The sequence below is a fragment of the Sinosporangium album genome (assembly GCF_900100605.1).
Classification (GTDB): Bacteria; Actinomycetota; Actinomycetes; order Streptosporangiales; family Streptosporangiaceae; genus Sinosporangium; species Sinosporangium album.
In genome coordinates this window covers 56,824-110,343 of record NZ_FNCN01000021.1, presented here as the reverse complement: position 1 = coordinate 110,343, position 53,520 = coordinate 56,824, and the positions used below count along the sequence as shown (strand labels likewise).

The following is a 53,520-nucleotide window of genomic DNA, read 5'->3' as shown; positions in this document are numbered from 1 at the left end:
CGGGGCCTGATGCCGTACGCGGGGCCTGATGCCGTACGCGGGGCCTGATGCCGTACGCGGGGCCTGATGCCGTACGCGGGGCCTGATGCCGTACGGGGGCTCAGCTCAAAGCTGATCTTGAAAGCGGCCCCGAGCCGAAATATCTTCCTTAGATCTTGAGGGAAACGTCTGGTACTTCGGGACTACGATCCGATGAACCGCTGATTCTCACCTCCACGGTGATGTGTCTCACTCCCCCCGTCCGCGACACTGGGTGGTCAGGGTTGGAGCATCTGCGGCGCTGGGGTTTTAGGACAGACCTCATGCGAGGAAAATGAGAGCCTTCTCATGTTGCTCTCACTTTGCTCTACCCAAAGGACACATACCGTGAATGGCATGAACCGTCGCATGTCCTTCATCGCCTTTGTGGCCGGGACGCTTCTCGCCTCCGCCACCGTGGTGGTGCTGGTGTGGGCGGTCAGTAGCGAGCCGCCCAACCTCGGCGACACGGTGGTCGTCCACGGCGGCCCGATCCCGACCTCCGGGCCTGAAGCATCACCACGTCCGAATCCAGAGCAGACCACACCCAAAACCAGCTCTCCCTCCAAAACGACCGCGCAGGGCAAGACCCCTGCCCCGCATAAGGCTCGGTCAAGCTCGGAGACCAGGCGCGCTCCGCAGCAAACCGCCCGCCGTACCCAAGGCCAACCGGTCAAACCGCCGCCGGCGCCGCGTGTAGGCGACGACGATGACGATGACGATGGTTACGGCGGTGACGATGACGACTGAACGCCTGCACCCGCTCAGACGGCATGAAGGCTCAGGAACCCTGTCGGACACAATCGGTCAGGTGAACGCAACCGCTAAGCCGCCCGCCTGCATTTCACCGGGCAATTCACGTGTTGGACGTGGCGGCGACTGACGTAACAGGGACGGACGTACGGTGAGCGCACGAGCCCGCATCGTTGGCTGGATGGCTTTGGTGGTAGCTCTGGCCTTGAGCGTGTCGGTCTTTTCGACGTGGAGGATCCTTCTTTCACGCCTGGATGACCGGGTGAACGCGGAGATCACCAATGAGGCCACCAAGTTCAGGAAGTATGCGCGCACCGCTAGTCCTGATCTGGATCTCCTGCTTCGGGGCTACCTCGAGGTCAATGTCCCGGACCAGTATGAGACGTTCTTCACGGTCCTCGACGGCGAACTGCACCGGCGTACCTTCGCGGAACCCCTCGCTCCCATCTACAGCAACCGAGACCTCATCAATAAGGCTCTTTCCGTAGAGCGGCCGATGACTGCGGACATCATGAGCAGTGCCGGTCTCGTGCGTTACGCCATCATCCCCGTGCGGAGCGATACACAGCAGGGCGCCCTGGTGATCGCGGTCTTCTACGACAACATGAAGGAAGAGGTCGTCGACGCGGTTCGCGCGCTCAGCGTGACGGCGCTGGTGGCGCTGTTCCTCGCCGGCCTGGCCGGTTGGCTGGTCGCCGGGCAGGTGCTCGCACCGATCCGGTTGGTACGGCAGGCGGCCGAACACATCAGTGACTCCTCGGACCTGACGCGCCGACTGAACGTTCCCGGCAATGACGACGTGGCCGCCCTCGCGCGGACGTTCAACCACATGCTCGACCGGTTGGAGCGCGCGTTCGCCACCCAGCGCGACTTCGTCAACGACGCGGGGCACGAACTGCGCACGCCGCTCACGGTGGTGCGCGGGCATCTGGAATTGATGGGAGACGACCCGGTCGACAGGGCGGAGACCATCGCGCTTGTCACCGACGAACTCGGTCGGATGAATCGCATCGTGGACGACCTGCTCACGCTTGCCAAAGCCGAGCAACCAGGCTTCCTCACCATAGACGACGTCGAACTGGCCGACCTGACGGTCAGTGTGCTCGCGAAGGTCCGAACGCTCGGCGACCGGACCTGGCGGGTCGACGATGTGGCCGACAGCCGTGTGTGGGCGGACCGCCAGCGCCTGACGCAGGCGCTGATGCAGTTGGTGGCCAATGCCGTACGGCACACGGGCCCGGGTGACCTGATCGCGGTGGGCTCCGCCGTACGCGCGGACACGGCGGGGCGGCGTGTCATCGCGCTGTGGGTGCGCGACAGCGGGCCCGGGGTGCGGCTGGAGGACAGGGAGCGGATTTTCGGCCGGTTCGTGCGCGGGGCAAGCCGTAAGCACGAAGGGGCCGGGCTTGGGCTGGCCATCGTCAGGTCCATCGCCGAGGCGCACGGCGGATCGGTGCGCGTGACGGACAACGTGGGTGGTGGGGCTCTTTTCACCATCACGATGCCGCTGCGGGAAGTCATCGTCGCCGATGCGGATCTCGTGGTGCCATTCGCGGACGACGATGCCCCACTTCCAGAAACTGCTTTTCCAGCTATGAAGCGGGATAACGACGCTCAGGAGGTCATGTGAACCGCATTCTGATTGCCGAGGATGAGGTAAGAATCGCCTCATTTGTGGAGAAGGGCCTGCGCGGCAACGGGTTCACCACCACCGTTGTGTCCGACGGGGTCGCGGCGTGCGACTATGCGCTGAGCGGTGAGTACGACCTGTTGATTCTGGACATCGGACTGCCCCTGCGCGATGGGTTCACGGTGTTGCGGCGGCTACGCGAGGCCAGAGCCCCCATTTCAGTCATCATCCTGACAGCGCGGGACAGCGTCGCCGACACGGTCGCGGCCCTGTCGGGCGGGGCCGATGACTACCTTGCCAAGCCGTTCGCCTTCGAGGAGCTGCTGGCGCGGGTGCGGCTGAGGCTGCGCGGTGACCGCGTGCCCGAAGTAACCGTTTTGCGGGCCGGCGATCTGTCGCTGGACCTGCGGGCTCGGCGCATTCATGTGCGGGATCAGGCCGTGGAACTGTCCACAAGGGAGTTTGCCCTGGCTGAGGTGTTTTTCCGGCACCCCGACCAGGTTCTCACCCGGGAACAATTGCTGAGCCATGTGTGGGGGTTCGACTTCGACCCCGGCTCCAATGTCGTCGACGTATACGTGCGCTATCTGCGGCGGAAGATCGGCCATGACCGTATCGCCACAGTGCGCGGAACGGGCTATCGACTGGTAGCGTAGAGTGATCGATCCGAGCCTGTGCGTGCTAACGCGCAGATGAGAGCCTTGTCATCAACTCTTCATCTACGCATCAGATGTATGTCTCAGGCTCGTAGTATGACGGTCACCTCAGTAGCGACAGAAACGCGGCAATCAGGTACCAAGCCGCTCCCGGTCGCCCGGAGCGAACCGACTAAGTCAGGCGCCGACCACAATGAGCCACGAAAGCGGCGAAGACCTCAGATCCCACTATGGATCGTTCTCATCGTGCTCGTTGCGGTTCCAGCCGCTCTTCTCTACGCACTTCCGGGCACGGAGGCCGGCCTCCCCCAGCAGGGGCGCGTCACCCTTGTGGTGTTCGTGTGTGCGATTCTCGCCTTCCTCTCCGGTCGCGTAGATGACACGTTTGTAGGACTTGCCGCAGCGGTGACCTTGGTCCTCCTCGGAGTCCTGTCATCGGAGGACCTGTTCCTCTCTCTCGGGGGAGAGATAATTTGGCTGCTCATAGCGGCGTTCGTGCTGGCCACCGGCTTGAACGCCACCGGACTGCCCGCCAGGTTCGCGATCATGCTCGTGTCCAAGGCGACATCCGTACGGCGACTCGCCCACCTTGTCACCGGTTCGCTGCTGGTCACGGCGCTGGCCGTACCTGCCACGTCCGGGCGGGCAGCGCTGGCGCTGCCGGTGTTCATAGCTCTGGCCAGAGCGCTGGCTCCTCGGGAGCGAGTCGTGCGCATGCTGGCCGTACTGTTCCCCACAGTCATTCTGCTGTCGGCGGTCGCGACACTGATCGGGGCCGGCGCGCACCTCATCACAAGCCAGGTTCTCGCGGCCACGACGGGCCAGGGCATCGGGTTCGGGCAGTGGCTGCTGCTCGGCCTACCGTTCGCGGCGGTGAGCTCACACCTGGCCACCGAGCTCGTGCTGTGGCTCATGACCCGGCACCAGGACCGCTGTCTGCCGCTTCACATAGATCGGGATGAGCTGGCCGCGGCGGTCGATACGAACGTCGACGGGCCGCTCAGCAACGATCAGCGCCGGGCAGGGCTGCTTCTCCTCGTGGTGGTCACGCTGTGGTGCACTGAGGCGTTTCATGGCGTGTCGCCCGCGATGGTCGCCCTGCTGGGGGCCGTCGCCATCACCACTCCCGGACTCGGGACGGTGAGGATGGGCAAGGCGATGTCCAGCGTGCCGTGGTCGCTGCTGCTGTTCATGGCCACCACCGCGGTGCTCGGCACCACGTTGACCGGCTCCGGGGCCGCCGACTGGCTGGCGCGCACCATGTTCAACGGCACCGATCTGATGAGCCCCGAGCAGTTCATGGCGGTTGTGGTTGCCGTGAGCACGCTCGCCCACTTGGTTTTGCAGTCCCGCTCGGCGCGCTCGTCCGTGCTCGTGCCGCTGCTGCTGCCGCTCGCGGTAGCATTCGGCCTCAATCCCGCCGCGGTCGCCTTCGCATCCACCGCCGCCGCGGGCTTCTGCCACACCCTGCCGTCATCGGCCAAACCCGTCGCCATGTTCGCGGCGGTTGAGGGCGTCACCACTTACAGGCGCTCGGATCTCCTTAAAATCTCCGTTTTTCTCGCCCCTCTCATCGCGGCCCTGGTCATGGGCTTCGCGCTCTACATCTGGCCCCTTCTCGGCCTCCCACTGCGCTGACCGCACCCTCCGAAATCCGTGTGATTCAGCCCTTTCATAACTCCCCATTGGAGGAACCATGCCCGCGACTGTCCCCATGCGGTTTGCGATCGCACCGAGTGGATTCAAGGAGTCTCTGACCGCCGAAGCCGTCGCCGACGCCATCGCCGCCGGTGTGCGCAGGGTAGTTCCCGGCGCGGTGGTCGATACCATCCCCCTGGTCGACGGCGGAGAGGGGTCGGCGAAGACCCTGGCCGCGGCCACCGGAGGGGACATCGTCGAGGTCACGGTGGAGGGCCCGGTCGGCCGGCCCGTGGCCTCTCACTTCGCGGTGCTCGGCGGCCGGGGGCCGCGCACCGCCGTCGTCGAGATGGCCGCAGCGGCGGGCCTGCGCCTGGTGCCGCCGGGGGAACGCGATCCGGGGCGCACCTGCACGTACGGCGTGGGCCAACTCATCCGGGCCGCCCTCGATGCCGGCTGCGAACGGATCCTCGTGGGATGCGGTGATTCGGGCACATCCGACGGTGGCGCCGGGGCGCTGCGCGCGCTCGGCATGCGGCTGCTCGACGCGGACGGCGAGCCGGTGGGGCGAGGCGGTGCCGTACTCTCCTCGGTGGCGTCGCTGGACACCTCGGAGCTCGACCCGAGGCTGGCGTCCACGGAGATTCTCGTCGCCTGCAACCCCCACAATCTGCTCACCGGGGAGCGTGGGGTGGCCAGGGTCTTCGGACCGCAGAAGGGGGCGACGCCGGAGCAGGTGGAGCGGCTCTCCGAGGCGATGGACCACTGGGCGTGGCTGCTTTCCGCGCATGGCGGGCTTGACCTCAGCACAGCCGCGGGGGGCGGCGCGTCGGGCGGCCTCGGCGCGGGTCTCGCGGGAGTGCTCGGTGCACGGCTGCTGCCGCGGTTCGACGTCATGCTCAACCATGTGGATCTCGACGCCCGGCTGGCCATGGCCGACCTGGTCATCACGGCGGAGGGCGCGATCGACTTCCAGACGCCGCGGGGCAAGGTACCGGCCGAGGTGGCGCGGAGGGCCAAAAAGTACGGCAGGCCGGTCATCGCGCTGGCCGGCACGATCGGACATGGCGCGCAGAGCAGCTATGACGCGGGTATCGATGCTTTCGCCGGCATTCTGGCCGCTCCGATCGCTCTGTCGGAGGCGATCTCTCAGGCCGAGCAACTCATTACAGATGCGACAGAACGTGCACTTCGCCTGATTTTCGTGGGAGCCACCATCGGGCGCGCGGAGCAGGTGTCGACCGTTTCTCCCGCGCGCCGGCATCTGAGCCGGATGAAGTGAAGGTGGTAATCAGGAAAGCACAGTGATTTGCCCGGGAGTTGGGGGCGGTCCGACTCCCGGAGGGTCAGATATCCGGTGATGCGGCAACGGTCAGCGCACGTTTTGCTCGAAGGTCTCTTTCCACGGACATCGATGCGGATGAAGAGCGCTCGGTCACTGGATATGGAGCGACTGATGAGGCGTATGTTTCACGCGGCTCACCTAGTCGCGGCCCGTATAGTCACAGCTCGCATAGTCACAGCTCGCATAGTCGCCGCCTTCTTCATCGCCGCGCCGCTCACCGCGTGCGGTTCATATAGCGGCGGAATGCCGGAGATAAATTTCTACTACCCGCCCGAGCAGAGCCTCGCACGGATCGTGGACGGGTGTACGGCACAGGCCGACGGGCGCTACCGCATCGTCTACCAGGTGCTTCCGCGCAGCGCGGACGATCAGCGCACGCAGATGGTGCGCAGGCTGGCGGCGGAGGACACCGGTATGGATGTCATGGGGCTGGATGTCACCTGGACGCAGGAGTTCGCCAGCGCCAAGTGGATTCTCCCGTGGACGGGTGCCCGGCGTGCCGAGGTGGAACGCGGCACGCTGGCGGGGCCCCTGGAGTCGGCGAAGTACCAGGGGATGCTGTATGCCGCACCGAAGAACACCAACACCCAGTTGCTCTGGTATCGCACGGATCTCGTCCATCGGCCGCCGGCGACGTGGGACGAGATGATCGCGATGGCGCAACGGCTGAAGAGTGGGCGCAAGCCGTACCAGGTCATCACGATGGGGGCGCAGTATGAGGGGCTGGTGGTGCTGTTCAACACGCTGGTCGCCAGTGCGGGCGGGCACATTCTGAACGCGGAGGGCACCAGGGCGGTGCTGGACGCGGGGGCTGTGAAGGCGCTTAGCGTTTTGCATAGGTTCGCGACGTCTGGGGTGACCGATGCGTCGTTCACCAACGCGCAGGAGGACGAGGCGCGTCTGCGCTTCCAGGCGGGTCATGGGGCGTTTCAGCTTAACTGGCCGTTCGTCTATCCGGCGATGGCGAAGGCGGCGCCGGAGCTGGCGAGGAAGGTGCGGTGGGCCCGCTATCCCGGGATTTATCCGGGTGTGCCAAGCAGGGTCACCATCGGCGGCACCAACCTCGCGGTCAGCCGTTTCTCCCCCCATCCGGACCTCGCCTTCGAGGCCGCAGCGTGCATCCGCAGTGCGGAGAATCAGTTCTATTCCGGAATCACCGACGGTGTGCCGCCGACCATCGAGAGCGTGTATTCGCGGCCGGAGATGGCATACGCGTATCCGATGAGGGACGCGATCCTCGCCGAGCTCAAGGAGCCTGCCATTCGGCCTCGCACCCCCGCATACCAGAACGTCTCCACGGTGATATCGGCGCTGTTGTCGCCTCCGTCGGCCATCGAGCCGCGCCGTACGGCTGATGAGATGCGTGAGTCCTTGCAGGAGGCCCTGGAATCCAGGGGCGTGCTTCCATGACCTGGAACCCCCTGTCATGACGGGGCCTGCCGACGTGACGGGGTGCGGTGGGAGCGCCGGGAGGCGGCGCGGCCCGGATACGGCCGCGGCTTCGGCTTCGGCTTCGGCTTCGGCTTCGGGGAGGGGACGGCGGCTGAGCGCGGGGAGGCGGGCAGAGCGGCGGCTCGCGTGGTTGCTGTGCGCTCCGGCGGCGCTGGTCATGCTCGCTGTCACCGGATGGCCGATCGTGTACGCGGTCTGGCTGTCGCTCCAGCGGTTCGACCTGAAATTTCCGGATGAGCAAAAGTTCGTGGGGCTGGCGAACTATGCCACGGTGCTCACGAACTCCTACTGGTGGACGGCCTTCGGGGTGACCATGCTGATCACGGTCGTCTCCGTGGCGATTGAGCTGGTGCTGGGAATGGCGCTGGCCTATGTCATGCATCGCACCGTTGTCGGGCGCGGCCTGGTGCGGACATCCGTCCTCATTCCCTACGGCATCGTCACGGTGGTCGCCGCGTTCTCCTGGCGCTACGCGTGGACGCCCGGCACCGGTTACCTCGCCGATCTGTACGGCGGAGCCGCGCCGTTGACCGAGCGTGCCTCGTCGCTGGCCATCATCATCCTGGCCGAGGTGTGGAAAACAACCCCGTTTATGGCGTTGCTCCTCATGGCCGGACTTGTGCTCGTGCCGGATGACCTGGTGAAGGCGGCCTCGGTCGACGGGGCGAACGGGTGGCAGCGCTTCACCAGGGTCATGCTGCCGGTCATGAGGCCCGCGATCCTGGTGGCGCTGCTGTTCCGCACACTCGACGCATTCCGGATCTTCGACAACATCTACATCCTGACCAGAGGGGCCAACGAGACGTCCTCGGTTTCCATCCTGGCCTACAACAACCTCATCAAAGGGCTCAATGTGGGCATCGGATCGACCATGTCGGTGCTCATCTTCCTCACGGTCGCCGCCATCGCCTACGTCTTCGTCCGGGTCCTCGGCACCTCGGCCCCTGGGGAGACCTCAGGAGCGGCCCCGGGAGGGGAGCGCAGGTGAGGACGGCGTGGCGCTGGGGTTTCGTCAATGTCCTCGTGGTCGCCTACGCGCTTGTGCCGGTGCTGTGGATAGCGTCCCTGTCCTTCAAGACGCCGGCCACGATCAACGACGGCAACTTCATTCCGCGCGCATGGACACTCGACAACTACCGCGGCATCTTCCAGACCGACCAGTTCATCCGCGCCCTGGTCAACTCCCTCGGCATCGCCGCGATCTCGACGGCGATCGCCGTACTGCTCGGCCTGCTGGCGGCGTACGCCATCGCGAGGCTGTCCTTTCCCGGGAAGAACCTGCTGGTTGCTATCTCCCTGATGATCGCGATGTTTCCACAGGTGTCGCTTATCTCACCGCTCTTCCAGATCGAGCGGGCGCTCGGGCTGTTCGACACGTGGTGGGGGCTGATCCTGCCGTACATCACCTTTTCGTTGCCGCTCGCGATTCAGACCTTGTCCGCGTTCTTCCAGCAGGTCCCCTGGGAGCTTGAGAAAGCCGCCGTCATGGACGGCGCCACCCAAGGCCAGGCATTCCGCAAGGTCATCGCGCCCCTGGCGGCACCAGGTGTCGTCACCGGCGCCATCCTGGTCTTCATCTTCTGCTGGAACGACTTCCTGTTCGCGATCTCACTCACGTCGACGGAACGATCGCGTACGGTGCCCGTCGCGCTGTCCTTCTTCACCGGCGAGTCCCAGTTCGAGGACCCCACCGGCTCCATCTCGGCCGCGGCCGTGGTGATCACCGTACCGGTCATCCTCTTCGTGCTGTTGTTCCAGCGTCGGATTGTTTCGGGCCTGACGTCCGGCGCGGTCAAGGGCTAGGGGGGACTGGAGGCATTGGAGGCATTGGAGGCATTGGAGGCATTGGAGGCATCGTGGCCGACATTGTGCTGGACAAGGTGAGCAAGGTCTTCCCCGACGGGACCACGGCCGTGCGGGCCGTCGACCTGCACATCGTGGACGGCGAATTCGTCATCCTCGTGGGCCCGTCCGGGTGCGGCAAGTCCACGACCCTGAACATGATCGCGGGGCTGGAGGACATCAGCTCCGGCGAACTGCGCATCGGGGGCGAACGCATGAACGAACGCGCGCCGCGCGACAGGGACATCGCCATGGTGTTCCAGTCGTACGCCCTGTATCCCAACATGACAGTCCGGGACAACATCGCCTTTCCGTTGAAGCTCGCCAAGTTCAACAAGGAGACGATCAACAGCAAAGTTCTCGAAGCGGCCCGCTCCCTGGAACTCACGGACCTGCTCGACCGCCGCCCCGCCGGCCTCTCCGGCGGCCAACGGCAGCGCGTCGCCATGGGCCGGGCCATCGTCCGCTCCCCCAAGGCGTTTCTCATGGACGAGCCGCTGTCGAACCTCGACGCCAAACTCCGTGTCCACATGCGCACCCAGGTCGCCAGACTGCAGAACCGGCTCGGCACCACCACCGTTTACGTCACGCACGACCAGACGGAGGCGATGACGCTCGGCGACAGAGTCGTCGTCATGCGCGGTGGAAACGTGCAGCAGGTCGGCGAACCGCAAGTCCTCTACGACCATCCCGCCAATCTGTTCGTCGCCGGATTCATCGGATCGCCGTCGATGAATTTCATCACCGCCGATATCGAGGACGCTCGCCTGCGCACCGCGCTCGGGGACATTCCCCTGGACGTACGGCTCATCGCCCGGCTGCGACACCTCGACGCCCCCCGGCGGCTCATCGTGGGCCTGCGGCCGGAGCACTTCGAGGACGCCGCACTGGCCGCGGGAGAGGGGATCGTGTTCGAGGCCCAGGTGGACGTGGTGGAGTCCATGGGGTCGGACAAATACGTCTACTTCACCCTGGAAGAACCGCGGGTGAGCTCCGCCGTACTCGACGAGATCGCCGTCGATTCCGGTGCCGACAGCCTCGGCGGACCGACCGCGACCCTGGTCACGCGGTTCTCTGCGGAGTCGACGGTGCGGGAAGGCGAGATCCGCCGGGTCTGGTGCGACCCGTCGAAGATCCACCTGTTCGCGCCCGCCACCGGGCGGAACCTCACGCTTCCCTGGGACTGACCTACGGCCGGGGCACGATGACACCGACCACATGGGACACGGGAACGGTGCCGTCGCCATGCATCGCCTGTATCCCGCGCGAGTCGATGGCGGTCGGGCGGCTGTCGCCCTGCACCCAGAGGCGGCCCGGAGGGATCTCCACCGGCCCGAAGTCGAGTGGCGAGGGTTGCGCCGGCCAGATAGGGCTCGTCCAGCGGCTTACCGTCGATGAGTAACCGATCTGTGGGATCGCAGCAGGCCACGGTGGTCCCCGGGAGTCCGATGACCCTCGCGATGACGTGAGTGTCCGGATCGGACTTCCAGGTTTCCGGCGTGCGGAACAGAACGATCTCGCTGGCTTTCGGGGTGTAGGACCTCTCGGTCATCCGTACATGGACGTAACTGCCGGACTTGAGTGTGGGTGACATCGAGTCGGAGAGGACACGCCACCGCTGGAGCCCTTGGGGGTTGTCGGCGTTGGGAAGACATCCGGTCGCCGTGAGGGTCGCGGCGACGAGGAGAGCGGTCGATCTACGGAAGATCACTGCGCCAGTATCGCGAAAGCCGCAGCGGCGTTGTCAGGAAATTTCGGCTTTCAAGGCATGTTGGGGTGGCGGCGGTTATGCCGGGCTGGGATTTCGGTGGTCCGCCGATTTGGCGGATGCCGTACAGAGAATCCGCGACAAGGGGTCTTTGTCCAGGGGAGCGGGCGTGGCGACGTGCCGGAGAACGTGGGTGAATGTCGGTGAATGTCGGTGATTATCGTTTGAGCGCAGATCATGTGATCTTTACCTGGCTACAGGTGACTCCCTCCGGTGCCGTGAGGAGACTTTTCAGCACGATCACCCATTAGACGACTGACATCCGATTGATCGGAAAGGGTGAGACGGATTCAAGATCGACTTCCTGGGGGTGGAAGGAAGGTCCGAAATATCTCCCCATCTGGGGCTATCCGCAAACCCCAGAAATGTCAGTCCCGTCGTCCATGATGGGGGACTGCACAACGAGAGGACGACGCATGCGATACGCGATTCAGGCGGAGGGCCTGGTCAAGCACTACGGTGCGACCAAGGCCCTCGACGGGGTCGACCTGGAGGTCCGGCAGGGGCGGCTGCTCGGCGTGCTCGGTCCGAACGGCGCAGGCAAGACCACGGCCGTGCGAATACTGGCGACACTGCTACGCCCGGACAAGGGCACCGCGACCGTGGCCGGTTTCGATCTGTTCCGCGAGGCCCACAAGGTCCGCTCCCTCATCGGGCTGACCGGGCAATACGCGTCGGTCGACGAGATGCTGACCGGCACCGAGAACCTCGTCATGATCGGGCGACTGCTCGGCCTGTCGCGCCCCGAGGCCAAACGGCGGGCCGCGGAGCTGCTCGACCGGTTCTCCCTGACGGAGGCCGGCGGGCGCGCCGCCAAGACCTTCTCCGGCGGCATGCGCAGGCGGCTCGACCTGGCGGCCAGCCTCATCGGCAGGCCCGAGGTGCTGTTCCTCGACGAGCCCACCACCGGCCTCGACCCGCGCAGCCGCACCGAGCTGTGGGATGTCGTGCGCGGCCTGATGGCCGACGGGGTGACCGTTCTCCTCACCACGCAATACCTGGAGGAGGCCGACCAACTCGCCGACGACATCGTGGTCTTCGACCACGGCAAGGTGATCGCGTCCGGCAGTTCCGACCAGCTCAAGGCCAGGGCGGGGTCCCAGGTTCTCGAAGTCCGCCCGATCGACGAAAGCCGGCTCGACGTGGTCTCCAAGGTGGTCGGCGACGTGCTCGACACGGTGCCCGAGGTGGTGTCGGGCAAGGTGACCGCGTCGGTCCATGACCCTGCGGTCGTGCCGGCCATCGTGCGCCGCCTCGACGACCTCGGCGTGGTCGCCTCCGAGCTGTCGCTGCGCAAGCCGAGCCTCGACGAGGTGTTCCTGACGCTCACCGGCCACCGCGCGGAGCAGGAGGCCGACGACAGCGACAAGGCCGAGGCGAAGTCGACGGCGACGGTGTGAGCGCCGGTGTAAGCGCCGACTTGAGCGCCGACTTGAGCGATGTCGGCGTCGTCGGCCGAGGCGGCGGGCACCGGGGCGGCGGGCACCGGGCCGCCGGGGGCGACGTCCGCCCCAACATTTCCATGCACGAAACGTCGAACCACAGCGAGGAATCACCGTGAGCACCATGACGGCGAAAGCCGCGTCCCCTCCGAGTAGCCGTGTCGGCGTCGGAGCCACGATCCAGCAGACCGCGACATTGGCGTGGCGCAGCCTGGTGCAGATCAAGCACAACCCCTGGGAGCTGCTCGATCTCAGCATCCAGCCGATCATGTTCCTGCTGCTGTTCACCTACGTGTTCGGCGGCGCGATCTCCGGCTCCACGGGTGATTACCTCCAGTTCGCCCTCCCCGGGCTCCTGGTGCAGAACGCGCTGTTCTACACGCTGTCCACGGCGATCGGGCTCAACTCCGACATCACCAAGGGCGTGTTCGACCGTCTGCGCAGCCTGCCGATCTCCCGCACCGCTCCCCTGGCGGGCCGGGTCATCGCGGACACGTTCAAGCAGATCTGGGCGTTCGCCCTGCTCGTGGGTTTCGGCGCGGTGCTGGGCTTTCGCGTGCAGACCGATCTGCTGGGCGTGCTCGGGGCACTCGCCCTGCTGGTCGTGGTCTCGCTGGCCATGGCCTGGATGTCGGTGCTGATCGGGCTCATCGCGTCCAGCCCGGAGAAGGTCCAGATGATCAGCTTCTCGGCGATGATGCCGCTCACGTTCACCAGCAGCGCCCTGGTGCCGGCCGACACCTTCCCGGCCTGGCTCAAGACGTGGTCCGACCTCAACCCTGTGACTCACTTGGCCGACGCGATCCGCGGCATGATGATCGGCGGCGAGGTCGCGAGCCCCGCGTTGGTGTCCTTGCTGTGGGCTGCCGGGTTCGCGCTGGTCTTCGCCCCCATCGCCATCAATGTGTTCCGCACCCGCATCTAGAGGCGACCGGAGTTTCGGGGGATTGACTCCTCGGGCGCGACCGTGTGGTGTGTGCCTTCGACAGTGCACCTGTGGAGGAGCATGCGGCCGCAGGACGACCTGCCCTGCCCGCGTGGACTGATCCGCCTTGACCGGGGGAACCAGGGGGTGCCGACCGCGAGCGGCATCCTCCCCCGCCCCACACGCCGTGCCTCACCAAGCGTTGTCATCCGTCGGAGCGCCGCTCATAGCCTGTTCATGGCCTCTCCGCACGTCATCCATGACGAGGTGACAGCCTCAAAAAACTCGCAACTTTCTCCCAACTCCGTGCATCTATCCATATGGACGGGCGGGACACACCCTCCCGAATCCACATCACCGACAGAGCACTCAGGGGTTATCTCATGCGAGTTATTCATGCTGCCGTGGCCGGAATCATCGCCCTCGCGGGTGTGGGCGCGGCGACCACCGCCACGTTCGCCTCCACCACCGACGCCACGGCCACCTCCGGCACGTCGAAGGCCAAAAAAATCACCGGCGAACTCGAATATCTCGCTCCGGGCAAGATTATTGTCAACCCCGGCCATGGCAAGACCGGCCGGATTCTGTGGCTTGCCAACGACACCAAGGTCATCGACCGTCTCGGCGACATCTGCGCCGCACGGGGCCGCGCCCTGTCCTACACCTGCACGCCCGCCCAGCTTGAGAAGACGCTGAAGAAGAACAAGTACGCGATCTACGCCACCGTCACCCACAAGAATGGCGTCGCGGTTAAAGTCGTCGGGCTGGTCGAGGACTGAACAACGCATCGCATTCAGGTCACCGCTGGGAAGGAAAGCTGAAAGCGTTTGAGTGGCGGCGACAGCCGTACGGCATGAGCGCAACCATTCGGCGACTCCCATAGGCGAAGACGCGTTCGCACCAGGCGCCGCGGAGAAACCTCCCGTAGGTCGGTGGGCGCCCACCGGCCGCCAAGGGGGCCGGCTGATCCGCCGCCGGCCACTGGCTACAGTCGTCCGCATGACAACCGCCCGGTCCCTGGTGCTTTTCGTGTTGGCCGCGGTCGCCGAGATCGGCGGCGCCTGGCTCGTCTGGCAGGGCGTCCGTGAACAACGCGGTCTGCTGTGGATCACGGCCGGCCTGCTCGCCTTGGGTGCGTACGGCTTCGTCGCCGCATTCCAGCCCGACCCGCATTTCGGCCGGGTCCTCGCCGCCTACGGCGGCGTCTTCGTCGCCGGTTCCCTCCTCTGGGGCGTGCTGTTCGACGGTTTCCGACCCGACCGCTGGGACCTGATCGGCGCGGCCATCTGCCTGGTCGGCGTCGGCGTCATCATGTACGCCCCGCGCGCCTGAGCAGACGCGCGCCCGAGGCCACGACCTCCGCGCCACGACCTCCGCGCCGCGGGCTCCCGAGGCGGTTCGGCAAGGCGCCCGCGCAGGGAACGCGCCGCGAGCGGCGGGCGCACAACGCGCTCCTATTCAATAGAGCCGCTTCAATAGAGCCGCGTAAGCCGGCTTCAGCAGGCCGAAAGCCGAAGAGGGGTGGCGTGGGGGCACCGTGCGAAATGTTCGGCGAGGGAAAGAGGCATGCTGGGGGCATGTCTGCTGTGCTGTGGATCGTCTCCGGGCCGCCGGGGGCCGGCAAATCGACCGTGTGCGACGAACTGCTGGCCCGGCTCGACCCCGTGCCCGCCCTGCTCGACAAGGACACGGTCTACGGCGGCTTTGTGGCCGCCACACTCGCCACACATGGCCGGGAGGCCGGTGAGCGGGAGGGGGCATGGTACGACAGACATGTCAAGCGTTATGAATACGGCGGCCTTACGGCTGTCGCCAGGCAGATCCGCTCCCACGGCTGCCCCGTCATGCTCAGCGGGCCGTTCACCGCGCAGGTTCACGACGCGGCGCGGTGGGGTCAATGGGTGGCCGAACTCGGCGGGCCGGAAGTGCGCCTGATCTGGGTCCGCTCGGACGGCCCGACGTTGCGGCATAGGCTCAAGAGGCGCGGATTTCCCAGAGACGAGGGCAAACTCAACGCCTTCGACGCCTATTTGACCGCGATTCGTGTGGACGAGCCGCCCGTGGTGCCGCACATCGAGATCGACAACCGCCTCGACGCCCCGCCTCTGGGCGGCCAGATCTCGCGGCTGATCGACGTGGCAGCGCCGTAGGGCACCGGCTGGGCGCGCCCCCGCCCGGCACCCGCCGTACGGCTGCCGCCCCCATCGTGGTCGGTCCGGGACCAAAGTCTTGACCGTCCGTGACGTTCGCCGCTGCTGGTCACGGTCTTGAATGAGAAGTGTGAGAGGTAAAGCGGAGGTGGAGCGATGTCGGTTGAAGTCAGGGACGTCATGGGCCGTGTGGCGATCGCCGTTACCCCGGAGGCGCCTTTCATCGAGATCGTGGAGGCGATGCGCCGCTATGCGGTCGGCGCGGTCGCCGTCATCGACGCCGAGCGCAGGCCGATGGGGATCGTGTCGGAGGACGACCTCATCTTGAAGGAGGCTGACCTGGCGAGGCACAGCACGTCGATGTACGAAACCCGGAACCAGGGCGAAATGCACCGGAAGGCGACGGGCGTGATCGCCAGGGAGCTCATGACCACTCCCGCGATCACGGTGACTCCCGGTCGTCCCCTGCGCGAGGCGGCGCGGCTGATGCACGACAAGCGGGTCAAGCAGCTCCCCGTCGTCGATCCGGCGACCGGACGGATCGTGGGAACGTTGCACTGCGCCGATGTGCTGCGCGTATTCCTGAGACCGGCGGAGGAGCTCCTGACCGAGATCAGGGATTTGCCGCTCGATCCCGAGACTTTCACGGTAGAGGTCAACAAGGGCGTCGTGACCATCGCCGGCAGGGTCAAGCGGGCATCCGAGGCGCTGCAGATCGTGGAGCAGATCTACCGCGTTGAGGGGGTCGTGGATGTGGTGTCCCAGATCACCGCCGATATGGACGACCGCCTTCAGATCATCCCGCCGCTGCGCGAGGACGGTGCTCCTCGTCTCTAGGAGCGCCTGATCGCGGTCAGCGGCGGCTGATCGCGGTCAGCGGCGGCTGAGCACGACTTTCAAGGCCCCCGTGTCCTGTGGGTGGGAGAACACCGAATAGGCCTCTTCCATCTCGTCCAGGGCGAACCGGTGCGTGATGAACGGACTGGTGTCCAGTCTCCCCGTGGCGATCAACGACAGAAGGGTGGGCGTCGAATACGTGTCGACCAGCCCGGTGGTGATAGTGACATTGCGATCCCAGAGGTCTTCGAGGTGCAGTGTGGCGGGTCTGCCGTGTACGCCGACATTGGCGACATGGCCGCCGGGCCGCACCAACCTGGTGCACAGCTCGAACGTCTCCGGCACACCGACCGCCTCGATCGCGACGTCGGCGCCGAGGCCGCCGGTGAGGTCGGTGACCGTACGGCTCGCGCCGCCGTCCGCCCCGAGCACGGTGTCGGCGCCGAAGCGACGCGCCGCATCCAGGCGTGATTGGGCTGGGTCGATGGCAATGATGCGGTTGGGGCTGAACAGCCGGGCCGCGGTGATCGCGGCCAGGCCGATCGGCCCGGCCCCCACGACCACCACCGTGCTGCCCGGCCCCACCCGCCCCTTCAGCACCCCCACCTCATAGGAGGTGGGCAGAATGTCGGCAAGCATGAGCGCGTTCTCGTCAGCGACCCCGTCAGGCAGCGGATAGGTCGAGGTGTCGGCGAAAGGGACACGCACATATTCCGCCTGCGTGCCGTCGATGCGGTGGCCGAGGACCCATCCTCCTCCGCCCAGACACTGCCCGAACGACCCGGTACGGCAAAAGCGACATCGACCGCACGCCGATATGCACGACACCAGCACCTTGTCGCCGACCGCAAGCCCGGAGACCGCCGCCCCCGCGTCGAAAACCGTGCCCACGGCCTCGTGCCCGAGGGTCGTGCCCGACTGGACCGCAGGCACGTCCCCGTTGAGAATGTGCAGGTCGGTGCCGCAGATCGTGACGGCGTCCACCCGGACGATCACATCGGTGGCCTCGCGGATCGCCGGTATCGGGGCGTCCTGCCAGGCACGCCGACCGGGCCCGAGGTAGACGAGCGCCTTCACGTGAAAGCTCCTCCCCGCATGGTCAGGTTCGCGGGGGCATCGTCATCCTTCCACGTGAGGTCATCGCGGAGCGCGACGACACCGTCAACGTTTCGGGCATGCCATATCGCGCCCAGGGCCTCGCTGCTCGTGTCGGTGCGCCCGGAGAGGGTCACGACGCCGTCCTCCACCCCGATCTCGATCTTGTCGACCGCGCTCGGCGGCAACCCCTCGCGAACATTCAGCCTGATCGCCTCGTCATCGCGGACGAACACCTTGAGCAGATCGCGGCGGCTGACGATGCCGACAAGCCTCCCCTCCGCATCGACAACGGGCAGGCGCTTGACACCGTGCCGGTCCATAAGCCGCGCAGCGCCGACCACCGGAGCGGTCGCCAGAACGACGATCGGCGGCCTGCTCATCAGCTCACCGGCGCTCTCCCCCAGCGACTTGCCGTACACGCCGCGCTCACTCCCCGCGAGATGGCGCAGCCTGGACCGCAGCGGCGGCTGGTAGTCGTCGCCGTAGTAGCGCTGCTTGAACTCCTCCTTGCGCAGCAGGTCGGCCTCGGAGACCACCCCGACGACCCGACCGTCGTCACTGAGCACGGGAGCCCCGCTGAGGCCGTTCTCGATGAGAAGCTCGGCCACCGCGTGAAACGTGGCCTTCTCCTCGACAGCCACCACGTCGGTCGTCATCACGTCTTGCACCGTGATCCTCATGAATTCCTCCCGCGCTCCCCCGGCCAGTCGGCCGACCGTCGTGCCCTCGACGGCTTCTCTTTCGAGGTTCGCTCAGGGCGCATGCCCCGCGTCAGAGGCGGAGGGCGACTTCAGCAGGGTCGAATGTCCTGAAAACCAGGGGGTTTCGGGTACGGCGCGCCGCCCCGGGCTCCGCGTGATGCCTTCAGGGGCGGTAAGGTCAACGCCATGAAGTGATGACATCGCGCACCGATCCCATAACGCCGTCCGAGCCCTCTGCTCCGGCGTCCGCTTGGTGTGACCTCAATGCCCGTCATCCACTTCACACGATCGGATCCAACCTCATGGCCGACGACCTGTTCCCCGACTTCCTCGACCTTGTCGCCGACCGGCTCGCGGGGCTGCCCGCCGTACGCGCCGTCTCTCTCGGCGGCTCGCGTGCCGAGGGCACCCACACGCCGGACAGCGACTGGGACCTGGCCATCTACTACCGGGGCGGCTTCGACCCCGCCGACCTGCGCGCTGTCGGCTGGCACGGTGAGGTCTCCGAGATCGGCGGCTGGGGCGGTGGGGTCTTCAACGGCGGAGGGTGGTTCACGATCGACGGCCAGCGTGTCGACGTCCACTACCGCGACCTCGACGTCATCGACCACGAACTCTCCGAATCCCGGCAGGGCCGCTTCACCTGGGAACCGCTGATGTTCCACCTCGCGGGCATTCCCAGCTATCTGGTGGTCGCCGAACTCGCCGTCAACCAGGTGCTGCGCGGAGCTCTGCCCCGCCCCGAATACCCGCAGGCGCTGCGCGAGGCGGCCCCACCGATGTGGCGCGGGCGCGCCGCCCTGACGCTCCACTACGCCAAGGCCGCTTACGTCCGGCGCGGCCAGGCCACCGAGGTCGCGGGCGCGCTGGCCACCGCCGCCATGAACACGGCACACGCGGTGCTGGCGGCGCGCGGCGAATGGGTCACCAACGAGAAGCGGCTCTTGGATCGGGCCGGCCTGCGCGGCATCGACGCGATCACATCCGAGGTACGGCCGGAGCCCGACTCCCTCACGTGGGCGATCAACGAGGCGGAGAAACTGTTCGAAGCCGCGTTTCATTAAGAGGGCCGGGTAGCCCGGTGCCCCAGGCACGCTGTCGGCGCGGCGACGGACGGGACCGGGCACCGGCCGAAGGGGTTGCCCAGGACCGAGTGCCGACGAGGCGGCACTCGGTCCGGCCGGGGCCGATCGGTAAGGTGGGTGGCGGACCTTCCCGTGGCGGGAAGGCATGCGGTGGTGGGGCCCACCGCCCCGTCGCACCTCGCGGCGGGCAACCGCGGTCTACGGCCGCCAACGGTCCCTACCAGGGTCGATGTCGTGCTGCTGGTAGGAGGATCGCGTGGATGACCCCAGGCTGAAGCGTCCTGTCGACGCCGATGTCGATCTGCGTGTCGCCGCCCACAGGGCCGAGTTGCGCCTGGCGCCGTGGTCGACGCCGGCGGTGATCGCGCTCGGCGGCGCGCTGGGCGTGCTGGCCCGCTACGGGCTGGGTGTGCTCTTCCCCCACCCGCCCGCGGGGTTCCCATGGGTCACGCTCGCCGTCAACACCGTCGGCAGCCTGCTGATCGGCGTGCTCATGACGGCCATCACCGAGGTCTGGTCGGCGCCGGGTTGGGTGCGGCCGCTGCTGGGCGTGGGCGTGCTCGGCGGGTTCACCACGTTCTCCACCTACGTGCTCGACATCGGCCACATGCTGGTCGGCGGACAGGCGCACCTCGCACTGGCGTACCTGGCCGCGACCCCGGTCGCGGCGTTGGCCGCCGTCTGGGCCGGCACCGCCGCCACCCGGGCGCCGGCCCGCCGCCGAGGCGAAAGGAGCACCTTGTGAAGCTGGAAGGGGCCGCGCTGCGGCTGACCGCTTTCGTCGGAGACACCGACACCTGGCACCGTAGACCGCTCTACCAGGAGATCGTCCGCCGGGCGCACGCGGCCGGACTGGCCGGGGCGAGCGTGTTCCGCGGCATCGAAGGCTATGGGGCCTCCAGCCACATTCACACCACCCGCATCCTGTCCCTGTCGGACGATCTGCCGATAGCGGTCGTCATCATCGACTCCGCCGAGCGCGTCCGGGCGTTCCTCCCGCAACTCGACGAGCTGATCGACGAGGGGCTGGTGATCCTGGACGAGGTCGAGGTGATCCGCTACGTCGGCCGCGGTGCCGCCGGCGGTGCCGGATGACCGGCACACTCTCCGGCCCCCTGGCCGCACTGCTGGTCGCCGCCGGCGGCGCGGTCGGCGCGCCGCTGCGCTACCTGACCGACCGTTTCATCCAGGCCCGCCACGACACCCTGTTCCCTTGGGGAACCTTCACCGTGAACCTGCTCGGCTCCGCCCTGCTGGGTTTCCTGGCCGCGCTGCCGGTCGGCGAGGTGATGTCGCTCGCCCTCGGGGCCGGGTTCTGCGGGGCGCTGACCACATATTCCACCTTCAGCTACGAGACACTGCGCCTGGTCCAGGACGGCGCACGCTTCGTCGCCGCGGCCAACGTGGTCGCCAGTGTGGCCGGTGGGCTGGGCGCGGGTGTGTGCGGGTTCCTCCTGGCCCGCGCGGTCACCGGCTGACACCCGCTGGCAGCCGTACCGCCGCCGCCACGGTGACTCGTAGTCGGATCGGCCGTCGTACGGCTATCCGTTCACAGCTCGCACGATAGGTGACAATTCCGCGGCCGAAGCGGCGGCGTCATGGCGTGAGGCCGTGCACCTGCCGTGAGGGCAGCGCGAACTGCATGGTTGCTACGGCAATCAGTGTGCCCTCGGTGTCAAAAACTCGTGCGTTCGCGACCGCCATCCGGCGCCCGAGCTTCGCCAGCTCGATGACCACTTCCAGGATGCCCGGTTGCGCGGCATCGAGCAGGTTGATGCTGCCGTGCGTTAGCACCCCGGTCAACACCCTGCCTGCATAGGCGTTTACGGCCAGGAAAGCCGAGAGGTCGACGGCCTTGAAGATCGTCGGCCCGGAGAGTGTCCCTCCCGGCCTGCATTCAAGGCCCTCCGGTCCCGCCATGACCACGACACGGTGCAAGGACACTTCTTTGACGCGCAGGCCGGAGCCCGGAAGAAACTCATCGAGGAGCGTCTGCAACTCGTCCACCGACAGCCGGGGCTTCAGAACATCCTTAAGCAACGGCTGGGTCGCGATCATTGTCTCTCCTCGACGGGAACCACGTGCCTCACGTGCTCCCAGGGATAAGTGGGTAGTGATGCGACCGCACGCGCCGCGGGAGCCTCCGCCCACGGCAGTTCTTCCGACTCGTCGAGGCGCCGCACCCTGGCATGCTCGGTGCCGTGTGCCAGTGCTTCACGCGCATCGGCCAAGGTCGGCGCGTCGACCCATACGGTGGCGCGATGACGGGAACGGCCGTGGGTGGCGGTGTAGGCGAACGCGGGATAGCCGGATTCGCCGAGCTCGGCGAGACAGTCGCGGTAGCGGTTCACGAGTTCGGCGACCACGGCCGGGGTGCGCCCGGAAATCATGAAACCGGGCACGGCCCCACTGAGACGCGGTGGCGCCGGAGCGGCCGAGAGCACGGCATAGGCGTTGGTCCCGCTCATCCCGTAGGAGGACACGGAAACACGGTCCCCTTCCCACGGCTGGGCCTGCTTCGGAACGGCAACGGCGGTGCCGGTGAGATCGATGTGGGGATTCAGCGTGTCGAACCGGGCCTGGGGCGGGACGACCTTCTGTTCGAGGCAGAGCAGAGCCTTGATCAACCCGAGAATGCCGGCCGCTGATTCGGTGTGTCCGATGTTCGCCTTGACTGAGCCGACATAGAGTGGCCGCTCGCTCGGGCGCGGTCGCAGCCCGGCCGTGATCGCCCGCATTTCGACGGGGTCGCCGACGGGTGTGCCCGTGCCGTGTGCCTCGTGGTAGCCGATGTCCTCACCGGCGAGACCGGTCTTGCCGAGAAGCGAGCGGATGAGCCTGACCTGGGATTCGACGTTGGGCGATGTGAACGTCGCAGAACGCCCGTCCTGGTTGATCGCCGTGCCGTCGATCACCGCGCGCACACGATCACGGTCGCGCAGCGCGTTTTCCAGCCGTTTGAGAATGACCGCTCCGCATGCTTCGCCGCGCACAAACCCGTTGGCCGCCGCGTCGAACGGCCGGGAGGTGCCATCCGGTGACAGCGCCCCCGTACGCCCCACCTCCCGGGTGGTGCGAGGCGACAGGATCAGGTTGACACCGGCGGCGACGGCCGCGTCGCACTCCCCGGCGGCCAGCGCGCGGCAAGCATTGTGCACCGCGACGAGCGACGAGGAACAGGCCGTGTCCAAGGCGAATGTCGGTCCCTGCAGGCCGAGGGCGTGCGCCAAACGTCCCGCCGCGAAGCTGTGACCGTTTCCGATCGTCCAGTACGAATTCGGCTCGCCCGACAGCCAGTGCCGATAGTCCTGGCCTGTGATCCCCACGAACACACCGGTCGACTCAGCCACACGATTCGGCCGGATCGCGGCGTCCTCGAACGCCTCCCAGGCCACCTCCAGGAGAATGCGGTGCTGCGGATCTACGGTGCGCGCCTCACGGGGCGACATGCCGAAGAAGCGCGCATCGAAGTCGAAGGGCCGACGCAGATATCCCGCATGAGTGATCACGTCACACCATTCGCTCCCGAAGGCCGCGCGCCGGTCTTCGGGCAGCTCACCGGTGAGATCGCGGGCCTGCATGAGTGCCGACCAGTAGGACGAGGTGTCCGTGACACCGCCCGGCGCCCGTATCCCCACCCCCACCACGGCGATCGGCATCGCTACACCACCCGATGCAGCCATTGGCGTGTATCGGGAACCTTGCCGTACTGGAGACCCAGGATGTGTTCGCGGATAGCCAGGGTGGTCGTTCCCGGCCGCCCGTCGCCGACAGTGTGTTCATAGCCGTCGCCCTTGAAATGGAGGACGGGTGTGACCACCGCTGCCGTGCCGACGGCGAAGATCTCGGTGATCGACCCGTCGTCGCACCCCGCACGAAGTTGATCGAGCCGGAGCTGCCGTTCCACCGGCTTCAGGTTGTGCTCGGCTGCAAGGTGCAGGACGCTGTCCCTGATGACACCTTCGAGAATCGTGCCGAGCCCTGGCGTCACCAGTTCACGGTCCGCCGTGACGAGGAAGAGGTTCATCGTTCCCGACTCCTCCAGCACTCGCTGCTCGTCCCCGCTGAGATAGAGCACCTGGTCGCAGCCGTTCTCCGTGGCCTCCACCTGCGCCGCGAGGCTGGCGGCGTAATTGCCGCCGCATTTGGCCGCGCCGGTGCCGCCCTTGGCCGCGCGCGTGTAGTTCTCGCTGACCCACAGCGTGACTCCCGCCACCCCCGAGGAGAAATACGACGCCGCCGGCGTCGCAATGACGCCGTAGAAGACCCTGGCCGCGGGACGCACACCGAGAAACGCCTCCGAGCCGAACATGAACGGCCGCACGTAGAGGCTCTTCTCGCCGTCCCCCGACGGCACCCACGCGCAGTCCGCGCTCACGAGAGCCTTGACACTGTCGACGAAGTGTTTTTCGTCGAGAACCGGAAGCGCCAGCCGCCGCGCCGAGCGCGCGAAACGACGTGCGTTGAGCTCCGGCCGGAAAAGCCAGATGCTCCCGTCATCGTGACGAAACGCCTTCAGCCCCTCGAAGATCTCCTGCGCGTAATGCAGCACCGCGGCGGCCGGATGAAGGTGGAGCGGTTCCAGGGCGGCCACCTTGAGTTCGTGCCACCCCGCCTCCGGCGTCCATACCGCGGAGGCCATGTGGTCGGTGAAGTGCCGGCCGAACCCCGGATCGGCGAGTATCTTCTGGCGCTCGCCGTCGTCCAGGGGGCGACTTGTGCGGTGGATCAGGAATTCGACGTTCATACACGCCTCTCATGCTTGCCGGGCTAGCCCAGGGAGCTGAATATCGCCACACAGTTCTGTCCGCCGAACCCGAATGCGTTGGCCATGGCGACGCGCACCGGAACCGGCCGGGCGGCATCAGGCACGTAGTCGAGATCACATTCGGGATCCGGTGCGTTCAGGTTGATCGTCGGTGGCACGATACAGTCCCGGATCGCGAGCGCACACACCATTGCGCCAAGCGCGCCCGCGGCTCCGATCAAGTGTCCGACCATCGATTTGGGACTACTGACCGGGATCCGGTCGGCCGCACCGCCCAGCGCAGCGCGAATGGCCCTCGTCTCGGTTCGGTCGTTGGCCGCGGTCGAGGTTCCGTGAGCGCAGATGTAGTCGATATCGGAGAGGCTCACGCCGGCGCGCCCGACCGCCTGGCTGATCGCCTCGGTCGCATACCTGCCCTGCGGATCAGGGGCGCTGATGTGAAAGGCATCACAGGTCAGAGCCCCGCCCTCGACCGTGGCGTACGGCACGGCCCCGCGCTGGACGGCGTGCTCGGCCGACTCGACAACCATGATCACGGCTCCCTCCCCGAAAACGAACCCATCCCGGTCCGCAGAGAAAGGGCGGCTCGCACCTGTGGGATCGTCGTTGCGCTCCGACAGCGCCCCCATCGCGGCCAGCCCGGCGAACATCGTCGGCGTGATCGCGGCATCGGTCCCCCCGCAGACGACGACGTCTGCCTCCCCGGCGAGGATCATCCGCCGCGCATCGAGCAGGGCGTACAGGCCGCTCGCGCACGCGAGTGCACTCGCGTTGACCGGGCCGTGCACACCAAGGTCGATGGCGATCTCGCACGCCGGCATGTTCGTCAGCGATGAGGGGACGAAGTAGCTGTTCGGCGTGACCGGATCGGGAACGGACACGAGTCCGCGGGTGGCCTTCTCGACCATGTCGAAACCCGCCACGGCGGCATTCACCACCACGCCGATCCGCGTAGCGTTTCCCGTGTCTATTTCAAGCTTGGAGTCGGCAACCGCTTCTCGCGCAGCCGCGATCGCGAACTGTGAGAAGCGGGCGGTGCGCCGAACCCGCTTGGCTTCCAAGTAGGCGGAGGGATTGAATCCCTTGACCTCCGCCGCGATTCTCGTCGGCAATCCGTCCGTGTCGAACGTGGTGACCGGGCCGACTCCGGATCGTCCGGCGAGGAGATTCCTCCACGTCGTCTCCCTACCTATGCCGACGGGAGTGATCGCGCCTATCCCACTGATCACCACTGCACGTCCGTCACCCATGGACAGCCTTCTCTCGCACATCGTCGGGATCCGGTGTGCCGAGCCCGGCTGCGGCGGCGAACCCCTCGGCGAAGGCCCGTACCGCATCGAGCCCGTCGGCGTCCCTGGCTCCACCGGCGGTTTGGTAGCGCACACCAGCGCGCTCGGCGAGCGCGGGGACGGCCTTGTCCGCCACCTGCCCGGCGGCAATGACGACGACGTGCGCTTCGATGAGCCGGTCGGCGCCGGCGGCATCGGTGATGTGCACCCCGTCGGGAGTGATCTGCCGGTATGTCACACCCTGCAAGACTCGCGTTCCTTGCCGCCGCAGTTCCGCCAGCACCGCCCAGCGTGTCGATTTGCCTGTTCGTCCGGCGAGACGAGAACCGCGCTGCAGGATCGTGACCTCGGCATTCGCGGTGACCAGCACGGGCCCGGGCTCAAGGCCATGCTCGCGCCGGAACCGCTCGTGGTCGTTCAGCGGGCTCTCCCCACGGCCTGCCAGGTGCGCGAGATCGATCGCGATGCCGCCGCCACCGATGATGACGACCCTGCCTTTCAACACGCCATCGCCGAACGCCTCGGGATAGGAGAACACGTTCGGCAACCCGGCCCCTGGGATGCTCAACGTGTGGGGACGGACACCGCTGGCGACGATGACCCGGTCGTAGGACCGCAGCAGTCCGAGGTCGTTCTCGCCGATGGCGCGGTTGAGGTGTACGCGCACGCCCAGTCGGGCGAGTTCAGCGGTGAAATAGCCGATTGTGTCACGATAGTTGGACTTGCCAGGCACCTTGCAGGCCATACGGAACTGCCCGCCAAGGCCGTCCAACGCCTCGTACAGCTCAACGCTGTGCCCCAGCAGGGCCGCCTGCCGCGCCGCCTGCAGACCAGCGGGCCCGCCACCGATGATCGCGACGCGCAGCGACCGGACGGGGCGCACCGGAGCAGTGCCCAGCTCCCGTCCCGCCCTCGGATTCACCATGCACGACACATCGCGGTGGTCCAGTGAGCGGTCGATGCACGCCTGGTTGCAGGCTACGCAGATGTTGACCGGACGACCGCGCAGCGTGTTGTCGATCAGCTTGGCGTCGGCGAGAAACGGACGCGCCATGGAGACGAAGTCGACGGAGGGACCCGCGAGAATCGATGCGGCAAGCTCGACACGGTCCACGCGGTTGCCGGCGATCACCGGCAGGCCTCCTGCCGCCGCCTTCAGCCGCGCGGCGAACGGTATCCACAGCCCCGGGGGCACGATCGCCTGCACGCTGGGCACTGGGGACTCATGCCAGCCGATGCCGACGTTGAGCGCGTCCGCTCCCGCGGCGACCAGCGCGCGGGTGAAGGAGAAGACGTTGGCCGGCCGTGTGCCGCCGTCCATGAGGTCGAGACCGGAGAAGCGGACAATGATCGGGAACGACGGTCCGACCGCCTCGCGAACCGCCCGTGTGACCTCGGCACCGAATCGCCCTCGGCGCTCCGCGTCGCCACCCCACTCGTCGTCGCGAAGGTTGGTCTTCGGGGAGAGGAACTGGTCGATCAGATACCCTTCCGACCCCATGATCTCCACCGCGTCGAACCCGAGTTCGCGCGCGTGCGCCGCGCCGCGCGCGAACTCATCGACAGAGGCGCGAACCTGAGCCTCAGTCAACGCGAGCGGCTCGCAGCGGGAGAACCGGCTGTAGACCGCCGACGGCGCCACAGGTCGCAGCCCTGCGGGCACGGCGTAGCGTCCTGCGTGGAACAACTGCAGGGCGATCAGTCCACCCGCGTCGTGCACTTCCTTGACGACCCGGCTCAGACGAGCGTGGAAACCGGCTTCGCCAAGCACGCCGTACGTCGGACCGCCCACCCCGACGGCGCTAACGGCCGCACCGCCGGTGACCATCAGCCCCGCACCGCCCCTGACCCGTTCGGTGTAGAAGGCCGCTAACGCGGCGCCGCCGTCGTCGCGTGTCTCAAGGCCGAGGTGCATCGCCCCCATGATGACGCGGTGCGGAAGGGCCAGTCGTCCGATCCGCCCGCCGGCGAAGACATGTCTGAGGTCAGTCATTCCAGGCCAGCGGTGGTGTCAGATCCTCGGCGAACGGCGGCGCGACCACCGAGAGGCCGCCGTCGACCGTAATCGTCTGTCCTGTGATGTACGTCGAGGCGGACGACAGCAGGAACGCGACGCAGTCCGCGACCTCCTGCACGGTGCCCATGCGCGCCATCGGGATCTTGGGAAGCACCCGGGAGAGCGGCGCCATGCCTTCGACGTTGTAGAAGTAATCCGAGGAATCGGATTCAATGATGCCGCCGCTGACGGCGTTGACGTTGATCCCCCGTGGCGCGAACTCGACGGCCATGTATCGCACCCATGTTTCGATCGCCGCTTTGGCGCTGCCGAGATTGGCGTAGGTGGGATAGGCCCGGCTGCTGCCGTAGCTGGACAGCGCAACGATCCGCCCGCCGTCCATCATGAGGCGAAGGGCGTGCTGCGCGCCCAGGACGAAGGCCCGGATATTCATGGCGTACGAGCGGTCGAGATGATGCCGCTTGAGCTCGGAGATGTTCTTGAAAGAGCTGGCCGCGGCATTGCTGATGAAAAAGTCGAGCCTGCCGAAGGAGGTGCGCACCGCGTCGAAGAGCTGGTCGATCTGCTCTGGTTCCTCCACGTCCGCGCCGACGGCAATCGCCGTACCGCCCGCCTTCTCGATCTCCTTGCATGTCTGTTCGGCGAGGCCGGCGTTCTTCTTGTAATTGACGACTATCGAGGCGCCATGGCCTGCGAGAGCGAGCGCCAGTGCCCGTCCGATGCCACGGGAGCTTCCCGTGATCAGGGCGATCTTGCCCTGGAAATCGTCCCGGTGGTCGCTCATCGCACCGTCCCCAGTAGTTCTCGCGCGATCACGGCCTTCTGGATCTCGTTGGTCCCTTCCTCGAACCGCTGCGCCCGTGCGTCCCGGTAGATCCGTTCAATGGGGCTCGACTCCCAGTAGCCGATGCCTCCGTGCACCTGCAGTGCTTTGTCGGTGACCCGGGTGAGCATGTCCACCGCGGTCAGCTTGGCCATTGACGACAATGCGCCAGCGTGCGGGTCGCCCTGCTCCCACTGGCCGGCGGCGTACAGCGCGAGCCTCCGGGCGGCCTCGATGTCGGCGGCGTTCTCGGCCAGCGCGAACGCGACCGCCTGCCGAGAGCTGAGCGGCTTGCCAAAGGTGCGACGGCTACGTGCGTGCTCCATCGCGAGTTCCTGCGCCCGTCGGGCCAGGCCGACGCATGTCATCGCCACCGAGATCCGACTGGGTGTGAGGAATCCGCCGAACGCGACGTCCAGGCCGTCGCCTTCCTCTCCGAGCCGGTGGGCGACAGGTACCGGAGTACGGTCGAAGACCAACGTGGCGTGATCCGTTCCGCGTACCCCCATCGTGTCCGGCATGGCTTCCACGGTGACCCCGGACGCGTTGCGGTCCACCATCAGTGCGACCGTGCCGTTCTTACCACTGGTGCCCTCAAGCCGCGCGAACAGCAGCCAATAGTCGCAACTAACACCGAAGGTAATCAGATGCTTCTCGCCGGACAGGTAGTAGAAGTCGCCCCCTCGAACCACGCTGCTGCGGAGGTCGGCACCGCTGCCGGCAGCCGATTCCGTCAGCGTGAACGCGACCCGAATGCCACCTGCGATCTGCGGCAGGACGAACTTCTTGCGCTGGTCCTCGTTGGCGAACCGGTCCAGGGCACGCCAAACGCCGTTGCACACATGCACGATCATCCGCACGGACGCGTGGGACATCGAGATCAGTTCGAGTAGCTCGAGGTACCGGGAGAACGGGACACCGCGGCCACCGTACTCCTCGGGAGCGACGAGCCGGAGGTAGCCGCGCTCGTTGAGGTCCTCCCACAACCGCGGGGGCACGGCACGATCACGCTCGATCTCAGCCGCGTACTGCTCACCAGGTCCGCGAACGAACGCCTCGACTTCCTCGCGCAGTTCGTGAAATCGCGTCTCGTCGGCCCACGCCACCGATTCACACGTCACCGATTCACCTCACCCTCGATCAGCCGCTTGACATGCTCGCGAAGCAGGTACTTCTGCACCTTGCCCGCCGGATTCCGGGGCAGCTCGTCAATGAGTTCCAGCCTTTCCGGCCAGTACTGCTTCGCCACCCGCCGAGCGTCTAGAAAGCGCCTTACCGCGGCGAAGTCGAGGTCGCCGTCGGCCACCACGTAGGCGCAGGCCCGTTCGCCGAGCCGTTCATCAGGCATCGCGACGATCGCGACGTCCCTGATCGCCGGATGGCCGTGCAGCAGTTGCTCGATCTCCACGACTGGCACTTTCTCGCCGCCACGGTTGATCACATCCTTGACCCGGCCAGTGATCCGGACGTAGCCGGCCCGGTCGATCACCGCGAGATCGCCGCTGCGATACCACCCATCGGGCGTCATCGCGGCCGCCGTCAACTCCTGCTGGTCGAGGTAGCCCTCAAAGAGACATGCGCTGGCAACCTCGAAGTTGCCCTCCTGGCCCAGTCCCAGCACGTTGCCCACATCGTCGGTCACTCTGATGCGCACTCCGGTGAGGGCTCGACCGTCCGTGCCCCATACCAGGGCCGATTCATCGCCAGGTGCGGACAAGGTGCCCAGACCCGTCTCCGTCGTCCCCCACGCTCCGCACACCGCCGCGCCGAGCACGCCGGTCGCCCGCTCCGCGAGAGGGCGCGGCACAGCCGTGCCGGTCACCACAAAGATCCGTAGAGCGTCCGGCCGCTGTCCTGTCCCCTCGACTGCACGAAGCAAGTCCATGAGGAAGGGGGTCGCCGCTTGTGTGAAGGTGCACCCCCAGCGGCGCAGGGCCGAAAGCGCCGCCCGCCCCTCCCATACAGGCTGGACGACCTGCGGCACGCCCAAGGCCAATGCCAGCCACATGCCGTACAGGAAGCCTGTCTGGTGAGCCATCGGAGACGGGATGAAGATCCGGTCCTCGCGGGTGAGGCCCAGATGCCGGACCTCCATCATGGCGGCCCTCGTCAGCGCCTCCATTCGATGCAGCACGCCTTTGGGTTCACCGGAGGTTCCCGAGGTGAACAGCAGCTGCACCACCTCGGCAGTGTGCGGTCTGCGCGCATTGATGGTGACCTGGTCGGGTTTCTGCCTGGCCATCTCCGCTTCGAAGCGGTGCCACCTGATCCCGTCGCCCCCGGGCAGCGGCCGATCGTCGCCCACGACGACGACGTGCTCGAGACTCGGCGCACGCAGCCCGGCGATCTCAGCCGGGTAGTCACGGCCGCGGAACCTGCCGGGCACCAGGAGAACTCTCGCCTGGGAGCGACCAAGGACGAAGGCCATCTCACGCTCACGAAAGATCGGCATGAGCGGGCAGCAGACTGCTCCGATGCGAGCGGTGGCCAGGGACAGGACGGTGAACTCGACCCAGTTCGGCAACTGCCAGGCCACCGGCTCACCTGCGGCGACACCGAGCCCGATCAGCATCGACGCGGCGGCGTCCGCGCGTTCGTCGAGCTCGCGCCAGGTGATGGCACGCTCCGCGCGTCCCTCTGAGGCGATCTCCACCATCGCGGTGTCGTGCGGCCGCAGCTTCGCCCAACGTCGAACCAACGCATCGATCGCTGTGTCGGCGGATACGGGGGAACGCGTACTCGGTGGCCGAGGCCGTGCCGTACGCACCGGTTCCTGCACCGCCATGGGGATGCCGATCGCATTCATGTCGATGAGGAATTTCGGATAGGAGATCTGGTACGCCTTCGGATAGGTCAGTCTGCTCTCGCCGTCGGCCTGTGACGCGGCGACGGCGAGCGCCATAAGCACCCGGTGGTCGTTGAAAGAGGAGAGATCCGCTGAGGTGAAGGCGCTGACGCCATGGCACACCAACTGCTCACCGTGCAATCGCAACCGCGCCCCTAGGCGGTTGAGCTGCATCATCGCGGTGACCCTGTCGGACTCCTTGAGCCGAACGTGCGCGACGTTGTCCAGGATGGACGTGCCGTCGGCACGCCCGGCGAGCACGCTCAGGATGGGAAGCATGTCGGGGACCGCCCGGCAGTCAATCGAAACTGGCGCAAGCCGCAACCCATCATGACGCACCCGCACGAAGCCGGTCCCGGGGTCCACGTGCAGCGGTAGGCCCATCCGGGAAAGGATGTCCAGCAGATCCGCCTCAGGGTGGTCGGTCTCGGCCGCGTGCGCCGTCGACAACCCCCGGAACAGCACGTCGGACGGCTGCAGCGCGGTGGCCGCGAGCCCGAACGCGGCTGAGCCGATATCCGGTGGAAGGTACACCTCGGCCGGGTGGGGCCGCTGGTCCGGCTCGACGGCGAACGTTCTGCCGTCATCACCCACGTCGATCGTCAAGCCGAAGCGCCTCATCATCCTGATGGTCAGGTCCACGTAGGATCGCTCGTTGAACGGACCTGTGACCTCGATGAGGCTTGGTCCCGTCGCGAAGGGCGCCAGGAGCAGCAGCCCTGAGATCCACTGCGAGAGCACGCCCGGTATGCTCACCCGCCCTCCGGACGGCCGGCTCGGGGTGACCGAGATCGGAGGGCTCCCGGTCGGCGCGTGGAGTTCCACGCCCAGCGCCGCGACCGCCTCCAGCAGCGGCTTGATCGGCCGACGCTGGAAGTACTTCTGCCCTGTGATCGTGACCGGCATCGCTGCCAAGGTCGCCAACGGGGTGAGGAAGTAAAGCGTTGTGCCGGAACTTCCCACCGACACCTGTCCGGTTCTCGGGCGGTACGGGCCGCCCTCAACGACGAAGGCGTCGCCGTCGACATGGATCGCCGTACCGAGCTGCCGTAACGCCCGGATCGTGTGCCGCACATGCCCGGCCTCGGACAGCCCGTGGATCCGGCTGGTCCCCGGCGCCAGTGAGGCGAGGATCAAGGCGCGATGCGCGTGGTACTTCGAGCGTGGGATCTCCAGTTCACCGGTGAGCGGGCCGGCCGGCCCCTTGACCAGGAGACGCACCCCATCCTCCTTTGCGAATCGGTGATGCCAGGACCCGGCCCACTCTCGGATTCACTGCGCGGCTGTGGCCGAATCGTCCAGGGGCCCGATGCCTCCGACCACCGCGTGCATTCCGCCGTCGGCGTGCAGGACCTCCCCGGTCGTGTACCTGGCCAGGTCGGATAGGAGGAACAGCACCGCACCGGTCACCCGTGTCGGGTCGGTGCGATCCCAACCCAGAGGGGCCCAGCGTTCGTAGTGGTCGGCCAGCTCGCCGAAGTTGCTCACACCGCGAGCAGATACGGTCTCCACCGGTCCGGCGGCCACCAGGTTGACCCGGATGCCTGACGGGCCGAGGTACAAGGCCAGGTATCGCGCGATCGACTCCATCGCCGTCTTGTAGACGCCCATCCAGTCGTAGCCGGGTAGGGCTCGGCTCGTGTCGACGGTCATCCCCACGATCGAGCCGCCGTTCCTGGCCCGCGAGAGTGCGGGTGCGAGTGCGTGCGCCAGTTGCTGAAGCGAGCAGGCCGAGGCGTGAAAGCCCTCCAACGCGCTAGAGACGGGAGTGGTCAGGAAGCGGGAGCCCAGCGCGTCAGCCGGTGCGTAGGCGATGCTGTGGAGTACACCGTCGAGCCGGTCCCAGCCTTCGGCCTCCGCCCCGATCGATCGGATGCTCGTTTCATCGGTCACGTCCAGCTCGAGCACGTCGACCGGCGACGGCAAGAGCTCGGCTGCCTTACGAGCGATCCGAAGAGCGCGGCCGTAGGAGGTCAAGACGACCTGCGCGCCTTCTTTCTGAAGTGCGGCGGCGACGTGCCAGGCGATGGACTCCAGGTTGAGCACACCCGTAACGAGGTACTTCCTGCCGGTGAACAATCCGAGCACCTAGGGTCTCCGTGAGAGCTTTCGGGTGACGGCTACTTCGCGGACTGATCAGAGACGATGCGCTCAGCCAGATCGCCCAGCGTGATGCCGACCAGGTCTCTGCGCGGGATGATCACGCCGAAGTCCCGTTTCACCGCCGTCATCAGGTCCGCGACATCGAGCGAGTCGATGTCGAGTTCGTCGAACCTCGCAGTCCCGGTGAGGAGTTCGTCCTCGACGCCGAGGTCCTTGAGTTCCTTGCAGATGAAGTCCAGAACAGTGGCCGCGATCAAGGACATGTCTCTGTTTGCCTTTCACTCAGACGACGCGGGGCGGAACGGCGGGCGAAGTTCGGTGAATGACGCTGCGACCAGAACCACTGCCGCCAGTAGGCCTCGGCCAGCTCGATCCATGTCTCCAGCCGCTCCCCACTGTTGAGGAAGCGATTCATGCTGACGACCAGCCAGGTGTAGACAGCCTGACTGTCGCGGCAGCCACCGCAGTCTCCGGAGGTGCAGCAGAACTGCAGCGTCTTGTAGTCGGCCCCGTAAACCGCGAATCCATCGATGACGGGATGGCCGTTGAGCATCCGCTGACCGTGCTCAGGGAGCTCGACGCTGATGCTCGGACAGACGTCGTATCCGAATCTGCCGCCCCAATGGGTCCGGCCGGTGATGAGGGCCTCAATGAAGTAGGGATGGGAGACCACGGTCTCCGGGAACATTTCCTTCACCCTGAGTGCCTCGGCCAGAGTCCGCTGCTCGTTCTCGATGCGAAGCGGATTGTCGGTACCGTGCGCGCTGTAGAAGTTGAACGTGACCTGGTTGCCGTTGTCCTCGATCGCGCGCACTGTCGGCTCGACGTACTGCAGGCCTTCCTCAGAGAGCGCGAAAACGAAGGTGACACGCGGATCGTCCCGGTAGTGCTGAAGCGCCTTCTGGAAGAGTCCGGTGAACGTCGAGCCGTTGGGACGGTGGGCCCGCAGATCGTCGTCGAGCGGGCCACCTCCGAAGAGACTGATCGCGACGGCGACGTTCTCGAAGCCCTCACGTGGAAGAGGGCGCAGCCCGTTCGTGGAGATCGTGATGTAGGGCAGCCGCTCCACAAACGGCTTTACCCGGTTCAGCACGAGAGTCGGCTCTCCGCCGATGAGCGTCGCCTGAGTCACCCCGGAGGCATAGAGTTTCTCGACGAAGTCCCTGATCAGCCCGAGGTCCGATGTCTCAGGGACGGCGGCGTCGAAGCCGCCCTCGAAGTACCAGCACCCCTTACATCGGATGTTGCACGTGGTGGTCAAGTGAACCTCGCACGCGCGGACCCGGCGGCCGACGTCGCGGATCACCTGAACTCGTGCGGCGAGGTCAGGCCGAGCAGCGAGCAGTTCCCGCAACTGGGCCTTGGATTGCCGGCGAGCCGGCTCGGGTGGGTTGAGGTGAACCGCCGTCGTGGCCATGGCTCAGACGGCCTCAGGGCCGGGGATCCGCAGCCCAAGATTGGCGATGCGGCGTGAAACAGTCTTCAACCACTGGTTATATGCCTCAGCGTTAGTGGTCTTGCGCAAGCCATACCTGATCGCGAGCTGCGCCCGCTTGGAACGCTGGTTGCCGAAGACCCCGACGAAGGTGGGCCACAGCCGATCGAGCCCGGCCTGCAGCTGCTCCCGACCCTCCTGGCTGGCGGCGAGATTCCTGCACACCCTGGCACCATGGGCAATGTGCACCTTCTCGTCGAGGATGATGGTGCGCACCGCTTCCGCCCACGGTTTGTAGCTGCTTTCGGCAAACTCGCGAATCATCAACAGTGCTGCCTCCTCACCTATATAGGAGTAGATGCCGCGCTCAGCCCAGGTCGTACAGGTGTGCAACCCCTGATCTGCGAACAAGTTGCGGTCCTCCATGGATTGCGTCTCCATGTAGGTCGTGTCGACGCCCAGGTCGGCGAGCACCCTCTTACCGATCTTGTAGTGGTCGTACTCCTCCGCCGCACGCTCGGCACAGACCTGGCGCTCCTCCGCGTTCGGCGCCATGGGGAGGAACATCATGGTGTAGTCGTCGCCGCCGGACAGCTCGCCCTCGGTGTTGATCATCACCTGGCTGATCAAGACCTTTTGATAGTCGTCCGGCGCGCGATGGAATTCCTCCGGAGTTCGCACAACGATGAACTCGTCATCGAGAACTTTCACTTTCATGACACCATCCTGTCCAGCCGGCGGTTCACACACCCATGAAAGATGAGCCGTCCTGATGAAATCGGCGGCAAACTAATAATCCACGCGGTTCCTCGAACCCCATCATCTCCACACCCAAAAGAGGGGCACAATCAGACTTTTGAACTACCACGGAATCCGACTCCGCCTCGAGTGGCGAGACGGCCACCGAGACGGCCACAAGAGAGATCGGCGCAGGCAGTCGAGATCGGACTCTCCACGGCGGATCCCCGGGGACTCACCGATCAGGGGCTCGCCCGTGCTCACATCTGCATGAGTCCAGCGAACGAGGAGCACCACGCGGCCCCGGGAGAGTCGCCTGTCGGCCCGTGCGAGCTCAGGCGAGCAGCCAACGCCGTAAGGCCACGCCACGCTGTGATCATCCGGGCAGGGCTCGACACAGCGCGCATCATACGCGGGCGATTCTCAGGCCGTCGACGACAGCAGACGGGACTCCAAACACTTGCAGCCGGTCAGATGAATGTATGCGGCTATCCCCAACTGTAGCCTCGACTCCAGATCGAGTTTCTTGAGAGCGTTTCCGACGTGGACTTTCACAGTGAACTCTGAAATACCGAGGCGGGACGCGATCTGCCGATTAGAATGACCCAACAGCAGATGCTTCAAGACATCTATCTCCCGATCCCTGAGATCGGGAATCCTCGTCGAGGCCAAGAGTATGGCGTCTGTCTCGGGTGTCTCGGACATGGTAACCACCTCAGATCACGAGTGGACACGGGCTTGCAAGTCATACAACTCGGCGTACAAAATGCCGTCCCCACGCGAGCGGGAACGTCCCGGTGCCCCGACCGGCAAAACGGCCGTCAAGGCTTCAGTGAGGGCAGCCATCACACATTTTCAGAACAATGGTCGAAGAGGTCGACAGCACTCTTGACGCTGCTCTGCCGAGATCCGGTCAGTGTCGGCAATCGAGCACTGTGCGATTCCAATTCAGGACGATCGCCATTGACAGTCCGGCAAGATATTGAGCAGTCGCGCTTAAGTGACGGACGGCGCCACCCTTAACTCACATCGTGTTTCAACGGATATCGCACGGAGAATCACTCCACGCATACGGACCTGGCGATATATGCCGGGCGCCCCGCACAGGGCGTCGACGACACTAGGCAGGTCCGACCGTTATGGAGCAGGAAGCTGAGGCGTCACACCTTAACGGTTGCACATGCCATACGGCCTACACCACTACACCGTCTTCCCAAGAGATCTCTTGGGCCGACAGACTTGCTGACTTCCAGTCACTACAGCAGCAATCGAACAAGATGACGTTAGCAGGACGAAAGGATCGCTTCAATAGGCGAAGATCAAGAGCGTAGCCCGTCTTCGAACAGCACGCGAGCCGATGCACCAAACGCATAATACGGCCGACCACCAGACCGTCACGCTGAGTATTGAAACCTTCCTCCAGAGTGAACATCGGACCATTCCTGCGACACTATTAGACAAGTGCTGCTCGGATTATGGCGAGCGAGGCATCGAGTTTTTCATTCTGCCGCGCACCGCGCCCCGCAGGGAGCCCGAGGTCCACAGCGGAGTCCCGCCGGGAGCCGCTACAACCTGGATGTTCATGCCGTGCCGCCAGCGCTTGCCGGAGTAGCATGGCCGGCCGGCGCCACCCTGTGGCGACTCTATGCCCCCACGCGGCACTGCGTGCCAGCCAGCTCGGGGTGGATCAGGGTCAGCTTCTCAAGAACGTCTTCTCAAGAACGTCGATTCGCTTTTACGCAGCGGCGCCACGTGATTCCGCACGCCAGACGCGACCGCAACTCTTCCCCGACTTCGCGGATCGAGAGCCGAGGGGAGACGCCCTCAGCAGCGCCCGGAGGGTTCACCATGGCAGAAGATGATCTTCATGGGGGTTGAGCGTCCAGATCCCCGCCTTGAACGCGCCGCCACTGGAGGGGCTGCGACACGCCGCGCTGCGGGACCGGTTCGCGGCCGGACCGAGGCCGCCTGTCCCGATCCTGGACGCCCTCCTGGAGCCGCACCGGGAGGGCACGAACCCCTTGATCGTCTCCCAGTTCTCTCCCAGAAATGCGAAAAGCCGCCTCTCCGACTAGGAGAAGCGGCTGTTGAGCTGGGGAAACCGGGTGGGGCTACCAGGACTTGAACCTGGGACCTCTTCCTTATCAGGGAAGCGCTCTAACCGTCTGAGCTATAGCCCCGCATTGCTTGACCCGAACCGTACCGCATCCATGAGCTGGAGGCGAACCGCTTGGCATCGAGGAAAAGCTTACCGCGTCGTGGGACCTGTCGGCGCCATGTGCCGCCCGGTTCGGGGTGTACGGCATGAGCCCGCCGGGCCTATGCCGTACGGCGGGGCGCGGCGGGGCTGAGCGGGCCTGTGCCGTGCCGCAGGGGCCACATCCACCCCATGGGGGCATGCAAAGGCCCCAAGCCCGCTTCACGGGGGGCTTGGGGCCTTGTTCAGAGCCTATTCAGCTTCGCTAAAGGTGACCTCAATGCCGCCGACAAGGTCGGAGGCGAGGTTGTAAATCACGGACCCGAGCGTGGCCAGGGCGGTGATCAAAACGACGTTGACCGCTCCGATGAGGGCGGTATAGCCAAGGATGCGGACGGGTTCGAACCAACTGGCGATGTCGATGCTGCCGACTGTCTTCTTGCCGTCGGCCATGGTGAGGTCGTTGACCGTCTGAACGATCGAGTCAAAGACGCCAACCGTCGAAAGAATCACATAGAGGACGGCGACGGCCACGAAAAGCACGACAAAGCACACCAAGGAGACCACAAAGCTGAACTTCATGGCCGACCACGGCTCGATGCGCCGTAGGACCAGGTGGGCCTTGCGGGGGTTTCGGCCGCCGCCCTTGCCCTTGCCCTTCGACGAACCCGACTTCTTGGAGTCGTCGGTGGCGATAAGAGGCAGGTCGGAAACGGGGTCAATGGTGGAGGTGGCGTCGGACGACCAGGCGCGCTCGCTGCCAGGAGCGGCCGAGGGGCCGTCGCCGCCGCGCGCGCCGGGGGCCGGACGGCCACCGGAGGCCGGTCGGCCGCCACCCGCCGAGGCGCCGCCCGCGGAACCCGCTCCTCCGGACGAGCCGCCGGCACCGCGGGCCGCGGGGCCCGAGGACGCGCCGGGACGCCCGGAGGCGGAAGCCCCGGAGCCGGAGCCGCCCCGGGCGCCGGAAGCGCCCGAGCCCGCGCCCTGGGTGGGCCTGGAGCCGCCGCCGGGCCCGCCTGATCCACCCGGCCCGCCGGGCCCGCCTGATCCACTTGCGCCGCCCGGTCCGCCGGGACCGCTCGCCGCGGGGCGGCCCGCCGCGCCGCCGGAGCCCTGGGCGGGACGGCCCGAGGCCGCGGGCCGGGAACCACCCTGGCCGGGGCGGGGATGCTGTGCGGTGGGCGCGCTCGCGCCGCCGCCACCGCCCCAAGGGTCGGTGGACGAGGCGGACGGACGCACCCTGACCGTCGGGTCACCCTGGTCGTTGTCTCCGCCCGGCTTCTTGCCCCCCTTGGGCTCACCGCTCACCGGAGTGTCGGGCTTTTGAGGCTTGGCGCTGCCACTTCCAGGGGAGTCGACCACCTCGACGACCTCATCTTCCGCATTCTTGTTCTTCTTGTCGGTCACATGGTCACGCGAGGGCGACCTTGTGGAGGCCGGTCGTCTCGGGGGGTTGGAGGTGTCGCCCCCGGATGTGGCCCGCGGACTCATGCCCTATTCTCCCCCGATTCCTCGGCCTCCAACGCCTCTGAGGTTTCCAGAGAGTCGGCGTTTCGGGCGAGGGCCACCACGCTGTCGCCTTCCGCGAGATTCATCAGGCGGACGCCCATGGTCTGGCGACCGGACTGCTTGATCTCTCCCGCGCTGGTGCGGATCACCCCTCCGGCCGACGTGATCGCGAAGATCTCGTCCTCCGGCCTGACCATGACGGCCCCGACCAGCTTGCCACGAGCGCTTACGATCTTGGCGGTGAGCACGCCCTTGCCGCCTCGTCCTTGGACAGGGTACTGCTCTGCGGGGGTCCGCTTGGCATACCCGCCTTCCGTGGCGACGAGCACGTCGTCGCCGTCGGCCATGCGGTTCATGGCGAGCAGTTCGTCGCCCTCCACGAAACGCATGCCGATGACACCGCTTGTGGCCCGTCCCATGGGACGAAGGGCCTCGTCGGAGGCGGTGAAGCGGATCGACTGGGCGCCCTTGGACACCAGGAGCAGGTCGTCGTGCTCGGACACCAGCCTGGCGGCGATGACCTCGTCGTCCTCGCGGAGGTTGATCGCGATGAGGCCGCCCGACCGAGGCGAGTCGTACTCCGACAGCGCCGTCTTCTTCACCAGGCCGCTGCGGGTCGCGAGCACGAGGTACGGAGCGACCTGGTAGTCCCGAAGGTCCAGAACCTCCATGACCGTCTCGTCGGGCTGCATGGCGAGCAGGTTGGCCAGGTGCTGCCCGCGCGCGTCGCGCCCGGAGTCGGGGAGCTCGTATGCCTTCACGCGGTAGACCCGGCCCTTGTTCGTGAAGAACAGCAGCCAGTGGTGGGTCGTGGTGACGAAGAAGTGGTCGACGATGTCGTCCTGCCGGAGCTGCGCCCCGCGCACGCCCTTGCCGCCGCGCTTCTGGGCGCGGTAGAGGTCGGTCCGGGTGCGCTTGGTGTAGCCTCCGCGGGTGATCGTGACGACCATCTCCTCTTCGGCGATGAGGTCCTCGATCGACATGTCGCCGTCGTAGGCGATGATCTCCGTACGGCGGTCGTCCCCGAACTTGGCCACCATCTCGGACAGCTCGTCGCCGACGATCTGCCGCTGGCGCGGCTCGGAGGAGAGGATGTCCTGGTAGTCGGCGATCTGGGCCATGAGCGCGTCGTGCTCATCCTGGATCTGCTGGCGCTCCAGGGCGGCGAGCTTGCGGAGCTGCATGTCCAGGATGGCCTGGGCCTGCACCTCGTCGATCTCCAGCAGCCCCATGAGGCCCTGCTGGGCGGCGGCGGCGGACTCGGAGGCGCGGATGAGCGCGATGACGTCGTCCAGGCGCTCCAAGGCCCGCAGCAGGCCGCTCAGGATGTGAGCCCGCTCCTGGGCCTTGCGCAACAGGTAGCGGGTGCGCCGTACGACGACCTCGATCTGGTGGGCCACGTAGTGGCGCACGAACTGGTCGAGGCGGAGGGTGCGCGGCACGCCGTCGACCAGGGCCAGCATGTTGGCGCCGAAGGTGTCCTGGAGCTGCGTGTGCTTGTAGAGGTTGTTGAGGACGACCTTGGCCACGGCGTCGCGTTTGAGCACGATGACGAGGCGCTGGCCGGCGCGGGAGGAGCTCTCGTCGCGGACGTCGGCGATGCCGGTGACCTTGCCGACCTTGACGAGCTCGGCGATCTTCAGGGCGAGATTGTCCGGGTTGACCTGGTAAGGAAGCTCCGTCACGACCAGGCACTGGCGGCCCTTGGAGTCCTCCTCGACCTCGACGACGGCCCGCATGGTGATCGAGCCGCGGCCGGTGCGGTAGGCGTCCTCGATGCCCCGCCGTCCGACGATCAGCGCGCGGGTCGGGAAGTCCGGCCCCTTGACGCGCGCGATCATCGCCTCAAGCGTCTCCTCGTCGGACGCTTCGGGGTTCTCCAGTGCCCATTTGACGCCTTCGGCCACCTCGCGCAGGTTGTGCGGCGGGATGTTGGTGGCCATGCCGACCGCGATGCCGCCCGACCCGTTGACCAGGAGGTTGGGGAACCTCGCCGGCAGGACCACGGGCTCCTGGGAGCGTCCGTCGTAGTTCGGCTGGAAGTCGACGGTGTCCTTGTCGATGTCGCGCAGCATCTCCATGGCGATGACCGCGAGCTTCGACTCGGTGTAACGCATGGCCGCCGGCGGGTCGTTGCCGGGCGAGCCGAAGTTGCCCTGGCCGTCGACCAGCGGGTAGCGCAGCGACCACGGCTGCGCCAGCCGTACCAGCGAGTCGTAGATCGGCGCGTCGCCGTGGGGGTGGTAGGACCCCATGACGTCTCCCACGACACGCGAGCACTTGAAGTAGCCGCGGTCGGGACGGTAGCCCCCGTCGTACATCGCGTAGAGCACGCGCCTGTGGACGGGTTTGAGGCCGTCACGCACGTCGGGCAGCGCACGGGACACGATGACGGACATCGCGTAGTCCATGTAGCTGCGCTGCATCTCGGACTGGATGTCCCGCGGTTCGATGCGGTCGGTCGGCGGACCAGGCGGAGTGTTGACTTCCGTCACGGGTGTGAGTTCCTTTTCACGCTTGAGTCAGCACGCTGTGGGCGAGTACGGCTACCGCTACACGTCGAGGAAGCGGACATCCCGCGCGTTTCTGATGATGAACGCCCTGCGCGCTTCGACGTCCTCTCCCATGAGAACGCTGAACATTTCGTCGGCCTGTGCCGCGTCGTCGAGGGTCACCTGCAGCAGGAGCCGGGTGTCGGGGTTCATGGTGGTGTCCCAGAGCTGCCCGGCGTTCATCTCGCCGAGACCCTTGAAGCGCTGCACGTTGTCGCGGGGGCGAGGGTCGGGCTTGCCGCCCTCGATGCCCGCCTTGATGATCGCGTCGCGTTCGCGATCGGAGTAGGCGTAGCTCGCGTCCTCTCCCTTGCGGTCCCACTTGATCTTGTAGAGGGGAGGCTGGGACAGGTAGACGTGGCCGGCCTCGATGAGCGGGCGCATGAAGCGGAACAGCAGCGTCAGCAGCAGCGTGGTGATGTGCTGGCCGTCGACGTCGGCGTCGGCCATCAGGATGATCTTGTGATAGCGGAGCTTGGTGATGTCGAACTCGTCGTGCACACCCGTGCCCATGGCCGTGATCAGCGCCTGGACCTCGGTGTTCTGCAGGACCTTGTCGATCCTGGCCTTCTCCACATTGAGGATCTTGCCGCGGATCGGAAGGATCGCCTGAAAACGCGAGTCGCGGCCGCCCTTGGCGGAGCCGCCCGCCGAGTCACCCTCGACGATGTAGAGCTCGCACTTCTCCGGGTCGCTCCACTGGCAGTCGGCCAGCTTGCCCGGCAGGCCGCTGCCGGACTCCAGCAGCGACTTGCGGCGGGTCAGGTCGCGTGCCTGGCGTGCCGCGATGCGGGCCCGCGACGCCTGGAGGGCCTTGCTGATGATCTCCTTGGCCTCGCCGGGGTTGCGCTCGAACCAGTCGCGCAGGTGGTCGTTGCACGCCTTCTGCACGAACGACTTGGCCTCGGTGTTGCCGAGTTTGGTCTTCGTCTGGCCCTCGAACTGCGGGTCGGCGAGCTTGACCGAGATGATGGCGGTAAGCCCCTCGCGGATGTCCTCACCCGCCAGGTTGTCGTCCTTGCCCTCCTTGAGGAACTTCTGCTCGCGGGCGTAGCGGTTGACGATCGAGGTCAGCGCCGCGCGGAACCCCTCCTCGTGGGTGCCGCCCTCCGCCGTGTTGATCGTGTTGGCGAAGGTGTAGACCGACTCGGAGTATGAGCCGTTCCACTGCATGGCGATCTCAACGGCGATGCCCTCGCCCTGCGCCTCGAAGTCGATGACGGAGGCGTGGACGGGCTCCTTCTTCGAGTTGATGTGGGTGACGAAGTCGGAAATGCCGCCCTCGTAGTAGTAAGTCACCACGTTCGGTTCGCCGTTGACGTGGTCCGGCCGCTCGTCGCGCAGCCTGATCGTCAGGCCCTTGTTGAGGAACGCCATCTCCTGGAACCTGCGGGACAGCGTCTCGAAGTTCCACGTGGTGGTCTCGAAGATGGTGCCGTCGGCCCAGAACGTGATCGACGTGCCGGTTTCGCTGGTGGACTCGCCCTTGAGGAGCGGGCCGGTCGGCCTGGAGTGGTCGTAGGACTGGCGCCAGTAATGCCCGTCGGTGCGGATCTCCACCTCAAGGGTGGTGGACAGCGCGTTGACGACCGAGACGCCCACGCCGTGGAGACCACCGGAGACGGCGTAGGACTTGCTGTCGAACTTGCCGCCCGCGTGGAGCACCGTGAGCACGACCTCGACCGCCGGACGCCCCTCGGCCGGCACGATGCCGACCGGGATGCCCCGCCCGTTGTCGACGACGCGCACGCCGTTGTCCGCCAGAAGCGTGACCTCGATGGTGTCGCAGTAGCCCGCCAGGGCCTCGTCGACCGAGTTGTCCACAACCTCGTAGACGAGGTGGTGGAGACCGCGTTCGCCCGTGGAACCGATGTACATACCAGGGCGCTTACGAACCGCCTCGAGTCCTTCAAGGACGGTGATAGAGCTAGCGTCGTAGGACAAGTGCGAAATCCTCCTGCCGCGGACACGCGGCGGGGCACACGTTTCCACGCATTGCCCCTACCATGCCCGTCACCGTCGTGAATGCCCTGCTGCGATCACCCGGGGGAGTTCGGCTCACACGCCGGGGGTGACACGCAAGTGGACGTGTCCGGAATCCAGATTCATTCTACCGGCTCCGAGCCCCCGCGGGGGCATTGAACGCGTCTGTGATGGCCTGTCGGGCGATGACCCCCCTTTCGAGGGTCCCCCCACCGGTTGGGGGGTCATCGCCTCAGGTGCCCTCTGATCGGTTCCGGCCAGCCCTTGGCTGGGTTTTCGGCCTGTACGGCAAAGCCCTGCGTACGGCGGCCTCCGCCGTACGCCGCGCACATGCGTGAATCAGCCGTATGTGTCCCGGGGACCACGGCTGCCGGTGACCCTCAACCCGCCCGACGGACGTGGCCCGTTTTGTGGGCCTTTGACACGGACACGCTGGACTGTGCCCTCGCCGAGCTCCTCGTTCAGCCTCCGGACCAGCGTCGGAGCCAGCAGTCGGACCTGCGTCGCCCAGGCGGTCGAGTCGGCGGCCACGACCACCTCGCCCTCGACGAAACTCTCCGGTTTCGTGTGAGCCGCCAGGTCGACCCCGACAATCTCCCCCCACCTACCAAAAACACCGCCTACCGCCGCAGACCGCTCCCATCCCCGGAAGGCCAGCAGCTCCATGATCGCCCGGCCGAACGGCTGCGGATCGCTCGCATCCCGCCGGGCGCCCGGAGCGCGGCGGCGCGGCTCGCGGCGCGGCAACTGGCCGCGTTTGGCGGCATCGGCCTTGGCCTGGGCGAGCTTCTCCCGAGCCAGGGCGGCCCCCCGGGCCGCGGTGGCCTGGGGATTGGCGTCAGCGGACACGGGCCACTCCCCCTTCAGCGACGTCGAACCAGGCGCCGGTCAGCTCGGCCGGCACGTCCTCGGCCACGGCCGCGGTGATCAACACCTGCTCGGCCGGGGCCACGATCTCGGCGAGTCGGCGGCGGCGGTGGCTGTCCAGCTCGGCGAACACATCATCCAAGATCAACACAGGGTCTCCGTCGTCGGCGCGCAGCAGCTCGAACGCCGCGAGCTTCAACGCCAGGGCAAACGACCACGACTCGCCGTGACTCGCGTATCCACGCGCCGGCATGTCCCCCAGGCTCAGCAGCAGATCGTCACGGTGCGGGCCGACAAGCGTCACACTGCGCTCCAACTCCGCCTGACGCACCTCAAGCAAGCGGGCGCGCAGCAACTCGGCCAGCACGGCCCGATCCACAGATTTCCCCAGCCCTGTGGATAACCCGTGCGCACCCGGAACCCCGTCGCCGTCGCGATCCGCGTCCCCATCGGGGGGCCCACCTGTGGACAACGTGCTGCGATAGACCAGGTCAGCGGCGGCGGACGACGGCGCGAGCGCCGCATAGGCACCGGCCACCAGCGGGCGCAGCGCCTCCACCAGCTCCAACCGCGCCGCCAGCAACTCCGCACCGTGCGCCGCGAGATGCGCGTCCCACACCTCAAGCGTGCTCAACACGTCGCCCGCGCCCGCCGCCGAGAACGCCGCCTCCGCCTCTGCCCTGCGCCGCCCCGGCGGCCCACCGCGCCGGGCGGCGGCAGCCGTACGCAGCAGGGCCCCACGCTGCTTCAACACCCTGTCGTAGTCGGCCCGGACCCCGGCGAACCGCGGCGCACGAGCCACCAGCAGGTCGTCCAGGAACCGCCTGCGCTCCGCCGGATCGCCCTTGACCAGCGCCAGGTCCTCCGGAGCGAACAGCACGCTGCGCAGCAGGCCGAGCGTGTCGCGCGGCCGCGCGATCGGCGCACGGTTGAGCCGCGCCCGATTGGCCCGTCCCGGGTTGATCTCCAACTCGATCAGCGCCCGCCGATCGTCACGCACGATCAACGCGCGGACGATCGCCCGCGCCGCGCCCTGCCGTACGAGCGGAGCGTCGCCCGCCACGCGATGGCTGGAATGGCTCGCCACATAGCCAACCGCCTCGACCAGATTGGTCTTGCCCTGCCCGTTCGGCCCGACGAAAGCGGTGACGCCCGGTTCGAGCGCGACCTCCGCCGAGGCATAGGACCGGAAGTCGGTCAGGGACAGGTGGGCGACGTGCATCCCACGAACCTTAGTGCGCCTCGCAGGTCACCGCAGTAACCCCAGTTGCCGATCACACCCCGCCCCACCTGGGCCGCGATCACGCCATCGCAGCTCGCGGCCCCGGAAAAACCGGCGCAGGAAAACTCAGGCGGCCCCGCCCGGCGGGGGTGCCGCCCCCTCGCCGGATGTGGCGGAAGTCACAGCGTGACCGCCGAACTGCTGGCGCAGTGCGGCCACCATCTTCATCGCCGGGGAGTCCTCCTGGCGCGATGCGAAACGGGCGTAGAGGGCGGCGGTGATGACCGGCAGCGGGACCGCGTGGTCGACGGCGGCCTGGACGGTCCAGCGGCCCTCTCCGGAGTCCTGAGCGTAACCACGGAGCTGCGTCAGCTCGGGGTCGTCCTCCAGGGCCCGGACGAGCAGATCGAGCAGCCAGGACCGGATCACCGTGCCGTGCCGCCAGCTCTTGAACGCCCCCGCCACATCGGTGACCACGTCGGCCGCTTCAAGCAGCTCCCAGCCTTCCGCGAATGCCTGCATCATCCCGTATTCAATGCCGTTGTGGACCATCTTCGCGAAATGGCCCGCACCTACGGCACCGGCGTGGACGAAACCGTCGGGCCCCTCCGGCTTGAGGGTCTCGAACACCGGCATCAGCCGCTGAATGTGCGCCGCGTCGCCGCCCGCCATCAGCGCATAACCATTTTCCAGGCCCCAAACGCCGCCGCTCACCCCGACATCCACAAAACCGACACCCTTGGCACCGAGCTCCCCCGCGTGCCGCTGATCGTCGACGTAGTGCGAATTGCCGCCGTCGATGATCACATCGTCGCGGTCGAGCAACTCACCGAGCTCCGCCACCGTCGCCCGCGTCGGCTCCCCCGCCGGCACCATGACCCAGACCGCACGCGGTGCCTCAAGCCGGTCCACCAGCTCCTTCAGCGTCCCCACATCGCTGATGGAGGGGTCTCTGTCGTAGCCGACCACCTCATGACCGCCGCGCCGCAGGCGCTCGGCCATGTTGCCGCCCATCTTGCCGAGCCCGACCATGCCGATCCGCATCAGAACTCCCCCTCATGTGTGGGTTCCATCATCGAACATTGTTCATTCGGCGGGTGAGCCCGGGCGGGGTTTCCCAAAGCCGACCGGAGGCCATCGGAGTCGGTCGGAGCCGACCGGAACCGACTGGAGGCGGGCGGACCGGGCGTGCCTCCGCCGATCCGGCTAGCTGGAAAGGCGGATCGGCATGATCAGGTAGCGGTAATCCTCAGGACCATCGTTATCCACAGGCTTTCCACCGGTGAGAATGGCGGGCTTGGTGGCCGTGGTGAAGTTCAGACGCGCCACGTCGGAGTCGATCGCGCCGAGCCCCTCAAGCAGGAATTGGTGGTTGAAGGCGATGTTGATGTCGTCGCCCTCGAAGTCGACCGGCAGCACCTCGACGGCCTGCGCCTCGTCACCGCTGCCCGCCTCAAGCACGACCTCGCCGCCCCGGAAGGCCAACCGCACCGGAGTGTTCCGCTCGGCGACCAGCGCGACACGCTTCACCGCCTCGACGAACGACCCCGTGGGAAGATCCGCCCGCGCCGAGAACTCCGTCGGCAGCAGCGAACGGTATTTCGGGAACTCCGGGTCCAGCAGGCGGGTCGTCGTGCGCCGCCCCGCACTCGTGAACCCGATCATGCCTTCGCCCTTGCCCCCGGTGGAGCTGAGCGCGATCTCCACCTCGGCGCCCGTCGACCCCAGGGCCTTGGCCGTGTCGTTCAACGTGCGGCCGGGGATCATCGCGATCGTCGAGAAGTCGGACTGGCCCGGCTGCCATGTCAACTCGCGGACCGCGAGACGGTAGCGGTCGGTCGCCGCCAGCGTCACCGTGTCGCCCTCGATCTCCATGCGGACACCGGTCAGCATCGGCAGGGTCTCGTCCTTGCCGGCCGCCACCGCCACCTGCGCCACCGCCGACGCGAACACATCGCTCCCCACCCGGCCCGCGGCCGGCGGCATCGTCGGCAGCGACGGGTAGTCCTCCACAGGCATCGTCAACAGGGTGAACCTGGCGCTCCCACAGGTCACCACCGCCTTCGCGCCGTCCACCACGACATCCACAGGCTGTGCGGGAAGCGCGCGAGTGATCTCGGCCAGCAGCTTCCCCGACACCAGGACAACGCCGGGCTCACCGCTCTGCAGCTCAAGCGTCACCTCGGCGGAGACCTCGTAGTCGAAACCCGACAACTTCAGCCTCTGCTCACCAGTGACCTCAAGCCGCATCCCAGCCAACACCGGCACCGACGGACGCGCGGGAAGGCTGCGCGCAGTCCACGCGACCGCCTCGGCGAGCACGTCCCGGTCGACCCTGAACATCACGTTGATCCGCCTCCTGGATGTATCACTTGTGCTTGTGATCGCGTTCGTCTCGGCCGACGTGCGGCCGGGGCGGCGCGCTCACCCGCCTGCCTATGGTCGCATCCACCCGCTCGGACCGCCGGACCGACGGGCAGCGTCCCCAACCTTTTGGCCAACAGCTTTCCGCGGGTCACCGGATGCCCAAGGATGCCAGATGTCCAGCCGGGACATCGCCGGACCTGCCCGATCGGCATAAAGACCGAACCCCCACCCCAGCATGCCTGTGGGCAACGGGCGACGCGGGCACCCGTTGCCGCCCCGGGCGCCCGTGCGGCTGCGGACGCCCGGGGCGGCAACGCGGCACCTGGCCGACGACAAGCGGTGGAACCAAGGTCGGCTCGGCATCCCTCGTCCCCATGGAGGGGGAATCTGTGGACAGTCAGCAGAAAATTGGATGAGTGAGATCCATTTGACCGGGGAAGCATCCACATCACGAGCACTGCTGTGCATAAGCGCGCCCAGCCTCTCCTCGTTGCCTGTGGGTTTCCGCGAGGGTCAGCGGACCCGAGCTTCCGTTCGGCGCGAAGCCCTTCTTTTGCTCTTGAGCCCCTTAGTAGAGAGAAGTGAAGTCATCACAGTAGGGGCTGTGGATAATGTGGAAAACCAACGTTTCCCCAGGTCGTTAGGCGTTGCGTCATCCACCGTGACTGTGGGTAACCGCTGTGGGCAACTCGACGCTCTGTGGATGGTCAAAACTTACACACAGGCCGTCCACAGAAAGTGGTCCCGTCATCCACCGATGATGCGGGGTTATCCACAGGTTATCCACAGGTTATCCACAGAGCTGCGGAGTCCGTTTTGGGGGGCTCGAAGGGCTGTACACAGGCCATCCACAGCTTGTCCACAACATATCCACAAGTTATCCCCAGGTTATCCACGGACTTATCCACATGGTGTTGATAGCCCGCGACCAGTCCAGACGTTCGCTCGACCTGCGGCCGAGCGAGACCGTCGCCGATGCCGTCGCGACACCCGGATGGGGAAGGTCGCAGATGGCCCTGAGGAGTAGAGACGTCACCCTTTGCGACTGAAGGAGGGTGGTTATCCCCAATGATCCACAGTGTTATCCACAGGCTGTGTATCAAAAACGGGGCAAACTCATACGCCGCCGCGGGCCTGCTGCTTGATTCGGCCCGTCAGCTCGTTGACCTGGTTGTAGATCGAGCGGCGCTCCGCCATCAAGGAGCGGATCTTGCGGTCCGCGTGCATGACGGTCGTGTGATCACGACCGCCGAACTGCTGCCCGATCTTGGGCAGGGACATGTCGGTGAGCTCGCGGCACAGATACATGGCGATCTGCCGGGAGGTCACCAGCACCCGGGAGCGTGACCCTCCGCAGAGGTCGTCGATGGAGATCCCGAAGTACGCGGCGGTCTGCGCCATGATCGTGGCGACGGTGATTTCGGAGTCCGCGTCCTCGGTGATGAGGTCCTTGAGCACGATCTCTGTGAGCTGCAGGTCGACCGACTGCCTGTTGAGGTTCGCGAACGCGGTGACCCGGATCAGGGCGCCTTCCAGCTCGCGGATGTTGGTGGAGATACGGCTGGCGATGTATTCGAGCACCTCGGGCGGTGCGGCCAGCCCCTCCTGGATCGCCTTCTTCCTCAGGATCGCGATCCGGGTCTCCAGCTCAGGCGGCTGCACATCTGTGATCAAACCCCACTCGAACCGGTTGCGCAAGCGATCTTCCAGGGTGCTGAGCTGCTTCGGCGCCCGGTCACTGGAGATCACGATCTGCTTGTTCGCGTTGTGCAGCGTGTTGAAGGTGTGGAAGAACTCCTCCTGCGTCTGCTCCTTGCCCTCAAGGAACTGGATGTCGTCCACAAGCAGGATGTCCACAGCGCGGTACCGGCTGCGGAACCCGTCGGCCTTGTGGTCGCGGATGGAGTTGATGAAGTCATTCGTGAACTCCTCGGAGCTCACGTAGCGGACACGGGCGCCGTCGTAGAGGCTCTGCGCATAGTGGCCGATGGCATGCAGCAGGTGAGTCTTCCCCAGCCCGGAATCGCCGTAGATGAACAGCGGGTTGTACGCCTTCGCCGGCGCTTCCGCCACGGCCACCGCGGCGGCGTGGGCGAAACGGTTGCTCGACCCGATAACAAACGTGTCGAACGTGTACTTCGGATTCAGTCGCGCCGGCTCCCCCTGCCGGGCGGAGCCGCCGCTCCGGCCGTCCCAGCGGTTCGACGACTGCGGAGGCTGCGGCTGCGGCTGTGCGGGACGGTCGAAACCATCGGCGTCCTGGGCGCCCTTGTGCATTTGGGGGGACTCGCCGTACTGCTGGGGCCCCTCGCCGTACGGCGGAAACGCGTTGGGCTGTCCAGGACGGCCAGGTCCCGACGGGGCCTGCTCGGAGAAGCCCTCGTTTCGGTAGGGCTGCTGTCCACCCTCGTAAGGAAAGGGACGCGGGGACTGCCCCTGTGGATAATCTGTGGACAGTGGAGGGGGAACCACCTTGGGAAGGTAGGGCTGCTGACCCCCGGAACCCTTCCTGAGCTGGGAAGACGATCCCTGTGAGTAGCCCTGTGGGTTATCCCCAGACTGGGGATAACCCTGTTGTGGATTCTGGGGATAAGGCTCCTGCCTGCTCCCCGCCTCGTCCGCCCCGGCCAGCGGGTCGACCATCACGGCCACCCGCATCTGATGCCCGAACTCCTGCGACAGCGCATGAGCGATGAGCGGGCGAAGCTTGCTCTCCAGGACGTCCTTGGCGAAGTCATTGGGAGCGGTGAGGACCACGGTGTCGTTGACCAGCCCGAACGGCCGCGTCAGCGCAAGCCAGGCACGCTGTTGATCCGGAACGTTCCCGTCGAGGAAGTTCTCCCGAGCCCGCGCCCACACGGCGCCGAGATCGACACCATCCATGGCTCGGCCACCTTCCTCCATGCCGCGGCCCCCCGCGATCGTTTATCCACACCCAACCCCCGTCGGCGCCACCCGACAAGGCCGGAAAACCCACACGTCCACAGGCGGGCAAGGCAACGATCTCCTCTGGAGATCCACAGTCCATCCACATGTTGTGCACAGGCAGTCACTCGCGGCTCCTGCGACAATCCGCTGGCAGAGGGAATCTTCCGAAGGGCTGACACTAGTCGTGTGCACAACCGCCTTCAAGACGTTGTCCACAGCCTAGGGCAGCCCTGAGGGCCGTGAGTGCACATCCTGTGGATGGCCCGACGCCTGTAGATAACCCACCTGTGGAAACAGTGGATAACTTCTCCGATACGGCTGGCGCCCCCGCCCCCGCGCACCCTCACCGCGCCCCACCCCACCCCCGCGCTCCCACCGCCGTATCTCGGTTCGGCCACGATCCCGCCCGGCTTCGAGTGTCTCGTGCGTATGGCCCGTTGATGCGTCTTTGCTCTTGCGGCCGATCCGGCCCCTGGTGCCCGCCGCACGCTCGGTCGAGTTCGGGACTTCGGCCGGATGGTCGCTCCGAGCTGGGGAAGACCGATGGATGGGCTGTGGGGCTTGAGATCCGGGGGTTCGGAACGAGCGAGATGAGTTGGAATTCCGACCTAACTCCCCAGGGCCGGTGTGGCGGAAGAGGTGGAGAAGGGGGCGGCCGGCGGTGGGTGGCGGGGCCGTACGGCGACGTCTGGTTTGACCTGAAGCACGTGTCGCCCGTAACGTACGACGGTCGGCTTGTCACTCGGCGGGACTTCCGCATGCCCTCGCGGGCCTGGCAAGCCTCCCGTGTGTAGAGGCGTCTTGACCACAAGACGCGCCCTGAAGCCTGGAGCCCACTCGTGAGCAAGCGTACTTTCCAGCCGAACAACCGTCGCCGCGCGAAGACCCACGGCTTCCGGCTGCGCATGCGCACCCGAGCCGGCCGGGCCATCCTGGCCGCCCGTCGCCGTAAGGGTCGCGAGACCCTGTCCGCCTGACGGTCTTCCGGTTACCCGGGTCAAATTTCATCGGTTGTCGCCCGCCGGGTCGGTCCCGGCGGGCGATAGCCGTACCCGCCCTGATCCTTCTGAGAAGGTCCACTCGTGCTACCGCGCGGCTCCCGTATGAGACGGGGGGAGGATTTCTCGGCCGCTGTCCGTAAGGGCGGCCGGGTAGGTCGGCCTACCCTGGTGGCGCACCTACGGCTACGCGATGACGTTGACCAACCGGCTTTGGTGGGGTTTGTCGTGAGCCGTGCCGTAGGCGGGGCTGTGGATAGGAACAAGGTCAAACGTCGTCTGCGCCACTTGATGCGTGACCGCCTTGAGCAGCTCCCGCGAGGTAGCCTGCTTGTTGTACGCGCCAATCCACCGGCCGCGTCCGCGCGCAGCGAGCGCCTCGCCGTCGAACTCGATGCCGCGCTCGATCGCTTACTCAGGCGGCGAGGGTCTGGTCGGCAGACCCCGAGGGATGGACATTGATGATGGAGGCGCAGCACACGCCGGGACTCGGAGCAAGGGTCCTGATTGGTCCGATCAAGTTCTACCGGGCCTTCATAAGCCCTTTGCTCGGACCGCGCTGCCGCTTCTACCCTTCGTGCAGTGCCTATGGGCTTGAGGCGATTGCCGTACACGGCCCACTGCGCGGGTCATGGCTGACAGTCCGGAGAATCGGGCGTTGCCACCCATTCCATCCCGGAGGTTTTGACCCGGTGCCCCCAAGCCTGGTCCGGTCTCACGAAAAGCAAGGGAGCTAGCTCAGTGGAGCTGTCCTGGCTGAACTGGCTTTATACAGCCGTCGCGCAAGTCATCACCTGGATTCACCAGGGCTACAGCACCTTCCTTGCGAAGGACAGTGGGCTCAACTGGGCGTTGACCATCATCACACTGACCGTGCTGATGCGTCTGCTGATCTTCCCGCTCTTCCTGAAGCAGATGCGGTCTTCGAAGAAGATGCAGGAGCTTGCGCCCAAGGTTCAGGAGATCCGGAAGCGCTATAAGAACGACAAACAGCGCATGAACCAGGAGGTCATGCGCGTCTACCAGACGGCCGGCGCCAACCCCCTCGGTGGCTGTCTGCCCATCGTGGCGCAGTTCCCGATCTTCATCTCGATGTTCACCGTGCTGAACGCCATGGCACACGGTGAGGTCAAGTTCGGGATGACCAAGGAGCTGGTCGACAGCGCCCGGGCCGCGCACATTCTCGGCGCCCCCATTCCGGCGACGTTCTTCACCAGCTCGGCGGACATCGAGGCGTTGGACGCCGTCCCGCTGCAGACGAAGATTGTGCTGGCCGTCTTCGTGGCGATCAGTTCGCTGACGACCTTCCTCACCGTCCGGCAGAGCGTGACCCGCTCGATTCAGCAGATGCCGGACAACCCGATGGCACAGCAGCAGAAGATTTTGATGTATCTGTCGCCGCTGTTTGCCGTCTTCAGCTTGAACTTCCCGCTGGGCCTGATCCTCTACTGGGTGACGACGAACCTGTGGACGCTGGGCCAGCAGCACTGGTTCTACAGCCGCAACCCGATGCCTCAGTTCGACGACAAGGGCAGGGTG

47 protein-coding genes, 1 tRNA gene and 2 pseudogenes (1 of these 50 only partly in view) are annotated in these 53,520 nt (G+C 66.4%); 24 read left to right on the top strand and 26 right to left on the bottom strand.

The genetic code is table 11. From position 1 onward, the window contains the following. The first annotated feature begins 375 nt into the window (after positions 1-375). From BLQ73_RS21160 to BLQ73_RS21120, 9 genes are all read left to right on the top strand, one after another. The gene (locus BLQ73_RS21160) at positions 376-768 is read left to right on the top strand and encodes a hypothetical protein (protein ID WP_143020362.1); all 393 of its coding nucleotides are present in this window, start codon (positions 376-378) and stop codon (positions 766-768) included. Positions 769-922: 154 nt separating this feature from the next. Beyond that, the gene (locus BLQ73_RS21155; protein WP_093172529.1) at positions 923-2,401 is read left to right on the top strand and encodes a sensor histidine kinase; all 1,479 of its coding nucleotides are present in this window, start codon (positions 923-925) and stop codon (positions 2,399-2,401) included. Further along, a complete protein-coding gene (locus BLQ73_RS21150) occupies positions 2,398-3,057 on the top strand; it encodes a response regulator transcription factor (RefSeq protein WP_093172527.1) in 660 nt (219 codons plus the stop codon). The genes BLQ73_RS21155 and BLQ73_RS21150 overlap by 4 nt, the downstream gene beginning before the upstream one ends. A gap of 36 nt (positions 3,058-3,093) precedes the next feature. Continuing rightward, positions 3,094-4,695 carry an SLC13 family permease gene (locus tag BLQ73_RS21145; RefSeq protein ID WP_338056637.1) on the top strand — a complete coding sequence of 534 codons (1,602 nt, stop codon included), beginning with the start codon at positions 3,094-3,096 and terminating at the stop codon, positions 4,693-4,695. 58 nt (positions 4,696-4,753) lie between these two features. Further along, the gene (locus BLQ73_RS21140) at positions 4,754-5,977 is read left to right on the top strand and encodes a glycerate kinase family protein (protein ID WP_093172523.1); all 1,224 of its coding nucleotides are present in this window, start codon (positions 4,754-4,756) and stop codon (positions 5,975-5,977) included. 306 nt (positions 5,978-6,283) lie between these two features. After that, positions 6,284-7,450, top strand: coding sequence for an ABC transporter substrate-binding protein (locus BLQ73_RS21135; RefSeq protein WP_245691232.1), 1,167 nt, complete (start codon positions 6,284-6,286; stop codon positions 7,448-7,450). A gap of 199 nt (positions 7,451-7,649) precedes the next feature. Beyond that, positions 7,650-8,480 (top strand): carbohydrate ABC transporter permease, encoded by an 831-nt coding sequence (locus BLQ73_RS21130; RefSeq protein WP_275936305.1) that lies wholly within the window; start codon positions 7,650-7,652, stop codon positions 8,478-8,480. After that, positions 8,477-9,295, top strand: coding sequence for a carbohydrate ABC transporter permease (locus BLQ73_RS21125; RefSeq protein ID WP_093172519.1), 819 nt, complete (start codon positions 8,477-8,479; stop codon positions 9,293-9,295). The genes BLQ73_RS21130 and BLQ73_RS21125 overlap by 4 nt, the downstream gene beginning before the upstream one ends. A gap of 53 nt (positions 9,296-9,348) precedes the next feature. Next, positions 9,349-10,521, top strand: coding sequence for an ABC transporter ATP-binding protein (locus BLQ73_RS21120; protein WP_093172517.1), 1,173 nt, complete (start codon positions 9,349-9,351; stop codon positions 10,519-10,521). 176 nt (positions 10,522-10,697) lie between these two features. Here BLQ73_RS21120 and lepB read toward each other — a convergent pair. Then, positions 10,698-11,045, bottom strand: a pseudogene (gene lepB, locus BLQ73_RS35050) (signal peptidase I); the annotation flags it as partial. Positions 11,046-11,518: 473 nt separating this feature from the next. Here lepB and BLQ73_RS21110 point away from each other — a divergent pair. The 6 genes from BLQ73_RS21110 (at position 11,519) to BLQ73_RS21085 (ending at position 16,456) form a co-directional block, all read left to right on the top strand. Beyond that, on the top strand, positions 11,519-12,502 hold the full coding sequence (locus BLQ73_RS21110) for an ATP-binding cassette domain-containing protein (protein ID WP_093172513.1): 984 nt from the start codon (positions 11,519-11,521) through the stop codon (positions 12,500-12,502). 166 nt (positions 12,503-12,668) lie between these two features. Then, a complete protein-coding gene (locus BLQ73_RS21105) occupies positions 12,669-13,469 on the top strand; it encodes an ABC transporter permease (RefSeq protein WP_093172559.1) in 801 nt (266 codons plus the stop codon). Between the two features lie 383 nt (positions 13,470-13,852). Next, on the top strand, positions 13,853-14,248 hold the full coding sequence (locus BLQ73_RS21100) for a hypothetical protein (RefSeq protein ID WP_093172511.1): 396 nt from the start codon (positions 13,853-13,855) through the stop codon (positions 14,246-14,248). A 220-nt stretch (positions 14,249-14,468) separates the two neighbouring features. Beyond that, on the top strand, positions 14,469-14,801 hold the full coding sequence (locus BLQ73_RS21095) for a YnfA family protein (protein ID WP_093172509.1): 333 nt from the start codon (positions 14,469-14,471) through the stop codon (positions 14,799-14,801). A 245-nt stretch (positions 14,802-15,046) separates the two neighbouring features. Then, entirely contained in the window at positions 15,047-15,619 is a 573-nt protein-coding gene (locus BLQ73_RS21090; RefSeq protein WP_093172507.1) for a P-loop nucleotide/nucleoside kinase family protein, read from the top strand. 156 nt (positions 15,620-15,775) lie between these two features. Further along, the gene (locus BLQ73_RS21085; RefSeq protein WP_093172505.1) at positions 15,776-16,456 is read left to right on the top strand and encodes a CBS domain-containing protein; all 681 of its coding nucleotides are present in this window, start codon (positions 15,776-15,778) and stop codon (positions 16,454-16,456) included. A gap of 36 nt (positions 16,457-16,492) precedes the next feature. Here BLQ73_RS21085 and BLQ73_RS21080 read toward each other — a convergent pair whose 3' ends face one another. Together BLQ73_RS21080 and BLQ73_RS21075 are read right to left on the bottom strand one after the other, a co-directional pair. Further along, on the bottom strand, positions 16,493-17,533 hold the full coding sequence (locus BLQ73_RS21080; RefSeq protein WP_093172503.1) for a zinc-dependent alcohol dehydrogenase family protein: 1,041 nt from the start codon (positions 17,531-17,533) through the stop codon (positions 16,493-16,495). After that, positions 17,530-18,234, bottom strand: coding sequence for a CBS domain-containing protein (locus tag BLQ73_RS21075; RefSeq protein ID WP_093172501.1), 705 nt, complete (start codon positions 18,232-18,234; stop codon positions 17,530-17,532). The genes BLQ73_RS21080 and BLQ73_RS21075 overlap by 4 nt, the downstream gene beginning before the upstream one ends. Positions 18,235-18,557: 323 nt before the next feature. Here BLQ73_RS21075 and BLQ73_RS21070 point away from each other — a divergent pair, with 323 nt between their 5' ends. The 4 genes from BLQ73_RS21070 to crcB all read left to right on the top strand — a co-directional run bounded on the left by BLQ73_RS21070 (position 18,558) and on the right by crcB (position 20,818). Then, entirely contained in the window at positions 18,558-19,319 is a 762-nt protein-coding gene (locus BLQ73_RS21070) for a nucleotidyltransferase domain-containing protein (RefSeq protein WP_093172499.1), read from the top strand. Positions 19,320-19,596: 277 nt separating this feature from the next. Beyond that, positions 19,597-20,085, top strand: coding sequence for a FluC/FEX family fluoride channel (locus BLQ73_RS21065; RefSeq protein ID WP_245691231.1), 489 nt, complete (start codon positions 19,597-19,599; stop codon positions 20,083-20,085). After that, positions 20,082-20,435 (top strand): DUF190 domain-containing protein, encoded by a 354-nt coding sequence (locus BLQ73_RS21060; RefSeq protein ID WP_093172497.1) that lies wholly within the window; start codon positions 20,082-20,084, stop codon positions 20,433-20,435. The genes BLQ73_RS21065 and BLQ73_RS21060 overlap by 4 nt, the downstream gene beginning before the upstream one ends. Further along, the gene (gene crcB, locus BLQ73_RS21055; protein ID WP_420820025.1) at positions 20,432-20,818 is read left to right on the top strand and encodes a fluoride efflux transporter CrcB; all 387 of its coding nucleotides are present in this window, start codon (positions 20,432-20,434) and stop codon (positions 20,816-20,818) included. Before BLQ73_RS21060 ends, crcB begins: the two co-directional genes overlap by 4 nt. A gap of 118 nt (positions 20,819-20,936) precedes the next feature. Here the strand turns inward: crcB and BLQ73_RS21050 are convergent, their stop codons facing one another. The 14 genes and pseudogenes from BLQ73_RS21050 to BLQ73_RS34185 all read right to left on the bottom strand — a co-directional run. Continuing rightward, complete coding sequence (locus BLQ73_RS21050) at positions 20,937-21,398, bottom strand: PaaI family thioesterase (RefSeq protein ID WP_093172495.1); 462 nt, start codon at positions 21,396-21,398, stop codon at positions 20,937-20,939. Next, positions 21,395-22,999, bottom strand: coding sequence for a beta-ketoacyl synthase N-terminal-like domain-containing protein (locus tag BLQ73_RS21045; RefSeq protein ID WP_093172493.1), 1,605 nt, complete (start codon positions 22,997-22,999; stop codon positions 21,395-21,397). Before BLQ73_RS21045 ends, BLQ73_RS21050 begins: the two co-directional genes overlap by 4 nt. Before the next feature lie 2 nt (positions 23,000-23,001). Continuing rightward, positions 23,002-24,087, bottom strand: coding sequence for a branched-chain amino acid aminotransferase (locus BLQ73_RS21040; protein WP_093172491.1), 1,086 nt, complete (start codon positions 24,085-24,087; stop codon positions 23,002-23,004). 23 nt (positions 24,088-24,110) lie between these two features. Next, complete coding sequence (gene fabF, locus BLQ73_RS21035; protein WP_176955576.1) at positions 24,111-25,358, bottom strand: beta-ketoacyl-ACP synthase II; 1,248 nt, start codon at positions 25,356-25,358, stop codon at positions 24,111-24,113. Further along, the gene (locus tag BLQ73_RS21030) at positions 25,351-27,390 is read right to left on the bottom strand and encodes an oxidoreductase (RefSeq protein ID WP_093172489.1); all 2,040 of its coding nucleotides are present in this window, start codon (positions 27,388-27,390) and stop codon (positions 25,351-25,353) included. The genes fabF and BLQ73_RS21030 overlap by 8 nt, the downstream gene beginning before the upstream one ends. Continuing rightward, a complete protein-coding gene (locus BLQ73_RS21025; protein WP_093172487.1) occupies positions 27,383-28,198 on the bottom strand; it encodes an SDR family oxidoreductase in 816 nt (271 codons plus the stop codon). Before BLQ73_RS21025 ends, BLQ73_RS21030 begins: the two co-directional genes overlap by 8 nt. Then, the gene (locus BLQ73_RS21020) at positions 28,195-29,358 is read right to left on the bottom strand and encodes an acyl-CoA dehydrogenase family protein (RefSeq protein WP_093172485.1); all 1,164 of its coding nucleotides are present in this window, start codon (positions 29,356-29,358) and stop codon (positions 28,195-28,197) included. The genes BLQ73_RS21025 and BLQ73_RS21020 overlap by 4 nt, the downstream gene beginning before the upstream one ends. Further along, positions 29,355-32,303 (bottom strand): 3-phosphoshikimate 1-carboxyvinyltransferase, encoded by a 2,949-nt coding sequence (gene aroA, locus BLQ73_RS21015; RefSeq protein ID WP_093172483.1) that lies wholly within the window; start codon positions 32,301-32,303, stop codon positions 29,355-29,357. Before aroA ends, BLQ73_RS21020 begins: the two co-directional genes overlap by 4 nt. 51 nt (positions 32,304-32,354) lie before the next feature. Beyond that, positions 32,355-33,170 (bottom strand): enoyl-ACP reductase FabI, encoded by an 816-nt coding sequence (gene fabI, locus BLQ73_RS21010; protein WP_093172481.1) that lies wholly within the window; start codon positions 33,168-33,170, stop codon positions 32,355-32,357. Between the two features lie 32 nt (positions 33,171-33,202). Then, a complete protein-coding gene (locus BLQ73_RS21005) occupies positions 33,203-33,448 on the bottom strand; it encodes an acyl carrier protein (protein ID WP_093172479.1) in 246 nt (81 codons plus the stop codon). Then, positions 33,439-34,602 carry a radical SAM family protein gene (locus BLQ73_RS21000; protein ID WP_093172477.1) on the bottom strand — a complete coding sequence of 388 codons (1,164 nt, stop codon included), beginning with the start codon at positions 34,600-34,602 and terminating at the stop codon, positions 33,439-33,441. The genes BLQ73_RS21005 and BLQ73_RS21000 overlap by 10 nt, the downstream gene beginning before the upstream one ends. 3 nt (positions 34,603-34,605) lie before the next feature. Further along, the gene (locus tag BLQ73_RS20995; RefSeq protein ID WP_093172475.1) at positions 34,606-35,337 is read right to left on the bottom strand and encodes a Phenylacetic acid catabolic protein; all 732 of its coding nucleotides are present in this window, start codon (positions 35,335-35,337) and stop codon (positions 34,606-34,608) included. Positions 35,338-35,781: 444 nt separating this feature from the next. Continuing rightward, the gene (locus tag BLQ73_RS20990; protein WP_093172551.1) at positions 35,782-36,063 is read right to left on the bottom strand and encodes a response regulator transcription factor; all 282 of its coding nucleotides are present in this window, start codon (positions 36,061-36,063) and stop codon (positions 35,782-35,784) included. An 807-nt stretch (positions 36,064-36,870) separates the two neighbouring features. Then, positions 36,871-36,984, bottom strand: a pseudogene (locus tag BLQ73_RS34185) (IS5/IS1182 family transposase); the annotation flags it as partial. A 248-nt stretch (positions 36,985-37,232) separates the two neighbouring features. Here BLQ73_RS34185 and BLQ73_RS20980 point away from each other — a divergent pair. Next, complete coding sequence (locus tag BLQ73_RS20980) at positions 37,233-37,433, top strand: hypothetical protein (RefSeq protein ID WP_093172471.1); 201 nt, start codon at positions 37,233-37,235, stop codon at positions 37,431-37,433. A gap of 31 nt (positions 37,434-37,464) precedes the next feature. Here BLQ73_RS20980 and BLQ73_RS20975 read toward each other — a convergent pair. From BLQ73_RS20975 to dnaA, 9 genes are all read right to left on the bottom strand, one after another. Next, a tRNA-Ile gene (locus BLQ73_RS20975) sits at positions 37,465-37,538 on the bottom strand. 269 nt (positions 37,539-37,807) lie between these two features. Then, entirely contained in the window at positions 37,808-38,278 is a 471-nt protein-coding gene (locus tag BLQ73_RS35045) for a DUF3566 domain-containing protein (RefSeq protein WP_093172549.1), read from the bottom strand. A gap of 764 nt (positions 38,279-39,042) precedes the next feature. Then, on the bottom strand, positions 39,043-41,559 hold the full coding sequence (gene gyrA, locus BLQ73_RS20965) for a DNA gyrase subunit A (RefSeq protein ID WP_093172469.1): 2,517 nt from the start codon (positions 41,557-41,559) through the stop codon (positions 39,043-39,045). 57 nt (positions 41,560-41,616) lie between these two features. After that, on the bottom strand, positions 41,617-43,560 hold the full coding sequence (gene gyrB, locus BLQ73_RS20960; protein WP_093172467.1) for a DNA topoisomerase (ATP-hydrolyzing) subunit B: 1,944 nt from the start codon (positions 43,558-43,560) through the stop codon (positions 41,617-41,619). Between the two features lie 378 nt (positions 43,561-43,938). Then, positions 43,939-44,448 (bottom strand): DciA family protein, encoded by a 510-nt coding sequence (locus BLQ73_RS20955; protein WP_245691228.1) that lies wholly within the window; start codon positions 44,446-44,448, stop codon positions 43,939-43,941. Next, positions 44,438-45,688 carry a DNA replication/repair protein RecF gene (gene recF, locus BLQ73_RS20950; protein WP_093172465.1) on the bottom strand — a complete coding sequence of 417 codons (1,251 nt, stop codon included), beginning with the start codon at positions 45,686-45,688 and terminating at the stop codon, positions 44,438-44,440. Before recF ends, BLQ73_RS20955 begins: the two co-directional genes overlap by 11 nt. A 126-nt stretch (positions 45,689-45,814) precedes the next feature. Beyond that, entirely contained in the window at positions 45,815-46,732 is a 918-nt protein-coding gene (gene gnd / locus BLQ73_RS20945; protein WP_176955575.1) for a phosphogluconate dehydrogenase (NAD(+)-dependent, decarboxylating), read from the bottom strand. 162 nt (positions 46,733-46,894) lie between these two features. After that, positions 46,895-48,034: a DNA polymerase III subunit beta gene (gene dnaN / locus BLQ73_RS20940; protein WP_093172460.1), complete on the bottom strand. Its 1,140-nt coding sequence runs from the start codon at positions 48,032-48,034 to the stop codon at positions 46,895-46,897. Between the two features lie 1,137 nt (positions 48,035-49,171). Continuing rightward, positions 49,172-50,938, bottom strand: coding sequence for a chromosomal replication initiator protein DnaA (gene dnaA, locus BLQ73_RS20935; protein WP_093172458.1), 1,767 nt, complete (start codon positions 50,936-50,938; stop codon positions 49,172-49,174). Positions 50,939-51,822: 884 nt separating this feature from the next. Here dnaA and rpmH point away from each other — a divergent pair. From rpmH to yidC, 4 genes are all read left to right on the top strand, one after another. Further along, positions 51,823-51,960 (top strand): 50S ribosomal protein L34, encoded by a 138-nt coding sequence (gene rpmH, locus BLQ73_RS20930; protein WP_093172456.1) that lies wholly within the window; start codon positions 51,823-51,825, stop codon positions 51,958-51,960. A gap of 105 nt (positions 51,961-52,065) precedes the next feature. Continuing rightward, on the top strand, positions 52,066-52,443 hold the full coding sequence (gene rnpA / locus BLQ73_RS20925) for a ribonuclease P protein component (RefSeq protein WP_093172454.1): 378 nt from the start codon (positions 52,066-52,068) through the stop codon (positions 52,441-52,443). Further along, positions 52,443-52,718, top strand: a complete 276-nt coding sequence (gene yidD / locus BLQ73_RS20920; protein WP_218125946.1) for a membrane protein insertion efficiency factor YidD — start codon at positions 52,443-52,445, stop codon at positions 52,716-52,718. Before rnpA ends, yidD begins: the two co-directional genes overlap by 1 nt. Positions 52,719-52,722: 4 nt before the next feature. Next, positions 52,723-53,520, top strand: the 5' portion of a protein-coding gene (gene yidC / locus BLQ73_RS20915; protein WP_093172452.1) for a membrane protein insertase YidC. The gene runs 156 nt beyond the window's last position; 798 of the gene's 954 nt are visible here — the first part of the coding sequence; the start codon lies at positions 52,723-52,725; the stop codon falls past the right edge of the window.

Coding starts and splice junctions, on each gene's coding strand:
- BLQ73_RS21160 (WP_143020362.1), top strand. CDS start 376: ATGAACCGTCGCATGTCCTTCATCGCCTTTGTGGCCGGGACGCTTCTC.
- BLQ73_RS21145 (WP_338056637.1), top strand. CDS start 3,094: ATGAGAGCCTTGTCATCAACTCTTCATCTACGCATCAGATGTATGTCT.
- BLQ73_RS21140 (WP_093172523.1), top strand. CDS start 4,754: ATGCCCGCGACTGTCCCCATGCGGTTTGCGATCGCACCGAGTGGATTC.
- BLQ73_RS21135 (WP_245691232.1), top strand. CDS start 6,284: ATGCCGGAGATAAATTTCTACTACCCGCCCGAGCAGAGCCTCGCACGG.
- BLQ73_RS21130 (WP_275936305.1), top strand. CDS start 7,650: ATGCTCGCTGTCACCGGATGGCCGATCGTGTACGCGGTCTGGCTGTCG.
- BLQ73_RS21110 (WP_093172513.1), top strand. CDS start 11,519: ATGCGATACGCGATTCAGGCGGAGGGCCTGGTCAAGCACTACGGTGCG.
- BLQ73_RS21105 (WP_093172559.1), top strand. CDS start 12,669: ATGACGGCGAAAGCCGCGTCCCCTCCGAGTAGCCGTGTCGGCGTCGGA.
- BLQ73_RS21100 (WP_093172511.1), top strand. CDS start 13,853: ATGCGAGTTATTCATGCTGCCGTGGCCGGAATCATCGCCCTCGCGGGT.
- BLQ73_RS21095 (WP_093172509.1), top strand. CDS start 14,469: ATGACAACCGCCCGGTCCCTGGTGCTTTTCGTGTTGGCCGCGGTCGCC.
- BLQ73_RS21090 (WP_093172507.1), top strand. CDS start 15,047: ATGTCTGCTGTGCTGTGGATCGTCTCCGGGCCGCCGGGGGCCGGCAAA.
- BLQ73_RS21085 (WP_093172505.1), top strand. CDS start 15,776: ATGTCGGTTGAAGTCAGGGACGTCATGGGCCGTGTGGCGATCGCCGTT.
- BLQ73_RS21075 (WP_093172501.1), bottom strand. CDS start 18,234: ATGAGGATCACGGTGCAAGACGTGATGACGACCGACGTGGTGGCTGTC.
- BLQ73_RS21070 (WP_093172499.1), top strand. CDS start 18,558: ATGGCCGACGACCTGTTCCCCGACTTCCTCGACCTTGTCGCCGACCGG.
- crcB (WP_420820025.1), top strand. CDS start 20,432: ATGACCGGCACACTCTCCGGCCCCCTGGCCGCACTGCTGGTCGCCGCC.
- BLQ73_RS21050 (WP_093172495.1), bottom strand. CDS start 21,398: ATGATCGCGACCCAGCCGTTGCTTAAGGATGTTCTGAAGCCCCGGCTG.
- BLQ73_RS21045 (WP_093172493.1), bottom strand. CDS start 22,999: ATGCCGATCGCCGTGGTGGGGGTGGGGATACGGGCGCCGGGCGGTGTC.
- BLQ73_RS21040 (WP_093172491.1), bottom strand. CDS start 24,087: ATGAACGTCGAATTCCTGATCCACCGCACAAGTCGCCCCCTGGACGAC.
- fabF (WP_176955576.1), bottom strand. CDS start 25,358: ATGGGTGACGGACGTGCAGTGGTGATCAGTGGGATAGGCGCGATCACT.
- BLQ73_RS21030 (WP_093172489.1), bottom strand. CDS start 27,390: ATGACTGACCTCAGACATGTCTTCGCCGGCGGGCGGATCGGACGACTG.
- BLQ73_RS21025 (WP_093172487.1), bottom strand. CDS start 28,198: ATGAGCGACCACCGGGACGATTTCCAGGGCAAGATCGCCCTGATCACG.
- BLQ73_RS21005 (WP_093172479.1), bottom strand. CDS start 33,448: ATGTCCTTGATCGCGGCCACTGTTCTGGACTTCATCTGCAAGGAACTC.
- BLQ73_RS21000 (WP_093172477.1), bottom strand. CDS start 34,602: ATGGCCACGACGGCGGTTCACCTCAACCCACCCGAGCCGGCTCGCCGG.
- BLQ73_RS20995 (WP_093172475.1), bottom strand. CDS start 35,337: ATGAAAGTGAAAGTTCTCGATGACGAGTTCATCGTTGTGCGAACTCCG.
- BLQ73_RS20990 (WP_093172551.1), bottom strand. CDS start 36,063: ATGTCCGAGACACCCGAGACAGACGCCATACTCTTGGCCTCGACGAGG.
- recF (WP_093172465.1), bottom strand. CDS start 45,688: ATGCACGTCGCCCACCTGTCCCTGACCGACTTCCGGTCCTATGCCTCG.
- gnd (WP_176955575.1), bottom strand. CDS start 46,732: ATGCGGATCGGCATGGTCGGGCTCGGCAAGATGGGCGGCAACATGGCC.
- dnaA (WP_093172458.1), bottom strand. CDS start 50,938: ATGGATGGTGTCGATCTCGGCGCCGTGTGGGCGCGGGCTCGGGAGAAC.
- yidD (WP_218125946.1), top strand. CDS start 52,443: ATGATGGAGGCGCAGCACACGCCGGGACTCGGAGCAAGGGTCCTGATT.